The following is a 57,671-nucleotide window of genomic DNA, read 5'->3' as shown; positions in this document are numbered from 1 at the left end:
TCGCGGCGCAGCGACTCGGCCGGCGGCACGTCCACGGCGAGAGCAGGCAGCAGCCGGTTGGCGAACGCGACCACCGCGGCGGGTACCCGGAAGCCGACGCTCAGCGGCACCACCGTGGCGTCCGGCTTGCCCAGATGGGTCAGGGAGTCCCGCCAGTCGGTGGCGGCCCAGGGTGCGGTGCCCTGGGCCAGGTCGCCGAGGAGAGTGATCGAGCCGTGTTCGCTGCGCCGGGCGATGGCCCGGCACTGCATGGGGGAGAGGTCCTGCGCCTCGTCGACCACCACGTGCCCGTAGCCGCCCGGGCGTTCGATCAGCCCGGCGGCCTCGTCGATGAGCACCGCGTCGGCGGCCGTCCACCGGGTGGCCTTCGGGGTGCGGCCGAGCTTCGTGCCGCCGGGCAGCAGTGCCTGCTCGTCGGCGGTGAGCAGCCCGTCGGCCGCCGCCGCGAGCGCGTCGGCGTCGGAGAAGAGCCGGTACAGCAGCCCCTCCGGGGTCAGCGCCGGCCAGACCGCGTCCAGGAGGGCGGTGACCGGCTGCGCCTTCGCCATCCGGCGCAGCCAGGCGTCGCTGGGTGACTCGGCCCGGCGGGCCTCGGCCTGGCGTTGCAGCAGCCCCACCACCCGGGCCCGGATCCGCTCCCGCCCGGTGGCGTACGGCAGGCCCTCCCGACGGGTCTCCTCGACCACCCGGTGCAGCGGGTCCAGGCCGATCCGCCAGCGGAACGAGCCGTCCGGCACCATGATCGGCTCGGTGGGCGTACCGATGTGCGTGTCGACGGCCCGACGCAGCACCTGGGCCATCCGGACGTCGTGCTTGAGGACCGCCACGGCGGGACCGTCGACCGCCCGGACCGGCACCCGGGCGACCAGGTCCTCCACGGTGGCCTGTGCGACCTCGACCTCGCCCAGGGCCGGCAGCACCGCCGCGATGTACGACAGGAACGCCCGGTTCGGCCCCACGATCAGCACGCCGGCCCGGCGCAGCCGTTCCCGGTGCAGGTAGAGCAGGTACGCGGCACGATGCAGCCCGACGGCCGTCTTGCCGGTGCCGGGGGCGCCCTGGACGCAGATCGAGTCGGCCAGGTCGGCCCGGACCAGCTCGTCCTGCTCGGGCTGGATGGTGGCGACGATGTCCCGCATCGGGCCGACGCGGGGCCGCTCGATCTCGGCGGTGAGGATCCGGCTGGCGGTGCCCAGCTCCTCACCCCGGTCCAGGTGCTCGTCCTCGAAGCTGGTCAGCACGCCGGCGCTGAAGCCGAACCGGCGGCGGACGGCGACGCCCTGCGGATCACGGGCGCTGGCCCGGTAGAACGACCGGGAGACCGGGGCCCGCCAGTCCAGCACCAGCGGTTCACCGAGGTCGTCGGTGACGTGCCGCCGCCCCACGTGGTACTCCCGCCCGGCGTGGTCGGGGTCGGCCGGCCCGAAGTCGAGCCGGCCGAAGAAGAGCGGGGTGGTCGGGTCGTCGGCCAGCTCCTTGACCCGCCGGGCCATGTGCCGGCCGAGCTGCTCGGCGGTGTACGCGTCACCGGCGACCTTGTCGCCGGTGGCGAAGAGCGCCTCGGCGCGTTCCCGCATCCGCCGCAGCGCGGCGCGAGAGGCGTCCAGGTGGGTCCGCTCGGTGGCGAGCTGCCCGTCGAGCGTGTCGATCGGATCGGTGGGGGGCGTGGCGGCACGGGTCATCCGAGGCGACCTTTCGGTGGGGTTCGTGAGTCGGTTGACCTGGGCCGCCCGGCGCTCCGTCAGACGCGGTACCGGCTGTGCCCGGTGAGCAGAGGCGCGCTGTCCGCGCGCGGCGCTCCACGTTACGCCCCGCCGTCGGCGGCGGCCACGTATTTAGGCCGCCCGGCGCACTGCCTCGCGTCGCCCACATCTCCCGGCTGCGCACGCTTGCGTCGCTGCGTGGGTGCGGCACCCCTGCACGTCGCTACGAAGCTGATGTCGCAGACGATTCACCGCTGCGCGGGTGCCCGGTGATGGTCACGGGCCCCGCCTGGTTGAGTCATCGGCGTCATCAGGTTCGTAGCGTGCCCGTGCCGACCCACACGGGTGACGGGAGGGGCCGCTTCCCCGCCGTCGGAGGCGCTGCCGCGGGCCAGCGCGATCAGCCGGACTGCGGTCTGCCTCGGCGCGCTTGCCGGTCCGGTGCTCGCATGGCAACCGCTGCGGAGTTGGCCACTCCCGGGCCGGGCCGTTGAGCCGGACGAGGAGTACAGGGATACCGTCGGGTCATGGTTGAACGCGTGGCCCGCCCCCGGGTCGGACACATCCAGTTCCTCAACTGTCTGCCGATCTACTGGGGGCTGATGCGTTCCGGCGCGCTGCTCGACGTCGACCTGCACAAGGACTCGCCGGACCGGCTCAGCGCCGCGCTGGTCGCCGGTGACCTGGACATCGGGCCGATCACCCAGGTGGAGTACCTGCGGCACGCCGACGAGCTGCTGCTGCTGCCGGATCTGGCGGTCGGTAGCGACGGGCCGGTGCTCTCGGTCAACGTGGTCTCCACCCGGCCCCTGGCGGAGCTGGACGGCGCCCGGGTCGCCCTCGGCTCGACCTCCCGCACCGGCGTGCTCCTGGCCCAGCTCCTGCTCGCCGAGCGGTACGGCGTCCGTCCCGACTACTTCCGTTGCCCGCCTGACCTGACGCAGATGCTGTTGGAAGCCGACGCCGCGGTGCTCATCGGGGACGTGGCGCTGCGCGCCCTGTACGAGGCGCCCCGCCGTGGCCTGGAGGTCACCGACCTGGGTGAGGCTTGGCGGGACTGGACCGGGCTGCCGATGGTCTTCGCGGTCTGGGCGGTACGCCGAGACTTCGCCGCCGCCCACCCGGGCATGGTCAAGGAGGTGCACGAGGCGTTCCTGCGCTCCCGGGACCTCTGCCTGGCGGAGTTGGACCAGGTCGCCGAGGCGGCGGCCCGCTGGGAGCCGTTCGACGCCGCGACCCTGGCCACGTACTTCCGCATCCTCGACTTCTCGCTCGGCGAGCGGCAGGTGGCCGGGCTGCGCGAGTTCGCCCGGCGGGCCGCGGCGGCCGGCGAGGCCCCACCGCTGCCGTCGACCGGCCCGCGGTTCTTCGCCGGCTGAGCGGACCGGCCGCTCAGACGTCGTCGCCGAGCGCCGCCTCGGTGATCTTCTGGCAGTTCTTCATGCCGTATTCGTAGCCCAGCCCGATGGGGTAGCGGACCATCACGCCCATCGTCCAGTCGTCGGCGATCGCCAGGCAGTTGACGTGGATCTCCTGCTCCCGGGTCCGGTCGACCCAACCGTTCTTGATCGCGATGGTCTTGCGCTCGGCGGCCGGGAACGCCTTGCGGATGCCGAAGTCGCCGGTGCCCCGAACCAGTCGCATCTCGTTGAGCAGCCACCTGGTCCACTTCGGGCCGGCCGCGCGACCGTCCTTGATGCACGCGCCGAGCCGGGCGGTGTCCCGGGGGGAGAGGTTCGTCCGGCTCCAGCCCTTGTCGGCGGCGGGACTGCTGTCGGTGGTCTCGCAGATCGAGATCATGCGCTTGATGGAGGCGGTTTGCCCGAGGTTGTTGTAGAACTGCTGGGTTCGGGTGTTGTCGCTGTCCCGGATGATCAGCGTCGCGTCGGCGAGCTTGGCGTCGCTCGGGGTCTTCCCGTCCTCGGCCGTGGTACGCAGGTAGTCGGCGACGATCCACGACTTGATCAGCGACGCGGTGGTGCTGGTCTCGGCCATGTTCTGCGAGCCGATGAACTTCCCGGTCCGGGTGTCCAGCACGCTCCAGGCGTACCAGCCCTTGAGGTCCAGGTCGATCTGCCGGTTTTGGAAAGGCAGCGGTTCCAGTGACGGCGTCGGGGACGGGGCCGGCCGGCTGCTGCGGTCGGCCGGCTGGCCGGTGGCCCGCCCCGCAGTAGACGAGTCGCCCCAGCGGGCCGCCGCCGCCGTGGCCAGCGGGGAACCGGGCAGCAGCCGCAGGGACACCAGCACCAGGCCGATCAGCAACGCGGAGAAGGCGGCCAACCGCAGCACGGTGGGGTCGCCGCGCCGTCCGCGCCCGTTGCCGGCCATCAGAGCTTCCCGACCGGATGTTGCGGCACCTTGAGGGCCGCGCCGGGTTGCGGCGTGACCAACTGGGTGGCGACGCTGGCGCAGACCTTTGCGCCGTACTCGAGCTTGCTTTTCTGCGGGTAACGCAGCATTACGGCGAGGCTCCATTTGTCGGTGACGGCAAGGCAGTTTACGTGCCAGTTGCCGTCATAGTTCAATGCCGTCCACCCGTTCTTGATGCTCACCGGCCCCTGGGCCTTGATCGCGGCGGGCAGGCCGTCGACGATGCCCCACTTGCCGCCGCCCGACCGCGCCTGCTGGTCGGCGATGCTGCCGCGGACCTTGGCCATCTCGTCCAGCACCCACTTGGTCCACTTCGGTCCGGCGGCCCGGCCGTCGGCGATGCAGTCCCCGAGCCGGACGGCGTCGCGCGGGGACATCCGGGTGAAGCTCCACCAGCCCTCGTAGCCGGCCACGTTGCCCCGTTTGGTGTCGGTCAGGTCGCAGATCCGGACGGCCCGTTGGATGACCGGGTCGGGCTGCCCGTTCCCCTCCACGCCGTAGTCGCCGCCCGCGGCGGCGAAGACCTTGTTCGCCCCGGTGTCGTCGCTGTCCCGGATCGCGATGCTTGCCGCCTTCTTCAACGCCGCCGACGGTTCCTTGTCGCCGAGCTGCCGCAGGTAGTCCGAGACGATCCAGACCTTGAGCATGGACTCGGTCGAGCTGGTCGCGGCCATGTTCGGCGAGCCGGCGATGGTGCCGGTCGCCCGGTCCATCAGGGCCCAGCCGAAGTACTCGCCCTTGAAGTTCACCGAGACCTTGCCGGCGGCCAGGGTCGGTGCGGGCGGTGTGGTGGGCGCGGGAACGGGAACCTGTTCCGCCCCGCCGCCGAGGCCACCGTCGCCGTCGGACAACCGCGCGTACGCGGTCGGAACCAGCAGACCGACGCCGAGCAGGATCGCAGCCACGGCGAGCACCATGATCACGCGAGATCGCATGAGTGGGTGAACTCCAGATGTCAGGGCCGGGGGGACCGGCTGTGCCGTCATGGGTCGGCTCGATCGCCCGGCCGGGGGATGGTGGCCGTGGTCGGCGATCGTCAGCAGCCGATCGGTGTGACGGGGGAAGTCTACTTTCGGAAGGGCGACACGCCAGATTCCGACACTTATGTAATTCCTGTGAAGGCGAGTTATAGGACCTAAATGTGTGTCTTGGGGGGATTCATATTGACGAAGTGGTGTAAGTCATAACCGCTTCCGGATGGTTGCGGCGGTGTCGGGGCAGCCCGTCGCCCGGGGAATGCGGGAAAGCCTGTTACACCCTCTGGTGTCGATGGACCCGAGCTGTAACACTTGGGACATGTATGGCAACGACTTCGCCCCGGCGGACGCTTCCGACGGCGACCTGCTCGGCCAGGTCGAGGCCGCCGAGGCAGCCCTGCGGGCGGCGGCGGACCGGGGTCGCGGCGGCACGGCAGCGGCCGACGCCGACCCCGAGGCGTACTTCGCCGACGTCATCGATGCCGACCAGAAGATCGAACCGCGCGACTGGATGCCGGAGGCGTACCGGCGGACACTGATCCGGCAGATCGCCCAGCACGCACACTCCGAGATCATCGGGATGCAGCCGGAGGGGAACTGGATCAGCCGCGCGCCGTCGCTGAAGCGCAAGGCGATCCTGCTGGCCAAGGTGCAGGACGAGGCCGGGCACGGCCTCTACCTCTACGCCGCCGCCGAAACCCTGGGAGTCAGCCGCGACGAACTGGTCGACCTGCTGCTCAGCGGCCGGCAGAAGTACAGCTCGATCTTCAACTACCCGACGCTGACCTGGGCCGACGTCGGCGTCGTCGGCTGGCTGGTGGACGGGGCGGCGATCGTCAACCAGGTGCCGCTGTGCCGCTGCTCCTACGGGCCGTACGCCCGGGCCATGATCCGGGTCTGCAAGGAGGAGTCGTTCCACCAGCGGCAGGGCTACGAGATCCTGCACACCCTCGCCCACGGCACCCCGGCGCAGCGGGCGATGGCACAGGACGCGGTCGACCGCTGGTGGTATCCGTCGCTGGCGATGTTCGGCCCGCCGGACGGCGACTCCACCCACTCCGCCCAGTCCATGGCCTGGAAGATCAAGCGCTTCTCCAACGACGAGCTGCGGCAGCGCTTCGTGGACATGTGCGTGCAGCAGGCCGAGACCCTCGGCCTCACCCTGCCCGACCCGGACCTGCGCTGGAACCCCGAGCGGCAGGCGTACGACTTCACCCAGCCCGACTACGACGAGCTGATGCGGGTCATCTCCGGCGACGGGCCGTGCAACCGGCAACGGATGGAACACCGGCGGCGTGCCCACGCCGAGGGCGCCTGGGTCCGCGAGGCCGCCGCGGCGTACGCGGCGAAGCGGGCCGGGCGGAAGGAGAAGGTGGCGGCGTGAACGAGGCAACCGGTCAGCGCGGCGGGCGGGAACCGGCACCGCTGTGGGAGGTTTTCGTGCGGGCCCGGCGCGGGCTGTCGCACACCCACGTCGGCAGCCTGCACGCCCCCGACGCCGAACTGGCCCTGCACCACGCCCGGGATCTCTACACCCGTCGCCAGGAGGGGGTCTCGATCTGGGTGGTCCCGGCGGGCGCGATCACCGCGTCCAGCCCCGACGAAAAGGACGCCTTCTTCGACCCGGCCGCCGACAAGGTGTACCGCCACCCCACCTTCTACGAGGTGCCGGACGGGGTGGCCCACCTGTGAACGGCCCCTTCGAGTTCACCCTCTGCCTCGGCGACGACGCGCTGGTCGCGGCGCAGCGGCTCGCCGAGTGGACCTCCCGGGCGCCGGAGATGGAAGAGGACGTCGCGCTGGCCAACATCGCCCTCGACCAGCTCGGCGCGGCCCGCCTGCTGCTCACGTACGCGGGCGAACTGGAGGGCGCCGGCCGGGACGAGGACGCCCTGGCGTACCTGCGCGACGACCGGGAGTTCCGTAACTGCCTGCTGGTGGAGCTGCCCAACGGCGACTTCGCGGTCACCATGGCGAAGCTGTTCTTCCTGGCGGCGTACCAGCTTCCGCTCTACACCGCGCTGGCCGGTTGCGCCGACGAGCGGCTGGCCGCGATCGGCGCCAAGGCGCGCAAGGAGTCCGCGTACCACCTGGACCACGCCGCGCTGTGGGTGCGGCGGCTCGGTGACGGCACCGAGGAGTCGCACCGCCGGATGCAGGCCGCCGTCGACGGAACCTGGCCGTACGTCCACGAGCTGTTCGCCGCGGACCCGGCGGCACCGGTCGACCCGGCCACCCTGCGCGGCGACTTCGACACCACCGTCACGACCGTGCTCGCCGAGGCGACGTTGACCCGGCCGGAGACCGGCTGGACGCCGGCCGGCGGCCGGGACGGCGTACACACCGAACACCTGTCGTACCTGCTGGCGGAGATGCAGGTGCTGCACCGCGCCCACCCCGGAGCCCGCTGGTGAGCACGGCGAGGGACGCGGCGGCGGCGGTGGTGGACCCGGAGATCCGGGTGGTCACCATCGACGAGCTGGGCATCCTCCGGTCGGTCGACGAGGATCCGGCGACCGGCCGGGTGATCGTCACCATCACCCCCACCTACACCGGCTGCCCCGCGATGGACGTGATCCGCGCGGACATCCGCCGGGCACTGGCCGCCGCCGGTCACCCGGACGCCGAGGTACGCACGGTCCACGCCCCGGCGTGGAGCACCGACTGGATCTCCGAGCGCGGCCGGGCGAAACTGGCCGCGGCCGGCATCGCCCCACCGCCACCGGCCGCGCGCGGCCACGGCGTCGTGCCGCTGACTCTCGCCGTACGCTGCCCGCGCTGCGGCTCGCCCGAGACCGAGCAGGTCAGCCGCTTCGGCTCCACCGCCTGTAAGGCGCTGTGGCGCTGCCGCGCCTGCTCCGAACCCTTCGACCAGGTGAAGGCGCTGTGACTGTCACAATCACCCGCCCGGTCCGCCGCCGGCCGGTCTTCCACCCGCTGCGGGTCGTCGCCGTCGACCGGCTCACCGACGACGCGGTGGCGATCACCTTCGCCGTGCCGGAGGAGTTGCGGCCCACGTTCGCGTTCGCCGCCGGGCAACACCTCACCGTGCGGCGTCCGGCCGGCGCCACCGATGCCGACGGCGGGGACGTGCGCCGGTCGTACTCGATCTGCTCGACGCCCGGCGAGTTGGCCCGCCACGGACGGTTGCGGATCGGGGTGCGGGAGGTGCCCGGGGGCGCGTTCTCCGCGTACGCCTGCGGCGCCCTGCGCCACGGCGACACCGTCGACGTGCTGCCCCCGCTGGGGCACTTCACCACGGCGTTCACGCCGGAGCGGGTGCGTCGCTACGGCGCGGTGGTCGCCGGTTCCGGCATCACCCCGGTGCTCTCGCTGGTCGCGACCGCCCTGGCCGTCGAGGAGGCCAGCACCTTCACCCTGGTGTACGGCAACCGCACGGCCAACACGGTGATGTTCGCCGAGGAGTTGGCCGACCTGAAGGACCGGTACCCGACGCGGCTGCACCTGGTGCACGTGCTCTCCCGCGAGCGCGGGGAGTCGCCGCTGCTGTCCGGCCGGATCGACGCCGACCGGCTGAGCCGGCTGCTGGACAGCGTGGTGCCCGGCGACGCGATCGAGGAGTGGTTCCTCTGCGGCCCGTACGGGATGGTGCTGGACGCGAAGGCGGTGCTGGCCGGGCGTGGGGTGCCGGAGTCGGCGGTGCACACCGAGCTGTTCCACGTCGACGCGCCGCCGGAGCCGGTGCGCCGCCCTGCCGCCGAGGCGGGCGCGGGGACCGAGGTGACGATCGTGCTGGACGGCCGCTCGTCCACCTTCACGATGGGCCGTACGGAGCGGGTGCTGGACGCGGCGCTGAAGGTCCGTGGCGAGCTGCCGTACGCCTGCAAGGGTGGGGTCTGCTCGACCTGTCGGGCGAAGGTCGTCGACGGCGCAGTGACGATGGCGCGCAACTACGCCCTGGAGCCCGACGAGGTCGCCGCCGGTTACGTGCTCACCTGCCAGTCCAGCCCGACCACCGACACCCTCACGGTCGACTACGACGCGTGACTTTGCCGGGGTGGTTGTGGGGAGCGCCGCAGGCCACCCGGCCCGGGCGGTGGGCACGTGCCCGGCGACGTACCCTCGGAGGCGTGACGGTGAGCCGGGAGATCGACGACATCCTGCAGCGTGGCGCGGACGGCGGGCGGATCACGCCCGAGGAGGCCCTGCTGCTCTACACCGAGGGGCCCTTCCACGCCCTGGGCGAGGCGGCGGACGCGGTCCGCCGGAGGCGGTACCCGGACAACATCGTCACGTACCTGATCGACCGCAACATCAACTACACGAACGTCTGCGTGACGGCGTGCAAGTTCTGCGCGTTCTACCGGGCGCCCAAGCACAAGGAGGGTTGGACCCACCCGACCGAGGAGATCCTGCGCCGCTGCGGCGAGGCGGTCGAGCTGGGCGCGACCCAGGTGATGCTCCAGGGCGGGCACCACCCGGACTACGGCGTCGAGTACTACGAGGAACTGTTCTCCTCAGTCAAGAAGGCGTACCCGCAGCTCGCCATCCACTCGATCGGGCCGAGCGAGATCCTGCACATGGCCAAGGTCTCCGGCGTCGGCCTGGACGAGGCCATCGCCCGGATCAAGGCGGCCGGGCTCGACTCCATCGCCGGAGCCGGGGCCGAGATGCTACCCGACCGGCCCCGTAGGGCAATCGCCCCGCTGAAGGAGTCCGGCGCCCGCTGGCTGGAGGTCATGGAGCTGGCCCACCGGCAGGGCATCGAGTCCACCGCCACGATGATGATGGGCACCGGCGAGACCAACGCGGAGCGGATCGAGCATTTGCGGATGATCCGCGACGTGCAGGACCGCACGCGGGGGTTCCGGGCGTTCATCCCGTGGACGTACCAGCCGGAGAACAACCACCTCAAGGGCCGTACCCAGGCGACCACCCTGGAGTACCTGCGGCTGGTCGCGGTGGCCCGGCTCTTCTTCGAGACGGTGCCGCACCTGCAGGCGTCCTGGCTGACCACCGGCAAGGACGTCGGCCAGCTCGCCCTGCACATGGGGGTGGACGACCTGGGCTCGATCATGCTGGAGGAGAACGTCATCTCCTCGGCGGGCGCTCGACACCGCTCCAACCTGCACGAGCTGATCGGCATGATCCGTTCGGCGGGACGGATCCCCGCGCAGCGGGACACCCTCTACCGGCGGCTTGCCGTGCACCGGACGCCCGCCGACGACCCGACCGACGAGCGGGTGGTCTCGCACTTCTCCTCGATCGCGATGCCGGGCGGCGGTGCCGGCAAGACGCTGCCACTGGTCGAGGCCCGCTGACCGGCCGAATGGCTCGGCGATGGTCGCCGGGACGGCATTCGTGGTGACCGTTCGGGCGACGAGCATGGCCGATGCGCCACGGCGAGAGTCGCCGATCCGATAATCCCGGATGACGATCCCGCATCGGTTCCGCCGCCGCGCGGCGCGGGGGGTGGCGGCGTCGTGTCCGGGGCCGCTAACGTGCGGCGCGCACACGTTCCCTCGCAGCTTGGGGCGGGTGTGGCGGGGCCGGTCGGCCCGCCCCGAGGCGTGTCCTCCATCGGCCCATGAGGGCCGTTCACATATATGCACGGCAGTGAAGGCGGGATGGTTCACCATCCCGCCTTCACTGTTTCCTCCGTACGGTCAGTGATCACCGCGAATCGCGTTACGTAGCTGGCGAACCGAGGCTGATCTCCGATACCGTCCGCACGGCTCGTACACCAATCCACCTGTCCCTAACCCCCGGGGGATCGATGACCCAGCTTCACCGCTCGGCTCTGGCGCGGATCGGCGCCGTGGCCCTGCTCGCCGCGGGTGGCCTCGCCGGCGTCGCCGCCCCGGCGCACGCCGCCGACGGGGCGGACCTCGAGCTGATCCCGCTCAGCTACCAGTTGGCCAAGGGCGTCAAGCAGGCCAAGGCCAAGCCGTTCAAGTTCCAGGTGGTCAATACCACCGGCACGGTCGACGCCAAGGGCGTCCGGGTCGAGGTCGAGACCGCGGACCTCAAGGACCGCAAGGTGGGCGTGGTGGTCCCGGACGGCTGCGAGGTCGACGGCACCCGCTTCACCTGTCTCCTCGGCGACCTGCCCGCCGGCACCACCGAGGACTTCGGCATCCCGCTCTTCTCCACGGGTGGTCGCGGCGCCGGCGGCACGCTGAAGGTGACGATCAGCGCGGCCACCGCCGACCCCGACCCGCTGAACAACACCGTCGAGCACGACATCACCGTCGCCAAGCCCGGCTACGACCTCACCACCTGGGTGCAGGACGTGTACGCCGACGTCGAGGTCGACGGCGACGAGGCCGACGAGGCGAACCTCAAGCCGGTCCGGCCCGGCCAGACGGCCCCGCTCGACTGGGCGGTCCACAACGACGGCAGCCGCAAGGCCACCGGCCTGGCCTACGGCATCACCCTGCCCGCGGACGTCACCTTCGCCGAGCTTCCCGAGGGCTGTGTCGAGCAGGAACTGGGCGGCCTCGCCCAGGCGTACTGCGAGGACAGTGGGGTGGTGCTGCGGCCCGGCGAGTTCTACACCGCCGACGTGCGGGTGAAGGTGGCGGCGGGGGCCACCGAAAAGGTGCTCCGTCCCGGCTTCCTCTGGGGCAAGGGTCTGGACGCCGCCGAGGGCAAGCCGGAGGAGGAGCCGGAGGTTGCCAGCCCGGCGCAGCGCAAGGCGTTCGCCGAGACCGACGACGGCGACAACATCGCCCAGTTCGACGTCTTCGTCGACCTGAACCCGGCGCCGAGCCCGTCGGGCTCGCCGAGCCCGACCCCGACCGCGCCGCCGAGCGGCCAGCCGTCTGCGAGCCCGACCTCGGGTGGCGGCGGTGGTGGCGGGCTGGCGAACACCGGTGCGCAGACCGGCCTGATCGCCGGTATCGGTGGTGCGGTGCTGCTCGCCGGTGGCGCGCTGCTGATCCTCTCCCGTCGCCGCAAGGTCGTCCTGGTGGCGCCGGGCGACGAGAAGTCCGAGGACTGACCGGGTACGACGCAGGAAAGGGCGGGGTGGGTGACCACCCCGCCCTTTCGCGTGTCGGCGCGGCTGGCAGAGTGGAGGGGTGAGCCGTACCCCGCAGGGCCAGCGCGCCAGCCTGGACAAGCAGCCGCACGAGGTCGCCGCGATGTTCGACGACGTGGCGGCCCGCTACGACCTGACCAACACGGTGCTCTCCTTCGGACAGGACCGGTCCTGGCGGCGGGCGACCCGGGCGGCGCTGGAACTGAACCCGGGTGAGCGGGTGCTCGACGTGGGCGCCGGGACCGGCGTCTCGACCGAGGAACTCGCCCAGTCCGGGGCGTACGCGGTCGGCGCGGACCTGTCGCTCGGCATGCTGTACGCCGGAAAGCGCACCCGGTCCGGCGTGCCGCTGCTGGCCGGCGACGCGTTGCGGCTGCCGTTCGCCGACGCCAGCTTCGACGCGGTGACGATCTCCTTCGCGCTGCGCAACGTCAACGACACCGACGCGGCGCTGCGGGAGTTGGCCCGGGTGACGAAGCCGGGCGGCCGGTTGGTGGTCTGCGAGTTCAGCACCCCGGTCAATCCGGCGTTCCGCACGGTCTACCTGTCGTACCTGATGCGCTCGCTGCCGGCGGTGGCGCGGACCGTGTCCAGCAACCCCGACGCGTACGTCTATCTCGCCGAGTCGATCCGGGCCTGGCCGGACCAGCCGGCGCTGGCGGCGCGGATCGGTGCGGCCGGGTGGTCGAGGGTCGCGTGGCGCAACCTGACCGGCGGGGTGGTGGCGCTGCACCGCGCGGTCCGCACCTGACCGGGCACCCCGCCGACGGGCGGGTGAGGAATCTCTCCCCGTGGTCGGACCGGTCCGCAGCCAGCGGCAGAATCCGACAAATGCCCGATTCGGGGGGTTGTGGGGCGTAGGCTGTTCTGCATGAGGGGAGCCGAGCCCGCGACCGCAGCCGCCGAGGGCGACGCCGTCGGGGACGACGCCGCGGAACTGGTCGCTCAGCTCAGGGAGTTGGCCGGGGCGGATCCCGCCGACGTGCGGCAGGTCGTCGCCGAGGTCCTGACGGCGCTCGACCGGGTGGCCGGCGGTGCGCTACGGGAACACCTGCCCGCGACGATCCGGGCCGACGCCGGGCTGGACGCCGACACCCAGACGCCCCACTGAGCCCCGCCGCAGCACGGAACCGCCCCCCACCGGGACTGTTTCCAAAAAGTTAGGCACCCCTCACACACTTCCGGTGTAACCCCGGTCATAGACTCCAACCCGATCGGCTTGTGAACCATTTCACGAGCGTGCGGGAGGAGGCGCAGATGACCGCGGTGGAGAACGACGCCGACGTCATCGTCGTGGGCGCCGGTCCCGGCGGATCGGCGACGGCGTACCACCTGGCACGGCACGGCGTACGCGTGCTGCTGCTGGAGAAGACGGAGTTTCCCCGGGAGAAGGTCTGCGGCGACGGGCTCACGCCCCGCGCCGTACGGCAGCTCGTCCGGATGGGCGTGGACACCTCGCCCGAGGCCGGCTGGCTGCACAACAAGGGCCTGAGGGTGATCGGCGGCGGGATACGCCTGGAACTGGACTGGCCCGACCTGGCCAGCTTCCCCAACTACGGCCTGGTCCGTACCCGGCTGGACTTCGACGACCTGCTCGCCCAGCGCGCGGTCGCGGCCGGAGCGGAGCTGCGCACCGGGGTCACCGTGCTGGGGCCGGTGCTCGGCGCCGACGACCGGGTGGTCGGCGTGCAGGCCGAGGTCGGCCCGGACAAGCAGCCCGCCACCTTCCACGCCCCGCTGGTCGTCGCCGCGGATGGCGTCTCCGGCCGCTTCCCGCTCGCCCTCGGGCTGGCCAAGCGGGAGGACCGGCCGATCGGGGTGGCCGTGCGGCGCTACTACCGCTCGCCCGCCCGGCACGACGACGACTACCTGGAATCCTGGCTGGAGCTGCGGGCCAAGGGCAGTGACACGCTGCTGCCCGGCTACGGCTGGATCTTCGGCCTCGGTGACGGCCGGGTCAACGTCGGCCTCGGCATCCTCAACTCGTCGTCGGCCTTCGGGAAGACGAACTACCGCAAGCTGCTCACCGACTGGCTGGCCAACACCCCCGAGGACTGGGGGATGACCGACGAGACGAACGCCGAGGGGCCGATCCTCGGCGCGGCGCTGCCGATGGGCTTCAACCGGGTCCCCCACTACACCCGCGGAGTGCTGCTGGTCGGCGACTCCGGCGGCATGGTCAACCCGTTCAACGGCGAGGGCATCGCGTACGCGATGGAATCCGGCGAGCTGGCCGCGGAGGTCGCCGTCCAGGCGCTCGCCCGGCCCGCCGGCGCCGACCGGGAGCGGGCGCTGCTGGCGTACCCGCAGGAGCTGAAGGCCCGGTTCGGCGGCTACTACCGACTCGGCGGGATCTTCGTGAAACTGATCGGCCGACCCGAGGTGATGCGGATGGCGACCCGGTACGGCATGCCCCATCCCACGTTGATGCGGTTCGTGCTCAAGCTGCTGGCGAACCTGACCGACCCGCGCGGCGGGGACGCGATGGACCGGGTCATCAACGCGATGACGAAGGCGGCACCGGCCGTGTAGTGGACGACCGTGCCTGTCGCCGCCGCCGGTGTCGGCCCGGGCGCGGACAGGGATCGACCCCGCTGACGCTGGTCAGCGAGGACGCGAATAGTGTGATTTTCGCCAAGCACCCAGGGGCAGGGGAAGGACGAGCAGGAGAAGAGATGTCGCTCTCGCCTTACGCACCGATCATCGGGCTGTTCGCCCTCGCCGCGGCGTTCGCGCTGTTCTCCGTGGCCGCCGCCCGCTTCGCCGGTCCCCGGCGCTTCAACAAGGCCAAGCTCGAGGCATACGAGTGCGGCATCGAGCCGAGCCCCCAGCCGGTGGGCGGCGGGCGGTTCCCGATCAAGTTCTACCTGACGGCGATGCTCTTCATCGTCTTCGACATCGAGATCATCTTCCTCTACCCGTGGGCGGTCTCCTTCGACGCCCTGCCGATCTTCGGCTTCGTGGAGATGGTCCTGTTCATCGTCGCGGTCTTCGTCGCGTACGCCTACGTGTGGCGGCGCGGCGGCCTGGACTGGGACTGAGGGAGGTACGTCAGATGGGCATCGAGGAGAAGCTCCCCGCCGGCATCCTGCTCACCTCCGTGGAGAAGCTGGTCAACTGGTCGCGGAAGTCGTCCGTCTGGGGCGCCACCTTCGGCCTGGCCTGCTGTGCCATCGAGATGATGGCCGCCGGCGGCCCGCACTACGACATGGGTCGTTGGGGCATGGAGGTGTTCCGTGCCTCGCCGCGCCAGGCCGACCTGATGATCGTGGCCGGCCGGGTGAGCCAGAAGATGGCCCCGGTGCTGCGCCAGATCTACGACCAGATGGCGGAGCCCCGCTGGGTGCTCTCCATGGGGGTCTGTGCCAGCAGCGGCGGCATGTTCAACAACTACGCGATCGTCCAGGGTGTCGACCACGTGGTGCCGGTCGACATGTACCTCCCCGGTTGCCCGCCGCGCCCCGAGATGCTCATCGACGCGATCCTCAAGCTCCGCGAGAAGATCATGTACGAGCCGCTCGGCCCGAACGGTCGCAAAATGCTGGAGGCCCGCAAGGAGCGCGGCGACGTGCCCGTGGTGCCGTACGGCTCGATGCCGTCGTCGTACCGCAACGACAAGGCCCGGCGGGCCGAGTGGACGAAGGCCGTCCGCGAGGGGCGCGAGGAGCAGTTGCGGATCGAGAACTGGATGAAGGCCCAGAACCACCTGCACCAGCACGGGGGCGTCCAGAAGTGAGCGCGAGGAGTGCAGCGGAGCGGAGCCCCAGCCGCGAGCGCGAGGAGCGAGCCCCGCAGTCGCGAGTAAGGGTCTCCGCAGTCGCGAACGGAAGGCAGGAACGGTGACCGCGCCCAACGACAGGAACGACAACGGGGGCGTGCCGGTACCGGTCACCCCGGCCGGTGCCAGCAGCGGCGCCCCCGCCGAGCACCCGCCGTCCAGCCCGGCCGGTCGGGGCATGTTCGGCATCCACGGCACCGGCGACGTCTCCGGGTTCGGTGGCCTGGTCCGCCAGCGCAAGCCGGTCGAGGAGACCCCCCGGCCGTACGGCGGCTACTTCGACGAGGTCCGCGACGCGCTGGAGGAGGCGTATCCGGCCTTCGGCGACGCGATCGAGAAGGTTGTCGTGGACCGGGGCGAGCTGACCCTGCACGTCCGCCCGGAGCGCATCGCCGAGGTCTGCCAGGTGATGCGCGACGACCTGGCGCTCCGCTTCGAGCTCTGCTCCTCGGTCTCCGGCGTGGACTACCTCGGCGCCGACGAGCGTCGGCTGCACGTGGTCTACCAGCTCACCTCGATGACGTACCGCCGCCGGGTCCGGCTGGAGGCCGCCGTCTCCGCCGAGCACCCGCACCTGCCGAGCGTCACGGCCGTCTACCCGACCGCGGACTGGCAGGAGCGGGAGACGTACGACATGTTCGGCATCGTCTTCGACGGCCACCCCAACCTGACCCGGATCCTCATGCCGGACGACTGGGAGGGGCACCCGCAGCGTAAGGACTACCCGCTCGGCGGCGTGCCCGTCGAGTACAAGGGTGCGGAGATTCCCCCGCCGGACCGACGGAGGTCGTACCAATGACGGCGTCGAACTACGCCACCGAGCGCGAGACGACCGAGGGCAAGGTCTTCACCGTCACGGGTGGGGACTGGGACGAGGTCGTCTCCGGCACCGACCCGATCAACGACGAGCGGATCGTGGTCAACATGGGTCCGCAGCACCCGTCCACGCACGGGGTGCTCCGGCTGATCCTGGAGCTGGAGGGCGAGACCGTCCGCGAGGCCCGCTCGGTCGTCGGCTACCTGCACACCGGCATCGAGAAGAACCTGGAGTACCGCAACTGGGTCCAGGGTTCGACGTTCGTGACCCGGATGGACTACCTCGCCCCGCTGTTCAACGAGACGGCGTACGCGCTGGCGGTGGAGAAGCTGCTCGGCATCACCGACGAGGTGACCGAGCGGGCCAACACCATCCGGGTGCTGATGATGGAGCTGAACCGGATCTCCTCGCACCTGGTGTGGCTGGCCACCACCGGTATGGAGCTGGGCGCGATTTCGATCATGCTGTACGGCTTCCGCGAGCGGGAGTACATCCTCGAGATCTTCGAGATGATCACCGGCCTGCGGATGAACCACGCGTACGTCCGGCCGGGTGGCGTGGCGCAGGACGTGCCGGACGAGGCGATCGTCAAGATCCGCGAGTTCCTCACGATGATGCCGAAGAAGCTCAAGGAGTACGAGGACCTGCTCTCCGGCCAGCCGATCTGGATCGAGCGGACCCAGAACGTGGCGGTGCTGGACGTGACCGCCTGCCTCGCCCTCGGGGTGACCGGCCCGGTGCTGCGCTCCGCGGGCCTCGCCTGGGACCTGCGCAAGACCATGCCGTACTGCGGCTACGAGACGTACGAGTTCGACGTGCCGACGCACACCGACGGCGACGTCTGGGGCCGCTACCTGGTCCGGCTCGCCGAGATCCGGGAGTCGCTGAAGCTGGTCGAGCAGGCGCTGGACCGGTTGAAGCCGGGCCCGGTGATGGTGGCCGACAAGAAGATCGCCTGGCCGGCCCAGCTCGCCATCGGCGTCGACGGCATGGGTAACTCGCTGGAGCACGTCGCGAAGATCATGGGTCAGTCGATGGAGTCGCTGATCCACCACTTCAAGCTGGTCACCGAGGGTTTCCGGGTCCCCCCGGGCCAGGTGTACGTCGGCATCGAGTCGCCCCGTGGCGAGTTGGGCGTGCACGCCGTCTCCGACGGTGGCACCCGGCCCTACCGGGTGCACTACCGGGAACCGAGCTTCGTCAACCTCCAGGCACTCCCGGCGATGGCCGAGGGCGGCCTGATCGCCGACGTGATCGCCGGTGGCGCCTCGCTGGACCCCGTGATGGGTGGTTGTGACCGATGAGTGTTTTCACTGACACGACGCGCGAGCGGGCGCGGGCGATCATCGCCCGGTACCCGGCCGACCGGTCCCGGTCGGCGCTGCTGCCGCTGCTGCACCTGGTGCAGTCGGAGGAGGGGTACGTCTCCCCGGCCGGCGTGGAGTTCTGCGCCGAGGTGCTCGGCCTGAACAAGGCCCAGGTCGGCGCCGTCGCCACCTTCTACACCATGTACAAGCGCCGGCCCACCGGTGACTACCTGGTCAGCGTCTGCACCAACACGATGTGCAACGTGCTCGGTGGCCAGGAGGTCTACGACACCCTCGCCGAGCACCTCGGCGTCGGGCACGACGAGACCACCGCCGACGGGAAGATCACCCTGGAGCACGCCGAGTGCCTGGCGGCCTGCGACTACGGGCCGGTGATGACGGTCAACTACGACTTCTTCGACGGTGTCGACCCGCAGAGCGCGCTCGGCGTGGTCGACGAGCTGCGGGCCGGCGGCCGGCCGATGCCGACCCGGGGCGCCCGGCTCTGCACGCTGAAGGAGATGTCGGTGCAGCTCGCCGGGTTCGCCGACGAGCGGGAGGGCGCGGTCGCCGACGGCGGGCCGGGGGAGCCGACCCTGCGGGGTCTGCGCCTGGCCGAGCAGCACGGCATCTCGGTGCCCGGCTTCGACCCGAACACCCCGATCCGCAGCAAGGCCGAGGCCGACAAGGCCGCCGCTGAGGCGAAGGCGAAGGCCGAGGCCGCGAAGCCGGCACCGGCCGGCAACGCGGGCACCGGCGTACCGGCACGGCCCGAGCAGGCCACCGGTAGCACCGCGCCGGACGTCAAGGCACCGGACGACAAGTCGCCCGAGACCCGGGCCGCCGAGACCCGGCAGCCCGACGCGTCGACCGCCGTGCCCGACGCGCCCGGTACCAAGGTCCCGGCGGACACCACCCCGCCGTCGCCCCGCGACGCGCAGGAGGCGCAGGCCGCCGGAGCCGCCGCCAACCCGCCCGCCGGGGACGGCAAGCCCGCCGGCGACGAGGCCGGGGCGCAGCGGCGCAACCTCTCAGAAGCCGAGGCAGGGTCTGGCGCCACCGGCGCGGGTTCCGCCGTCGCGAGCGAAACGGGGGTCCAGAAGTGACCACTCCCCGGCCGGAGACGCTGGCCAAGCTGACGCCGGTGCTGACCAAGCGCTGGCTGTCGCCGGACGCCTGGCGGATCGGCACCTACGAGAAGCTCGACGGCTACGCCGCGCTGCGTAAGGCCGTCAAGGCCCACCCGGACGACCTCATCCAGTTGATCAAGGACTCTGGCCTGCGGGGTCGGGGCGGCGCGGGCTTCCCGACCGGCCTGAAGTGGGGTTTCATCCCGCAGGGCGACGGCAGGCCGCACTACCTGGTGGTCAACGCCGACGAGGGCGAGCCGGGCACCTGCAAGGACCTGCCGCTCATGACGCACGACCCGCACTCGCTGGTCGAGGGCGTGATCATCGCGTCGTACGCGATCCGGGCCAACCGCGCCTACATCTACATCCGGGGCGAGGCGGTGCACGCCGCGCGGCGGCTGCGCAACGCCGTGCGGGAGGCGTACGCCAAGGGTTACCTCGGCAAGAACATCCTGGGTTCGAAGTTCGACCTCGACCTGGTGGTGCACTCGGGTGCCGGGGCGTACATCTGCGGCGAGGAGACCGCGCTGCTGGACTCGCTGGAGGGGTTTCGGGGCCAGCCCCGGCTGCGCCCGCCGTTCCCGGCGACGCACGGCCTGTACGCCAGCCCGACGGTGGTCAACAACGTCGGCACCATCGCCAGCGTGCCGTACATCGTGCTGGGCGGCGCCGAGTGGTGGAAGACCATGGGCACCGAGAAGTCCTCCGGACCGATGATCTACTCGCTCTCCGGTCGGATCGCGCATCCCGGTCAGTACGAGTGCTCGATGGGGGTCACCCTGCGCGAGCTGATCGAGCTGGCCGGGGGCATGCAGCCCGGGCACAACCTGCGGTTCTGGACCCCGGGCGGCTCGTCGACCCCGCTGCTCACCGCCGAGCACCTGGATGTGCCGCTGGACTTCGAGGGGGTGGCGGCGGCCGGCTCGATCCTGGGCACCACGGCCACCCAGATCTTCTCCGACCAGGACTGCCCGGTGTACGCGACCTACCGGTGGCTGGAGTTCTACCACCACGAGTCGTGCGGCAAGTGCACCCCGTGCCGGGAGGGCAACTACTGGATGGTCCGGGTCTACCGGCGCATCCTCGCCGGCCAGGGCACCCACGAGGACCTGGACACCCTGCTCGACACCTGCGACAACATCCTCGGTCGCTCGTTCTGCGGCCTGGGTGACGGTGCGACCAGCTCGGTGACCTCGTCGCTGAAGTACTTCAAGCAGGACTACCTCGACTACATCGAGGGACGTACCGCACCGAAGCTCTCCGACAAGCAGCTGGTGGGAGCCCACTAATGACCGACGTAGCGAAGCAGACCGAGACGGTCACGCTCACCATCGACGGCGTCGAGGTCACCGCCCCGAAGGGTGCGCTGTTGATCCGGGTCGCCGAGCAGTTGGGCACGGAGATCCCCCGGTTCTGCGACCACCCGCTGCTGGCCCCGGCGGGCGCCTGCCGCCAGTGCCTGGTGGAGGTGGAGGGCCAGCGCAAGCCGGTCGCCTCCTGCACCCAGACGGTCGCCGACGGCATGGTGGTCCGTACCCAGCTCACCTCCCCGGTCGCCAAGAAGGCGCAGGAGGGGGTGATGGAGCTGCTGCTGCTCAACCACCCGCTGGACTGCCCGATGTGCGACAAGGGCGGCGAGTGCCCGTTGCAGAACCAGGCGATGTCCACCGGCCGCGCCGACTCCCGGTTCCAGGAGCACAAGCGGGAGTACGAGAAGCCGCTGGAGATCAGCACGCAGGTGCTGCTCGACCGCGAGCGGTGCGTGCTCTGCCAGCGCTGCACCCGGTTCTCCGAGGAGATCGCCGGCGACAAGTTCATCGACCTGATGGGCCGCTCGTCCGCCGAGGAGATCAACATCTACCGGGACGAGGAGTACGGCGAGGAAGGCGACGCCGGGGACGTCCCGTTCAACTCGTACTTCTCCGGCAACACCGTGCAGATCTGCCCGGTGGGGGCGTTGACCGGTGCCCAGTACCGTTTCCGGGCCCGGCCGTTCGACCTGGTCTCCAGCCCGAGTGTCTGCGAGCACTGCTCGGCCGGCTGCGCCCAGCGCACCGACTGGCGGCGGGGCAAGGTGCTGCGCCGGCTGGCCGGCGACGACCCGCAGGTCAACGAGGAGTGGAACTGCGACAAGGGCCGGTGGGGCTTCCAGTACACCCGTGCCGTCGACCGGCTCACCACCCCGCTGGTCCGTGACGAGCACAGCGGGGAACTGCGGGCGGCGTCCTGGAGCGAGGCGCTGACCCGGGCCGCCGAGGGGCTGCGCGCCGCCCGGGACGGCGGGCAGGGCACGGCGGTGCTGACCGGCGGCCGGCTCACCGTCGAGGACGCCTACGCGTACGCGAAGTTCGCCCGGGTCGCCCTGCACACCAACGACATCGACTTCCGGGCCCGGCCGGTCTCCCGCGAGGAGGCCGACTTCCTGGCCAGCACCGTCGCCGGGGCCACCGAGGTGACCTACGCCGACGTGGAGAAGGCGTCCGCGGTGGTGCTGGTCGGCCTGGAGCCGGAGGAGGAGTGCCCGATCCTCTTCCTGCGGCTGCGCAAGGCGTACCTGAAGAAGAAGCTGACGGTCTACGCGATCGCCCCGTTCGCCACCCGCGGCCTGGAGAAGCTCGGCGCCAAGCTGGCCCGGGTGGTGCCGGGCGAGGAGGCGAGCGTGCTCGCCGAACACCACACCGTGGCCGAGGCGCTGGGCACCGAGGGGGCCATCCTCTTCGTCGGCGAGCGGCTGGCCAGCGTACCGGGCGGCCTCTCCGCCGCGGCGGACGTGGCCCGGCGTACCGGCGCGAAGCTGGCCTGGGTGCCGAGGCGCGCGGGTGACCGCGGCGCGGTCGACGCCGGTTGCCTGCCCAACCTGCTGCCCGGTGGGCGGCCGGTGACCGAGCCCGCCGCCCGTGCGGAACTCGGCGAGGCGTGGGACATCCCGGCCGGGGTCATCCCCAGCCAGGCCGGTCGGGACACCGACCAGATCCTCGCCGCGGCGGCCGACGGCCGGCTCGGCGCCCTGGTGGTGGCCGGCGTGGACCCGGCCGACCTGGCCGACCCGCGCCTGGCCGAACAGGCCCTCGACGCGGTGCCGTTCCTGGTCAGCCTGGAACTACGCAACTCAGCGGTGACCCGCCGGGCGGACGTCGTCTTCCCGGTCGCGCCGGTGGTCGAGAAGGCCGGCAGCTTCCTGGACTGGGAGGGGCGGCTGCGCACCTTCGAGGAGGTGCTGCACACCGGGGCGCTCTCCGACGGCCGGGTGCTCGACGCGCTCGCCGCGCAGCTCGACGTCCGGCTCGGCACCGGCGACGTGCCGAGCATCCGCCGCGAGCTGGGCGGGCTGCCGCCGACCCGGGTGAATTCCCCGGCCGTCCCCAGCGTCGAGCCCGGTGCCGTGCCGAGGCCCGGGCCGGGCGAAGCCGTGCTGGCCACCTGGCACCAGCTCATCGACCTGGGCAGCCTCATCGACGGTGACGAGCACCTCGCCGGCACCGCCCGCCCGCCGGTGGTCCGGCTCGGCAAGGGCACCGCCGAGGCGCTCGGTGTCGCCGACGGCGATCCGGTGACGGTGGGCACCGACCGGGGGGCGGTGACCCTGCCGACGCTGATCACCGAGATGCCGGACGGCGTGGTCTGGCTGCCGACCAACTCACCCGGCTCGACCGTGCGGCGCAGCCTCGGCGCGACGTCCGGCACGGTCGTCCGGATCTCCGCGGCCACCGCCGGGGCCATCCCGGCCGAACGGGCCGCCGCGGACGAGACCGGCAGCCCCGCAGTCGCGAACGAAAGGTGGGCACGGTGACCGTCCTCCTCGCGCAGGACCCGACGCTGGCCGACTTCGGCCGGGACCCGTGGTGGCTGGTCCTCGGCAAGATCGTGTTCGCGTTCGTGTTCGGCCTGTTGGCCACGCTGCTCGGCGTCTGGTTCGAGCGGCGGGTGGTCGGCTACATGCAGGTCCGGCCCGGCCCGAACCAGGTCGGCCCGTTCGGCCTGCTGCAGACCCTCGCCGACGGTCTGAAGATGGCCTTCAAGGAGGACATCCTCCCGCGGGCCGCGGACAAGGTCGTCTACTTCTTCGCACCGGTCATCTCGGTGGTCTGCGCGGTCACCGCCCTGTCGGTGATCCCGTTCGGTCCGATGGTGAGCATCTTCGGGCACCGGACCCCGTTGCAGGTCACCGACGTGCCGGTGGCGGTGTTGGTGCTGCTGGCGTGTTCCTCGCTGGCCGTCTACGGCGTCGTGCTCGGCGGTTGGGCCTCCGGTTCGACGTACCCGCTGCTCGGCGGTCTCCGCTCCACCGCTCAGATGATCTCGTACGAGGTCGCGATGGGGCTGAGCATCGTGGCGGTCTTCATGACCGCCGGCACGATGTCCACCAGTGGGATCGTCGCCGCCCAGGCGAGCGGCACCAAGCTGAGCCTCGGCGGCTTCGAGATCCCGGCCCCCGGCTGGTACGCGATCCTGCTGCTGCCCAGCTTCATCATCTTCTTCATCGCCATCGTCGGTGAGACCAACCGGGCACCGTTCGACCTTCCCGAGGCGGAGTCGGAGCTGGTCGCGGGCTTCATGACCGAGTACAGCTCGCTGAAGTTCGCGCTCTTCATGCTCTCCGAGTACGTCGCGATGGTGACCATGTCCGCGGTGACCACGACGTTGTTCCTCGGCGGTTGGCGGGCCCCGGCCCCGATCACCACCTTCTGGGCGGGGGCCAACTCCGGCTGGTGGCCGATGCTGTGGTTCTTCGGCAAGGTGCTGATCCTCGTCTTCGTCTTCGTCTGGCTCCGGGGCACCCTGCCTCGGCTCCGGTACGACCAGTTCATGCGTCTGGGCTGGAAGGTCCTGCTGCCGATCAACCTGGTCTGGATCCTGGTCCTGGCCGGCCTGCGGTCGATCGAGGACTGGCAGTCGCGGGACCGGATGCTGGCCACCGCCGTCGGCGCGGGTGTGCTGCTGCTGATCACGATCCTCTGGCCCAGCCGGCAGCCGAAGCCGAAGCCGACTCTCCAGGAACAGGTCGACAGCCGTCCACCGGGCAGCTTCCCGCTGCCCCCGCTGGACCTTCAGGTACCACCGAGCCCGCGCACCAAGCGCGTGGTCGCCGAGCGGGAGCCGGCCAACATCGTTGCCGGCTCGGACTCCAGGGAGGTGTGACGTGGGCGCGATCACCGGAACGTTCAAGGGCTTCGGGGTCACCTTCTCGCACATGTTCAGGAAGGTCGTCACCACCGACTACCCGTTCAAGCCGCCGGTTTCGGCGCCGCGCTATCACGGCCGGCACATCCTGAACCGGCACCCGGACGGCCTGGAGAAGTGCATCGGCTGCGAGCTGTGCGCCTGGGCCTGCCCGGCGGACGCGATCTACGTCGAGGGTGGCGACAACAGCGAGGAGCAACGCTTCTCGCCAGGTGAGCGGTACGCCAGCGTCTACCAGATCAACTACGCCCGGTGCATCTTCTGCGGGCTCTGCATCGAGGCCTGCCCGACCCGTTCGCTGACCATGAGCAACGAGTACGAGCTGGCCCGCGACAACCGGCAGGATCTGATCTTCACGAAGGAGCAGCTGCTCGCGCCGTTGCTGCCGGGTATGGAGCAGCCGCCGCACCCGATGCGGCTGGGTGACAGCGAGAAGGACTACTACGTCGGCGCGCTGGACAACCCGGGTGTCTCGGCCGGGGCCGAGCGATCGGCCAACAACCCGGGCCGCTACCAGCTCGAGGAACACCCGGGGGTGACCTTCCCCGGCGCCGAGCAGCACGCCCAGCGGGCCGAGGCGGGCAAGGGAGCAGAAGCATGACCACGTCTACGGTGCTCGCCGCGGCGGGTGAGGTGTCCGGGGGTGAGGAGGTCACCTTCTGGATCCTCGCCCCGCTGGCGCTGATCGGCGCGATCGGCATGGTGTGGGCCCGCAACGCCGTGCACTCGGCGCTCTGGCTGGTGCTGACCATGCTCTGCCTGGGCGTGTTCTACGTGCTCCAGGCCGGCCCGTTCATCGGCATGGTGCAGATCATCGTCTACACCGGCGCGATCATGATGCTCTTCCTCTTCGTGCTGATGCTGGTCGGCCGGGACGCCTCCGACTCGCTGATCGAGACGTTGCGCGGGCAGCGGATCGCCGCGGTGGTGCTGGGTCTCGGCTTCGCCGGCCTGGTCGGCACCGGTCTGCACCGGGCGCTCGGCGGGACCGCCGGAGTGGGCCTGGAGCAGGCCAACGCCGAGGGGAACGTGCAGGGCATCGCGCGGCTGCTCTTCACCAAGTACGTCTTCGCCTTCGAGCTGACCTCGGCGCTGCTGATCACGGCGGCCGTCGGCGCGATGGTGCTGGCGCACATCGAGCGGCGCCGGGAGGACCGGATGGACCAGGTCGCCACCATGAAGGCCCGGTTCCGCCCCGGCAACTACCCGGGTCCGAAGCCCGGCCCCGGTGTCTTCGCCACCTCGTCCTCGGTGGCCACCCCGGCCCGCCTGCCCGACGGCCGGCTGACCGAGCGCAGCACCCCGGAGATCCTGCCGGTGCGGGAGATGACCGCCGAGGAAACCTCCCTGAAGGGGACTGACAAATGACCCCCGACTACTACCTCATCCTCGCGGCGGTGCTCTTCACCATCGGCGCCGTCGGCGTGCTGGTCCGGCGTAACGCGATCGTGCTGTTCATGTGCGTCGAGCTGATGCTCAACGCGGCGAACCTGACGCTGGTCACCTTCAGCCGGATCAACGGTGACCTCAACGGCCAGATCATGGCGTTCTTCGTGATGGTGGTGGCCGCGGCCGAGGTCGTGATCGGGCTCGCCATCATCATGTCGATCTTCCGGACCCGGCGCTCGGCGAGCGTCGACGACGCCAACCTGCTGAAGTACTAAAGGGGCCCTGCGGTGGATCACATTCTGACGTACGCCCAGGCAGAGCCGACCGGTGCCGCCACCTACGCGGCGGCCAGCGGCCTGCTGAGCAGCGTCTGGCTGCTGGTGGCGGTTCCGCTGGTCAGCGCAGCCATCCTGCTGCTGCTCGGCCGGCGGGCGGACCGCTGGGGGCACTGGCTCGGGGTGGCCGCGATCGGCGTCGCGTTCGTGCTCGGGGTGGCCTCCTTCTTCCAGCTGCGCGGCCTGGAGAACAAGTCCGTCGAGCTGAGCCTCTGGGACTTCATCGCCGTCGGCAACCTGAGAGTGGACTTCGGGCTGCTCTTCGATCCGCTGGCCGCGGTCTTCGTCCTGCTGATCACCGGGGTGGGTTTCCTGATCCACCTCTACGCGGTCGAGTACATGGCGCACGACGAGGGCCGGCGGCGGTTCTTCGCGTACTTCAACCTGTTCGTCGCCGCGATGCTGCTGCTGGTGCTCGGCAACAACTACGTGATGCTCTACTTCGGCTGGGAGGGCGTCGGTCTGGCGTCGTACCTGCTGATCTCCTTCTGGTACGGGCGGCCGAGCGCGGCCACCGCCGGCAAGAAGGCGTTCCTGATGAACCGGGTCGGCGACGCCGGCCTGGCGATCGGCATCTTCATCATGTTCGCCACCCTCGGCACCACCCAGTACGACGAGGTCTTCACCGGCGTCGGCGGGCTGGCCGGCGGCACCGTGCTGGTGCTGGGCCTGCTTCTGCTGCTCGGCGCGTGCGGCAAGTCCGGCCAGTTCCCGCTCCAGGCGTGGCTGCCGGACGCGATGGAGGGCCCGACCCCGGTGTCGGCGCTCATCCACGCCGCCACCATGGTCACCGCCGGCGTCTACCTGATCGCCCGCTCGAACCCGATCTTCTCGGCCAACGCCACGCTCCAGCTCGTGGTGGTCAGTGTCGGCGCGGTCACCCTGCTGATGGGCTGCCTCATCGGCGCGGCCAAGGACGACATCAAGCGGGTGCTGGCCTGGTCGACGGTGAGCCAGATCGGCTACATGTTCCTCGGCGTCGGCCTGGGCGGCGGGGCGTACGCGCTGGCCATCGTGCACCTGCTGGCGCACGGCTTCTTCAAGGCCAACATGTTCCTCGGCGCCGGCTCGGTCATGCACGGCATGAACGACCAGGTGGACATCCGCCGCTTCGGCGGCCTGTCGAAGTACATGAAGGTCACCTGGATCACCTTCATGATGGGCTGGCTGGCCATCATCGGCATGTTCCCCTTCTCCGGCTTCTTCTCCAAGGAGCCGATCATCGTGGCCGCGTTCGAGCGGGAGGGCTGGACGGCCTGGCTGTTCGGCGGCGCGGCGCTGCTCGGTGCGGGGCTGACCGCCTTCTACATGACCCGGCTGTTCGTGCTCACCTTCCACGGACCGAAGCGGTGGACCGAGGACATCGAGCACCCGCACGAGTCGCCGAAGCTGATGACGATCCCGCTGATCCTGCTGGCGATCGGGTCGGTCGGTGCCGGTTTCCTGCTCGCCACGTCGGTGCCGGACTGGTTGACCGCCACCGCCGGCCTGGGTGGCCAGACGGAGGGGCACGAGGCGGTCCTGTCGCACGTCGTGATCACCGTGCTCTCGCTGCTGGTCACCGTCGCCGGAGCCGGGCTGGCCTGGATGCTGTTCCGCAACGGCACGGCCACCGAGCCGCAGCCAGCCGGGGTGCTGGTCACCGCCGCCCGGCGCAACCTGTACACCGACGCCTTCAACGAGGCGGTCTTCGAGAAGCCCGGTATCTTCCTCACCCGGGCACTGGTCTTCCTGGACAACCGAGGCGTCGACGGGCTGGTCAACGGCCTGGCGGCGGCGGTCGGTGGCGGCTCCGGCCGGCTCCGCCGGCTGCAGACCGGCTTCGTCCGGTCGTACGCGACGTCCATCCTCACCGGCGCGCTGCTGGTGGTGGCGGCGTTCCTGGCCGTACAGGCGGGGTGGTTGGCGTGATCGACCTTCAGGCGGCCGTCGTCGGCGGACCGCGCAGTGACGACGGAGGTAAGGCCGAATAATGTCCGACTTCCCGTTCCTCTCGGTGCTCACCGTGGCGCCGCTGGTCGGTGCGCTGGTGGTGGTCCTGCTGCCCCGGCGGCGGCCCGAGCTGGCCAAGCAGGTGGCGCTCGGCTGGTCACTGCTCGTGCTGGCGCTCTCCGTGGTCATGTGGGTGTCGTTCCAGGTCGACGGCGACCGGTTGCAGTTCCGTGAGTCGTACCCGTGGATCCCGACCTGGGGGGTCAACTTCACCTTCGCCGCGGACGGCATCGCGCTGGTCATGTTGATGCTGATCGCGGTGCTGGTGCCGCTGGTGATCCTGGCGTCCTGGCACGACGCCGAGTCCTCGAAGCGGTCGGTGCCGGTCTACTTCGCCCTGCTGCTCGTCCTCGAGTGCACGATGATCGGCGTCTTCGCCGCCGCCGACGTCTTCCTGTTCTACGTGTTCTTCGAGGTCATGCTGGTGCCGATGTACTTCCTGATCGGCAGCTACGGCGGCCACCAACGGCAGTACGCGGCGGTGAAGTTCTTCCTCTACTCGCTCGTCGGCGGTCTGTTCATGCTGGCCGCGGTGGTCGGCCTCTGGGTGGTCGGCGGGAAGACCCTCGACTGGCAGACGCTGACCCAGGTGGACATCTCCACCGGCACCGAGCGTTGGCTGTTCCTCGGCTTCTTCCTCGCCTTCGCCATCAAGGCGCCGTTCTTCCCCTTCCACACCTGGCTGCCGGACGCCGGTGGGGCCGCCCCGGCGGGCGCCGCCGCACTGCTGGTCGGGGTGCTGGACAAGGTCGGCACCTTCGGCATCCTGCGGTACTGCCTGCCGCTGTTCCCCGAGGCGTCGAAGTGGTTCGCGCCGTGGGCGCTGGCGCTGGGCCTGATCGGCATCATCTACGCGGCGTTGCTGGCGGTGGGGCAGTCCGACCTGAAGCGGCTGGTGTCGTACACCTCGATCGCCCACTTCGGTTTCATCGGGGTCGGTATCTTTGCCTTCACCACCCAGGCCGGCACCGGCGCGGTGCTCTACATGCTCAACCACGGGCTCGCCACCGGCCTGCTGTTCCTGGTGGTGGGGATGCTGATCGCCCGCCGGGGCTCGGCGCTGATCAAGGACTTCGGCGGCGCGGGCAAGCTGATGCCGCTGCTGGCCGGGGTGCTCTTCTTCGCCGGCCTGGCCTCCCTGGCCCTGCCCGGCACGGCACCGTTCGTCTCCGAGTTCCTGGTGCTGATCGGCACGTTCACGGTGAACAAGCCGGTCGCGGTGATCGCCACCCTGGGCATCATCCTGGCCGCCGCCTACGTGCTGTGGATGGTGCAGCGCACCACGCAGGGCACCCTCAACCCGGAGCTGACCGGCATCGAGGCGATGCGCCGCGACCTGAGCCTGCGGGAGAAGTTCGTGGTCGCCCCACTGATCGCCCTGATCCTGCTGCTCGGCTTCTATCCGAAGCCGGTCACCGATGTCATCAACCCCGCCGTCCAGGCGACCATGCAGGACGTCGGCAAGACCGATCCCGCCCCTGAGGTCGGCAGCGTCCAGGAGGCTAGCCGGTGAGCGCGAGGAGTGAACGAGCGCAGCGAGTGAGCCCCGCAGTCGCGAACGAAAGGTCAGACCAGTGACCGAGCTGAAACTGCCGTCGATCGACTACGCGGCGCTCTCCCCGATCCTGATCATGCTCGGCGTGGCCCTGCTCGGGGTGCTGGTCGAGGCCTTCGTGCCGCGCCGCCACCGGCACCTGACGCAGCTCTCACTCGCCCTGGTGGCGGTGCTCGGCGCACTGGTGATGGTCGTGTTCAACGCCGACGAGCGACTGGTCACCATCGGTGGCGCGATCGCCGTCGACGGTCCGACGCTGTTCCTCCAGGGCGCCATCCTGGTGCTCGCCGCCATGGCGCTGCTGCTGATCGGGGAGCGCTCGGTGGAACGCGGCGGGGCGTTCGTCGCCCAGGCCGCGGTGACCGCCGAGTCGGACGACGACCGGCGGCAGGCCGAGGGGAGCAACGGCGCGACCGAGGTCTACCCGCTGACCACCTTCGCCGTCGGCGGCATGCTGATCTTCGTGGCGGCGAACGACCTGCTGACCATGTTCATCGCGCTCGAGGTCTTCTCGCTGCCGCTCTACCTGCTCTGCGCGCTGGCCCGCCGTCGGCGGCTGCTGAGCCAGGAGGCGGCGATGAAGTACTTCCTGCTCGGCGCGTACGCCTCGGCGTTCTTCCTGTTCGGTGTGGCGCTGGTCTACGGCTTCACCGCCGGGATGCCGGATCGGGCGGCGGGCGTCGACTTCGCCACCGTGCACGCCGCGGTGAAGGATTCGCCGGCCAGCCCGGTGCTGCTCTTCGCCGGCATGGCGCTGCTCGCCATCGGCCTGCTGTTCAAGGCCGCCGCCGCGCCGTTCCACGTCTGGACGCCGGACGTCTACCAGGGCGCCCCGACGCCGGTCACCGCCTTCATGGCGGCCTGCACCAAGGTCGCCGCCTTCGGGGCCCTGCTGCGGGTGTTCCACGTGGCGTTCGCGGACGCCGCCTGGGACTTCACCCCGATCCTCGGCGTGGTGGCGGTGCTGACCATGCTGGTCGGCGCGGTGCTGGCGGTGACCCAGACCGACATCAAGCGGCTGCTGGCGTACTCGTCGATCGCCAATGCCGGCTACCTGCTGGTGGGTGTGCTCGCGCCGACCGGCGCGGGCGTCGCGGGCACGATGTTCTACCTGGCCGCGTACGGGTTCTCGGTGCTGGCCGCGTTCGCCGTGGTGACCCTGGTCCGGGACGCGGACGGCGAGGCCACCCACCTGTCCCGCTGGGCCGGGCTGGGTCGCCGCTCGCCGTTCTACGCCGGCGTCTTCACCTTCATCCTGCTGGCCTTCGCCGGTATCCCGCTGACCAGTGGCTTCATGGGCAAGTTCGCGGTCTTCGGTCCTGCCCTGGAGAGCGGTCAGGCGTGGCTGGTGGTGGCCGGTGTGCTGACCAGCATGGTGCTGGCGTTCCCGTACCTGCGGGTCGTGGTGATGATGTGGCTGTCCGAGCCCGGGGACAGCACCCCGACGGTCACCGTGCCGGGTGGGCTGACCGCCACCGCGCTCATGATCGGCGTGGCGGCCACCCTGGTGCTCGGGGTGCTTCCCGCGCCGCTGCTCGATCTGGCGACAGACGCCGCGACGTTCGTCAGGTGAACCGTCGTTCCTCGGATCCGGGGCCGGTGCGCGGTGGCGCACCGGCCCCGGGCCGTATCCCCGCCCCGGAGCAGGTCGAACGGGTGTGGCATGGTTGAGGGCGTGGTGAATCCGGCTGGCGAGCGTTCAGAGGCGGTCGGTTCCGGCGGTCGTCGGGGCCGGGCGGGCACGGGCCAGATCGGCGCGCTCGGCGTTCATCTCGCCGACCCGCACGTCGAGTCGTCCGTGCTGGGTCTGCTCGACTCCGTCGAGACCGAGCTGCGGGCCAGCGTGGCCAGCGCCGATCCGTTCGTCACCGAGGCGGCGCGGCATCTGGTGGAGGCCGGCGGGAAGCGATTCCGGCCGCTGCTGGTGGCGCTGGGCGCCCAGTTCGGTGACGCGGGGGCCCCGCAGGTGATCCCGGCCGCGGTGGTGATGGAACTCACCCACCTGGCGACGCTCTACCACGACGACGTGATGGACGAGGCAGCCGTCCGGCGCGGTGCGCCGAGCGCCAACTCCCGCTGGACGAACTCGGTGGCCATCCTGGTGGGCGACTACCTTTTCGCCCGGGCCGCGGACATCGCCGCCGACCTCGGCCCCGAGGCGGTCCGGCTCCAGGCGCGCACGTTCGCCCGGCTGGTCCACGGCCAGATCGCCGAGACCGTCGGCCCCCGCGCCGGCGAGGACCCGATCGCCCACTACCTGAACGTGATCGCGGAGAAGACCGGCTCGCTGATCGCCACCTCGGCCCGCTTCGGTGGCATGTTCGGCGGCGCGTCGGTCGCGCACACCGAGGCTCTGGCAGGCTACGGCGAGACCATCGGGGTGGCCTTCCAGCTCTCCGACGACCTGCTCGACATCGCCAGCGAGTCGCGGCAGTCGGGCAAGACACCCGGGACGGACCTGCGCGAGGGCGTGCCGACCCTGCCGGTGCTCTACGCCCGGGCCGCCGACGACTCGGATGCCGCCTCGGTGCGGCTGCGGGAGATCCTGGCCACCGGCCCGCTGGTCGACGACGCGCTGCACGCCGAGGCGCTCGGCCTGCTGCGCGAGTCGCCGGCGCTCAAGCGGGCCCGGGAGACGGTACGCAGCTACGCCGAGGGCGCTCGGGCGCAACTCGCCCCACTGCCGGACAGCCCGGCCCGCCGGGCCCTCGAATCGCTCTGCGACCACATCGCCGACCGCACCGGCTGACCGCCCCCGCGCGCGGCTTGGCCGGACGCGGGGCTCAGCGGGCGAGGAGGCGGCTGCCGGTGAGCATGAAGGCGGCGGCGGCGAGCATGGCCGCGGCGGCGGCCAGCCACATCATCGGGTAGCCGAAGGCGGCGGCGATGGTGCCCAGCCCGAGCGGGCCGAGGCAGCCGCCCGCGTACACCCCGGTCTGGGTGATCGAGGTGGCGGCGGCCGGAGCCTGCGGATGCAGCTTGACCACGGCGAAGTTCATCAGCCCCGGCCAGGCCCAGCCCAGACCGAAACCGAGCACCACGCCCACCACCAGCGGCACCGTGCCGGCCACCGCGAGCAGACCCAACCCGGCCGCGCCCACCACCAGCATTCCGGCGATCAGCGCGACGTGCCCCTCGGCACGCCGGTCGGCGAGCCAGCCCCCACCCACCCGGGCGGTCACGCAGACCGCGCTGCCCAGGGTGAGGGTCAGCCCGGCCAGCCCCGGCGCGAGACCACGCGCCACCGCAGAGTCGACCAGGAAGGTGCCCAGTGCGTTCGCGGCAGCCGCCGCGAGGGTCGCCGCCACCCCCACCACCACGAGCGCCGCGGTGGCCCGCCCGCCGCGCGCCGACGCGGCGCGTCGTTTCGGCCCGGCGTCGCCCGGGGGTACGGCGGGCAGGGTGGCCAGCGCGGCGACCGAAGCGGCCACGAACGCCCAACGCCACCCGGCGGTGAGTGCGATGGCGGGTACCGCCGCGCCGGCCAGCAGGGTGGAAGCGGGGATCGCGGCCTGTTTCACGCCGAAGGAGAGCCCCTGCCGGCGGGCCGGGACGTGCCGGGCCAGCGCCGCGTTGCTGGCGAGTTGACCGAGCGCGTTCGCCGCGGCGCTCAACCCCAGCAGGACCACCAGCACCGGGTACGAGCGGGCCAACGTCGCGATGGCGAGCAGGCAGGCGGCGGCGATCAGGATGCCGGCGCGGGCCACCGTGACCGGCCCGTACCGCTCGACGAGACGCCCCGACGGGACCGAGGCCAGCGCGCTGACGCCGAAGTACACCGCGACGGCCAACCCCAGCCCGGCCGGGGAGAAATGGAGGTCGTCGCCCATCTGCACGGCCAGACCACCGACCAGGAACACCGGCAGCACGCAGGCGATGGTGGTGGCGACGGCGCCGGCACCGGCGCGCAGCGGGCGTACCTCGGGCCGGTGCGTGGATGAGGTGAGGTCGGTGTCGGTCATGGTGCGGCCAACGTACGTGAGTCTGCTTTCCGACCGCCCGGTGTGGCGCAGCGATACCCGTCACGTACATGCTGGTCTGGCATTCTCGACCCGAACGGGCGTTCCGTCCCTGGGCGTTTTTTCATATGGTGTAAGTCCCCGGCTGCGGAGGTGGTTGTGCGCGACCCCCTGGCGGAGCCTTCGGATCTCATCCGGAGCGTCTCCCGCGCCCTGCGCGTGCTCGAGTCGGTCGGTCGCGCCCCGAAGGGGCTGACCGTCAAGCAGATCGCCCGGCGGTGCGAGCTGACCGTCGCCACCACCTACCACCTGGTCCGCACTCTGGCGTACGAGGGTTACGTGATTCGCCGGGAGGACGGCACCTACATCGTCGGGCTGGAGGTCGCCGACCGGTACCGGGAGCTGGTGACCGCCTTCCGAGGGCCGCCGGCGGTCGGGGAGACGCTGCGCCGAGCCGCCGCCGACACCGGCTGGAGTCACTACCTCGGCCGCTTCGTGGGCGGGCAGGTGGCGGTCACCGCGGCCGCCGAGGGCGTCCGCTCGCCGCACCTGGAGGAGCTGGTGCCCGGCTTCGACGAGGGCGCGCACGCGACCGCGCTCGGCAAGAGCCTGCTCGCCACGCTCACCCCCGACCAGCGTTTCCGCTACCTGCGCGAGTACGGCATGCGCCCGTTCACGACCGCCACCCTGACCACGGTGGAGGCGTTCGAGGCGGACCTGGCCGCCGGGGAACGCCGTGGCATGCAGTTGGAGCTGGGGCAGTTCCGGCAGGGGGTGGCCTGCGCGGCGGTGCTGGTAGCCCCGGACAAGGACATCGAACGTCGGGTGGCGCTGGCCTGCGCGCTGCCGGCCAGCGAGATGATGACCTCCGCCCGGGTGGTACGGGCCAAGCTGCTGACCGTCGCCCGGTCCCTCGCCGACATCATCACCGCCGACACGTGACCTCCCGCCCGGCCGATCACCGACACGCCGACGGGCCCCGTCCCGGGCGGAGAGCGGAGCCCGTCGGCCGGTGGCCGGGGTAGGCCACCGGAGGGGAACGTCAGCTGCCGATCGGGCCGCCGTCCAGCCGCCAGGCGACCACCACACCCGGCTTGGCGTAGTCACCGTCCGGCCAGGTCGACGCCGGCTTCTCCACGCTCGCCCCGGTCAGCTCACCGGGGTGCTGCACCGCCACGAAGACCGAACGGTTGTCCTCGGTGATGAACGGGCCGCAGGTCTCCGCACCGACCGGCACGGTGAGGAACTGCTTGAGGTGGCCCCGCTCCGGGCCCTCCACGGGGGTGGCGAAGAGACCGTCGTTGCTGCCCAGCGCGTTGCCGTCGGTGGAGATCCACAGGTTTCCGGCGGCGTCGAAGGCCACGTTGTCCGGGCAGGAGATCGGCGACACCTTCGTCTTGTCGTACCCGGCGAAGTAGGTCGACGGGTCGGTCGGGTCGCCGGCGACAATCGGCAGCGACCAGGCGAAGGTCTCCGCCGTGCTGTCGGCGCGGTCCTCGACCAGCTCCAGGATCTGGCCGTGCTTGTTGAGGTTGCGCGGGTTGGCCTCGTCGGCCGGTGCCTTCCCGGGCTTGCCCCGGTCGGTGTTGTTGGTCAGCGCCACGTACACCTTGCCGGTGAGCAGGCTCGCCTCGACGTCCTCCGGCCGGTCCATCTTGGTCGCGCCGACCTTGTCGGCGGCCAGCCGGGTGAAGGTGAGCACGTCGGCGGCGGTCATCCCGTCGACGTACGAGCGGGTGCCGCTGACCAGCCTGATCCACCGCCCCCGGCCGTTGAACGCGCCGTCGGCGGGGAGCTTTCCGGAACCGTCGATCTCGGCGGCGCTGGTCTGCTCGATCTTCGCCACGTAGAGGGTGCCGGACTCCAGCAGCGTCAGGTTGTGCTTGCGGGCCACCCACGAGTCACCCGGCATGAACTTCTTGTCCGAGACGAACTTGTACAGGTAGTCGAAGCGCTCGTCGTCGCCCATGTAGGCGACCACCTGACCGTTGCGCGCCACGATCACGTTGGCGCCCTCGTGCTTGAACCGGCCCAGCGCGGTGTGCTTGCGCGGGCGGCTCTCCGGGTCGAACGGGTCGATCTCCACGATCCAGCCGAAGCGGTTCGCCTCGTTCGGGTGCTTCGCCAGGTCGAACCGCTCGTCAGCCCGCTCCCACCTGCGGCTGCCGCTCGGGTACCGGGCGGTGGTGGTGATGCCGTACCGGGCGAGCTTCGGCTTGACCTCCTCCGGCACGGCGTCGCCGCCGACGAAGTACTGGTTGAAGTTCTCCTCGCCGGAGAGCACCGTGCCCCACGGGGTGACCCCGCCGGCGCAGTTGTTCAGCGTGCCGACGACCGTACGGCCCTTCGGGTCGGCGGCGGTACGCAACCAGGCCGACCCGGCGGCCGGTCCGGTCAGGTCGAACTTCGTGGCCAGCGCGGTCACCCGCCGGTTGTACGGACGGCGGCCCTGGGTGACTGGACGCCACTGCCCGGTGCCGTCGACCCGCTCCAGTTCCACCACGGACATGCCGTGGGCGGCCATGGTCACCCGCAACTGCTCCACCGTGAGCGCGTCCATGCTGGTGAAGCCGGGGAACATCAGATCCTCGTTGGTGTACTCGTGGTTCACCACGAGCAGCGCCCGCCGGCCACGCCGGTCCAGCGGCAGCACCCCGACGAAGTCGTTGTTGTAGCCGAACTGCTTGGCCTGGGCGGCGGCGGTCTGGTTGCGCAGGTCGAACCGGGGGGCACCGGGGACGACCGGGTCACCCCAGCGGATGACCACCGAGTGGTCGTACCCGTTCGGCACGACCAGGGTGTCGAGCTTGTTCGGCGGGATCGGTTTGAAGGTGAGTGCTCCGGTGCCGGCGGGCGGACGGGGGCGGCGGAAGCCGGTCACCTCGGCGGCGGCGGGCGCGGCGGCGGCCGGAACCGATCCGCCGGTGGCGCCGGCGGCGGTGCCGAAGCCGAGGACCAGGGCACCGACGGCCCCGGCGGACAGCACGCCGCGCCGGTTCACCTCGGCGGAGACGATGTCGCCGAAGTACGCGTTGTCGGAGGTGTTGGGCACGGGGTGGTCGCAGGCGTTGCCGCACCGGTACAGGCAGGTCATCGCATCGCGGCTGCCGTGCCGGGGGGTGCCCAGCAGCGGGAGCAGCCGGGGACGGTCGCTCATCGGGGAAGCCTCCTGGAAGCAGGTTCACTGGCACGGCCGGAACAGCGGGTGGACGTGCGTACCGGCCGGAGGCTGCCAGGGCGCGGTGAGCGGGCCTCGGCGCGAGTGTGAACCTCATGTGAACAGCAGGAGCGGATGAACCGATCGGTGGGGTCGCGCGTATCCACAAGCGGACCCCACACCGTCCGACCCGGCGCGTAGAGCGAGGTGATCACCGTCAGCGACCACGACGCCCAACTGCTGCGCGCGTTGCACGACGAGCATGCCGAGGCGCTGTACGCGCACGCGCTCCGCCTGGTCAACGGCGACCGGACCCGGGCGGAGGATCTGGTGCAGGAGACCCTGTTGCGGGCCTGGCGCCATCCGGAGTCGCTGGACCCGCGTCGCGGTTCGGTCCGCGCGTGGCTGTTCACCACCGCCCGGAACCTGGCGATCGACGCGTGGCGGCGCCGGTCCACTCGGGTGGGTGAGGTGTTCACCGAGGAGCTGCCCGAGCCGCCCGAGACGGTCGACGAGGCCGAGCGCGCGGTGGAGGCGTGGACCGTCGCCGAGGCGCTGAACCGGCTCAGCCCGACCCACCGCGAGGTGCTGGTCGAGTGCTTCTACCAGGGGCGTTCGGTGTCCGAGGCGGCTGCCCGGCTGGGCGTGCCGGCGGGGACCGTCAAGTCCCGCACCCACTACGCACTGCGTTCACTACGGCTGGTCCTGGCTGAGATGGGGGTGACCGGATGACCCGCTGCGAGTTCGCGTTCGACGACGGCGCGTACGTTCTGGGCGCTCTCGCCCCGGCGGACCGGGCGGCCTACGAGCGGCACCTCGCCGGCTGTTTCGAGTGCCGGGAGGCGGTCGCCGAGATCGCCGTGCTGCCCGGGCTGCTGGGGCGGCTCGACCCGACCGACCTGGTGGAGTTCCTGCCTCCGCCGCCGGAGATCGACCGGGTGCCCGACCTGCTCGCCGTGGCGCGCAAGCGCCGCCGCAGGGAACGCTCCGCCAGCCGGCTGAGGTACGCGTTGACCGCGCTGGTCGCCGCCGGGTTCGCGGTGGTGGTGGGTTTCGGCGGGGCCACCGTGCTGCGTCCGGCCCCGGGTCCGACGCCGACGCCGACCGTGCAGGCGATCCGCATGGTCTCCATGGCGCCGGTGTCGGCGAAGACTCCCGCGGTGCACGCGGAAATCGGGCTGACCGGCAAGAAGTGGGGCACCGAGATCACCATGCACTGCGGGTACGACGCCACGGCCGGCTACGGCAAGGCGTACACCTTCCGGTTGGTGGCGTACGGCCCGGACGACGCCACCGAACAGATCGCCTCCTGGCTGGCGGGCCCCGGCGACGACGTCCGCCTCACCGGCGCGACCCGGTTCACCGACGCGGAGCTGGTCCGGCTGGAGTTGATCCGCGCCGACGGCACCACCGTCCTGGACTACGAGGTGCGCTGAGCGTCGCCCCCGGCCGGTCCCGGCCGGCTCGGGGCGCGCGCCGGTGGGTCAACCGGCGGTGACCGGCGCCGGGGCGCGGGCGGCGATCCGGTTGCGGCGCCCCTGCCGCAGCAGGTCCACCGTGAAGATCATCAGCGCCGCCCAGACCAGGACGAAACCGGCCAGCCGGGCCGGTGGCAGTGGCTCGTGGAACAGCAGCACACCGCAGCCGAGCTGGAGGATCGGGGCGAGGTACTGGAGCATGCCCAGCCCGGTCAGCGGCAACCGGTTGGCCGCCCCGGCGAAGAGCAGCAACGGGACGGCGGTCACCGCGCCGGCCAGCGCCAGCAGCACGGTGTGCCCGGCCGAGACGTGGCCGAAGGTGGACCCTCCCCGGGCCGCCAGCCAGCCCAGGTACGCCAGGGCGGGCAGTGCCAGCACCGCGGACTCGACGAAGAACCCTTCCGCGGCGGGCAGTCCGAGCCGCTTCTTGACCAGCCCGTACCCGGCGAAGGTGAACGCCAGGGTCAGCGCCAGGTACGGCAGCCGGCCGTAGTCGACGGTGAGTACCGCCACCGCGAGCGCGCCGACGCCCAGGGCCACCCACTGCGCCGGGCGCAGCCGCTCGCGGAGCACGAAGACGCCGAGCAGCACCACGACCAGCGGGTTGATGAAGTAGCCCAGGGCGGTCTCCACCACCCGGTCGGAGTTCACCCCGTAGATGTAGGCGGTCCAGTTGACCGCGATCAGCGCCGCCGCCGTACCGATCCCGGCCAGCGTCCGGGGCCGGCGGGCCAGCGCCCGCAGGAAGCCGACGTTGCGCATGGCGGCCAGCACCAGCGCGACGAAGAGCACCGACCAGACGATCCGGTGGGCCAGGATCTCCACCGGGCCGGCGGGGCGCAGCAGCTTCAGGTAGACCGGAAAGAAACCCCAGATCAGGTACGCCCCGAAGCCGTAGAGGTAACCGAGTCGGGTCTGGTTCACGCCTCCACCGTAAGGCCCGGTGAGCCGATCGGATCCTTTCCGGTGACCGGGTTGACCGAGCGTCGGTCCAGCTCCATCCAGCGTTCCGGCGTGACCGGGGTGAAGCCGACCCTGGCGTACACCCCGTGCGCGTCGAGGGTGGCCAGCAGGATCCGTCGTACGCCCAGGCTGGCCAGGTGGTCCCGAACGGCCGTGGCCAGCCAGGCGCCCAGCCCGCGTCCCCGCTCCTCGCGCGCCACGTAGACATCACAGAGCCAGCCGAAGGTGACCCCGTCGGTGACCACCCGGGCCACCGCCACCTGCCCGCCGTCCGGCACCCGGTGGACGCCGTACGGGATCGAGCCGGCGAAGGCGCGCGCGACGGACTCCCGGCTCCGCCCGAGCGCCCAGTACGCGTCGGTGGAGAGCCACTGGTGCACCCGGTCCAGGTCGAGCCGAGCCGGATCGGTGCTGAGCAGGTAGCCGTCGTCGCGGGTCAGGGAGAACATTCCAGGGACGCTAGCCCGACTCGCCCCCGGCCGCGCCAGCCAATTCCCGCTCGTTGGCAGTCGCCCCGAACCGGCCCGCGGCCGGCCGCCCGGTTCGGGACGCGACCCGCTGCCCGGTCGCAACAGGCCGCGCACCGACGCGCGACGGCTGGGCAACCCGACACGCCGGGCCTGCTACCCACGAGCGGCCAACGATCAGGGGTTGGCCGGGAGATGCGACCCGGATCAGTCCCGGTCGAGGACCGCGCCCAGGATCCAGGTCACGATGCCGACGAAGAGCGCGCCGAGTACGGCGGCCGGCCAGAAGCCGTCCACGTGGAAGGGCAGCCCGGCCTCGCCGGCGATCCAGCTCGTGAGCAGGAACAGCAGGCCGTTGACGACCAGCGCGATCAGCCCCAGGGTCAGCAGGTACAGCCCGCAGCCCACGGTCTTGATGATCGGCTGGAGTACCGCGTTGACCACTCCGAAGATCACCGCGACCAGCAGCAGCGTGACGACCGTGTCGACCGCCGAGCTGGAATCCAGGGAGATGCCGGGGATGAGCAGCGTGGCCAACCAGAACGCGACGGCTGTGGCACCCAGCCGGATGAAAATGCCCTTCATGCGGGGATGGTGTCACGGGAGATCCACTGTGGGAACCCTCTGGGCCGGACGGCGGCGGATGACCGCCGGTCGGCCTCAGCGCCGCCCCGGTCGGCCGATCAGCTGCGACTCGATCGCCGTGGGGGAGAGCAGCGCCCAGCGCAACGCCCGCCGGTTCACCACCGCCACCATGTCCGTGCGGATCCGGGTCAGCCACTCCGCCGACCCGCCCAACCCGAGCGCGGCTCCGGCCAGCGCCGCCTCCTGCGGGTCCAGCGGTTGCAGCACCGCCAGGTCCGCCCGGCCCAGGACGTCCACGTCGGCGGCGGTCAGCTCGTCGCGTATCACCAGGGTGGCCTGCCAGGCCGGCCCTGGCGTCGGTTCGGTCGGCGTCGCCCCCGCGTCCACCACCAGCAGCACCGGGCATATCGGTGAGCCGGGGCCACCGCCGACCGTGCGCCCCGGCGGCAGCACCGCGACGCCGCCACCGGTGCTGCCCACCCCTCGTACGAACGGCTCCCACACCCGTGGGCGGCCGGTCTGTACGGCCACCCGCGCGCCCAGCGCCATCGCCCGCAGGACCAGCAGCTGCGCCGCGCGGACCCCGCCGACGAGGACCAGCCGGGTGCCCTCGGCGCGGAACAGCCGCACGGTGACCGCATCGCCGTGCCGGTTGGCGCCGACCATCAGCCCGCCGCCCCCGATCGACAGCTCCAGCGGCTCAGGATCCGGACCGACGGCCACCGCAGCGCTGGCCACCGCGAGCGGCAGCGTGGCGGCCAGCCCGTCGAGCTGATCGCCGTCGAGTCGGCGTACCTCGCCTCCGGCGTCCGCGACGAGCCGAGCCAACGCCTGGGTGGCCAGGGCGAGTTCGTCGGGCGTCCAGGCGGCCAGCCGTACCGTCAGCTCCGCTGGCATCCCGGCGGTGTCGGCGCCGGTGCGCGGGCCGGCGCAGAGCGCGACGCTGGTCGCGGTCGCCGGCAGCGCCAGTAGCCGGGTCACCAGCCGGCGGCCCAACTCGGCGTGCGGGTCGGGCCAGCGGCGCAGCCGGAAGCTGGCCTGGAGCAGCCCGCCGGCACAGACCACCTGCCAGGTCTCGCGGGTCGGCCAAGCGCCGTCGTGGTGGGCCAGTTCCCCGAGTACGCGCAGCGCGGCGTGCTCACCGAGGAGCCGCCCCCCGGCCGGGCCGAGGCGTCGGACGATCCGGCGTACGGTGCCGGAGAGGGCTACCCGCAGCTCCTCGTCGCGCCAGCCGTCGACCCGCAACACCCGGACGGCGAGCAACGCCCGCTCCTGCCCCGGCAGCCGGCCCCCGGTCAACTGCCGGTACGACGTGCCCGCGGTGCCGCCGGCCGTGACCGGCGCGGGGGCCGGCGCGGCGTGCAGCAGCAACTGGATCCGGACCGGCGGATGCTCGCCGTCGGCGGGCGGCAGCAGCGCGCTGGGCGTGGGCAGTGCCCGCCGGGCGTCGCCCAGCAGGTCGCCGGGGTCGCCCAGTTCCAGCACCGCGGTCAGCCCGGTGGCGTCGTCGACCACGGCGGCCGGTTCCCCGGCCAGTTCCACCGGGCGTACGGCCGCGCCGGGGAGCACCAGGTCCAGCAGGGCATCCGGACCGCCGGCCGGCGGGGACACGTGCCGCCGGCCGGCGTACCCGGCGGCGGTGATCAGCCACTCGGACAGCCACCGGCCCCGCCAGCGCACCCAGGCGGTGACGACCAGCAGACCGGCGGTCAGCAGGGCGAGCCCGACCAGCGCCGGGCCCCGGCCGGACGCGGCGACGACCAGCGCCACCGCGACCTGGGCGGCCACGATCTGACCGGCACGCACGGCGGTCCCGGACCGACCCGCGCCGATCCACCGCCCCGGCACCGGCGGGCGGGAAACCACCCGGACCGGTTCTCCGGTCGTGCTCGCCGTCACCGTGCCTCCTCCGCACTCGACGTGCCAACCCCGGCACCGCGCCTGCTCTGCCGCAGCGCGACGGGGGCGTGACCCATGGTAAGAGCCGGACCGGCTTCGCGTTGTCCACAGGGGAACGCCGGGGGGTAGCACGACCGCTATCTGACCGCTACCGTCAGCGACGAGTTCGGCCGACCGCGGCCGCCGGGCCCGCTCCCGGCCCTTCAGGTCCACGATGGACAGGCCGACGGTTCGCCACAACCGGGAAGGCGAGGTGACGTCCAAGGTGTCGCAGACCCAGGCAGAAGCCGCGGTGATGCAGCAGACCGCCGCGAAGTTCGAGCAGGTGGACCAGTCGCTGCAGAGCATGCTCAGCGGCCTGATGGCCGAGCTGGAGGTGTTGCAGCAGGCCTGGCGGGGCGCCGGTGGGCGCTCCTTCGAGCAGGTCAAGCAGCAGTGGTCGCAGGATCAGGCCGCGTTGCAGCGGGCACTGCGGGAGACCGCCTCGGCGATCCGCACCGCGGGCCAGCAGTACGACGTCTCGGACACCGAGGCCGCCGGCCGGATCGCCGGCACGAACCGGGGTGGCATCCAACTGCCGCTGTAACCACCGATCGAGGGGGAGGAACATCCGATGGACCACGGTGTCCTGGTCGTCAACTTCGCCGCGCTCCAACAGGCCGGCGCGGACATCCAGAAAGCGTTGAACACGCTCGACTCACAGCTCGGCCAACTGGAAAAGGAGGCGGCCCCACTGGTGGCGACCTGGACCGGCGAGGCGCAGCAGGCGTACGAGCAGCGGCAGGCGCGGTGGCGCGCCGTCTCACAGGATCTCCAGGCGATGCTGCGCGACATCAAGTTCGCCGTCGACGACTCGGCGGCCGACTACCTCAACACCGAGAAGCGCAACACCGGCCTGTTCCAGTGAGCCCCACCCTCCGGTGAGTTCTGCCCCCACCGGGCTGTGCGCTCCGGTGGAGCCTGCCCTGCGGTGGCGGCTGGCCTCCGCCGGGTCCGCCACGGCGGCTGCGCCGACCACCCTTCGGCGCGGCCGCCGTGGCGCAGGGCGCGGGTCAGGCGGGGCCGGCCGGGCGCCAGCCGCGCCGGGCCGCCCGGGGCAGCACCAGCGCCAGCAGCACCGCCGCCGCGACCGCGGCACCGGTGAACCCGGCCACCAGCAGCGCGCGTTCCCGGGCCGCCGCCCGCCGGGCCTGCTGGGCCAGCAGCGCCGGATCGGGCTGGTCCGCCGGCAACGCGGACGGCCCGCCCGGCGTCACCGCCGATCCCGGTCCGGTGTCGGTGACCGCCCGGTACGGGTTGAGCACGCCGGCGCCGTACTCGTCGCCCCGACTGTCGCCAGGTGCCGGATCGGCGGTGTCGAGGATGCGCTGCGCCACCTGCGCGGCGCTCAGGTCGGGCCGGTACTGCCGGACCAGGGCTGCCGTCGCCGCGACGAACGGTGCCGCGTAGCTGGTCCCCTCCGCCCGGTGGTGTCCCTGTCCCGGCGCGGCCATCAGCACGTCGCTGCCGGGGGCGACCAGATCGACGTACGGGCCGGTCTGGGAGAAGTCGGCCCGGGTGCCGTCCGGCCCGATCGCTCCCACCCCGAGCACTCCCTCGTAGGCGGCCGGGTAGGGGCGTGGGTCACCGCTGCCGTGCAGGTTGCCGGCGGCGGCCACCACCACCACGTCCCGGCGCGACGCGTAGGCCACCGCCTCCCGAACGGCCGGGTCGTCGGCGTACAGCACCACGGAGAGGTTCAGCACGTCGGCACCCTGGTCCACCGCCCACCGGATCGCCCGGGCGAAGTCGGCGGCCCCGACCGTACGCCCCGACTCCCGCCCCTCGACCACCTGCTGCTCGCTGACCCGGACCGGTAGCACCCGGGCCTGCGGCGCGAGCCCGGCGAAGGCCACCCCGACGGCGGGGCCGGCCGCGATGATGCTGGCGACTCCGGTGCCGTGGCCGGCGCAGTCCCGGCTGCCGTCGCCGCCCGGGTCGAGGAAGTCCGCCCCGTCGAGCACCCGACCGCCCAACTGTGGATGCCGGCGGTCGACGCCGGAGTCGATGACCGCGACGGTGATCCCCGCGCCGTCGGCCAGCGGCGCGAGACGCTCCGGGGCGTACCGCTGCTGGGCCCAGGGAACGGCGGCGACCGGGCGGGCCGGCGCGAGCGGGGTCGAGCAGAGGGGCGCGGCCACCTGGGCGGGCGCCGCCCCGGCCGGGGTGACCGACGACACGGCGAGAGTGGGCAGCCCGGTCAGCAGGACCGCCGCCAGAGCTGCGGACGCTGGTCGCGCACTGGGCCGGTACATCGACCGCCTCCGTATCGTGTCGACGTCGGAACGGGATGTTAGCGCCCGGTGGGCCGGCGGGTGGCCCGGCGTCGATCGACCCGCCGTGATCTTGCCTTCACCTTGTAGGTTGTACGCGATGCCTGTGGCCTGTTAGCGGGAGGAGAGGTGGCCGTGACCGACTGGGAGCCGGCTACCGAAACCGAGACGGCGCTGCGGGACGCGCTGCGTGCCGACGACCAGGAGCGTTACTTCCGCATCCTGGCCGGCACCGACCTGTACCTCCCGGTCTCCGCCCAGGCCCTCGCCGGTGAGGCGCCGATGGGTTGGGGCACCTGGACGACCGGTGGCCGCACCCACGTGCTGGCCTTCACCTCGCCCACGGCGATGCGAGCCTGCCTGGGTGTGGACGCCGGTCCCAGCCGGCGTGTCCCGTTCGCCGAGCTCGCCGCCGCCTGGCCCCACCACGAGTGGTGGCTGGCGGTCAACCCGGGTTTGCCGGTCGAGGGCTACCTCCCGGCCTGGTTCGTCTCCCAACTCTCCCGCGGGGACGTGCGACTGCCTGGCCGCACCGCAGCCCGCTCGCGGGTGGCCCCGCCACCCGCGGAGGCCCTGGCCTCCGACGCCGGCGACGCCTGGAGTCAGCCCGAGCCGGTGCCGCCGGTGGCTCTCCGGGCTCCGGCGGAGCGCCCGCCCGGCTGGCCGGGCGCGGTGGGGGAGCCGTATCCCACCCGTCCCGACACCACGGGCGTCGGTCCGGCCAACGGCGGCTCCCCGAGCCCGCTGCCCGGGCCGGTTCCGCGGGCCGTGCCGGCCGACGCCGGCGCGCACCCAGCCGCCCGGCCCGACGGTGAACCCGGCACGGGCACCCGGACGGACCCGCACGGCGGCCCAGGTCGACCCGGCGAGTCGTGGCCGGTCCCGCCCCGCCGGCGGTTGCTCGGTGAAGGGTTGGGCGCTCGCCTCGCGGCGTCCGACGCCTCCCCCAACGGGCGTAACTCGTTTTTCGAGCCGGCCTCCGGTCGAGGCGCGGCATCCCGGCCGATGCGGGACAATCCGCTGCGCGCCGGTGAACGCGCCGCGCCGCCGCTGCGTCCCGGGCTCGGCGGCCAGCCGTTCCCCCGCCGCCGGCCGGCCGGGCCGCCCGGCGAGGACCCGGCTCGCGCGTTCCGGATGGACCCGGCCGAAGGGAGCCCGGCGCCACCCGGCCCGCGTCCCGATCCGGTGCCACCCGGCCCGCGTCCCGATCCGGCGACGGAGGAACCCACCCGGGCCTTCCGGGTGCCGGCCGCCGAGTCCCTCCAGGCGCTGCCGCGACGTACACCCACGCCCGCGCCACGTCCGGCCGAGGAACCCACCCAGCCGCTTCCCGACCCGGCTGCGCGCTCGACCTCGGGTGCCGGCACCCCGGTCGACGGGCCGGCCGTGGAGGAGGTGCCCGCCTCGTTCGCGCCGCCCGAGTCGCGGCGCGGTTTCTCGCCCATCGTGATAGAGGGCGTCGTCATCGAGGCCCACGACCTGCCTGTCTCCGCCGGTGCCCGACCCGGCACCGCGCCGGTCCAGGCCGGCTCCGGACCCGCCACGACCGGCTGGCGGCCGACCGGCGAGCCGACCACGCCCGACCCGGGCGAGCCCGTCACGACCGCCTGGCGGCTGGCCGGCGAGCCCGCCACGACGGTGCCTCCGGACGAGGAACCGACCGCGCGGCTCGTCCGGCCCGGCGCGCTCCCCCCGGCATCCGAGCCGACCGTGTCGCTGTCCCCGGCGGTGTCGCCTGACGCGGCGGTGTCGCCGTCCCCGGCGGTGTCCCCTGATGCGCGCGTGTCGCCGTCGCCGACTGCCGGAACGACGGCCGTCGACGCGGCGGCGGACCGGCCTGCCGCACCGCAGGCCGCGGCGGCGTCCGCCGAACCCTCCACCGTGGGCCAATCCGACCCCGCGCCGGTCGGCGTCGCGGCGGACCCGCAACGGTCCACTTCGGGCCAGACCGGGCCCCCGCCGCCGACCGTCCCGACCACCGACGTGACGTTCCAACCGGCCAACGAGGTGGAGCAGGAACTGCTGGACGCGGCCGGCTCCGGCAGCACCGACACCTTCCTGTCCACCCTCCTGCTGGCTCGGGTGCTGCTGCCGGTCGCGCCGGATTCGGCACCCGGCAGCCGCCCCGGCGATCCCGGTTTCGTGTGGCGTACCGAGGAGTTGGACGGGGAACGGTACGTGGTGGTACACACCTCCCCCCAGCGCCTGGCCGACCACGGCGGCGAGGGCGTGGAGACGGTCGAGGTCCGGTTCGTGCAGCTGATCCGGCGCTGGCCCGAGGAGGACTGGTCCTTCGCCGTCAACCCGGGTACCCCGGTCGGGGCGAAACTCCCCGGCGAGCAGATCGTCGCGCTGGCCAACTGGGCCGCCGAGGTGGGGCTCGGCGACGACGCCGGCAGCGAGCCGGAGGCGTCGAGCGCGCCGAGGCCGGCGGACACCCGCCGGCACGTTCCGCCGGCGGTCGACCCGACCAAACCGGTGATCATGCAGAAGGCGGTGGCCCCCAGCCAACTCGCCTACTACCTGGAGCGTGGCTACGACCGGGTTTCCGGCTTCGTGCACCGGGCCAACGAACTGGCACACCTCACCACCCCGGCGAAGCTGCACGAGGCGCTCGGCCTGGGCTACCCCGACTCGCCCTTCGCGCCGGACGCCGAGAAGATCTATGTGCTGCGATGGCCGGCCTACCGGCCGAGCCTGTACCGCATTCCGTACGGCGGGCAGAACGAGGCCGCCATGCGGGCGATGGAGGGCTGGGTCATCGAGCGCGCGCCGTTCCGGGGCAACGGCTTCGCCCCGGGGGAGAGCAGCGACGTGGTGGCCGAGTTCAAGGTGGACAGCGCCCGGCTGCCGCACGGCGCGCAGCTGTGGCGGATCGGCGCGGACGGCACCGAACGGATGGTCGCCGTCCTCGACACCGACGCACTGCTGTGGCGACAGGTAGGGGTGCCGTGACCCGCGACGGATACGTGGCCCGCTGGCGCGGGCGGGAATACCAGGCCAGCCCGGACGGCGACAACGTGCGGATCTACCAGCCCGAGCCGGGCGAGGGTTTCCAGGAGGTACGCCCCGGCCGCTACGTCCGGGTCCTTTCCGCGACCGAGGTGGAGGAGTTGGCGTACGTGCGGACCACCTGCACCTGGCAGGGCCAGCCGTTCATCGTGCTCGGCGAACACGACGGCTGGCTGCGGGTGGAGTACACCGGCGGCCGTTGGCCGGTGGCGCAGGCGCTGGGGCTGGAGGTCTTCGACTTCGGCGTCTACCAGGGCTGGGCGCCGGCCAACGAGGTGGCGGACCTGCGCCAGAAGCGGATCTGAGTCAGGACTTCGCCCACCGCAGGATCTCGCCCAGCACCACCTCACCGGCCTCGACGTGGGGGAAGTGCCCCACCCCGTCGAGCAGCCGCCACTCGTACGGCGCGCTGACGTAGCGGCCGGAACCCTGCGCGGTGCGGGGCAGCGAGGCGGCGTCGAGTTCGCCGTGCAGTTGCAGGGTCGGGGTGACCAGCGGTGTCTGCATCAACCGGACGAAGCGGTAGCCGTGCAGCCGCAGCACCGATCGGAACGCCCAGCGGTAGCCCTCCAGGGCGCAGAAGGCGGCCTGCGGAATCTGGATGGCCTCCCGGCAACGCCGGGCGTACGACTCGAACTGCGGGCTGTCGACCCAGCGTGGCCCGCCCCAACGCCGCAGCATCTCGGCCACGGCGGCACCGCCGTCGCGGGTCAGCACATGCTCGTACCTGGGTAGCTGAAACTTCAGCGTGGGCGTGGAGGCGGCGAACTGGCCACGCGGGTCGGCGAAGAGAGCCGCCCGCAGACGCAGCGGGTGTGGTGCGCCGAGCACGACCAGCCGGCGGACCAGGGCCGGGTGGAAGGCGGCGGCGGTCCAGCCGACCATGCCGCCCGCGCCGCTGCCGACCACCGTCGCGGAACGTTCACCGAGGCCGCGGATGAGCCCGGCGACGTCGGCGGCGAGAGTGTAGCCGTCGTACCCCCGGGGTGGTTTGTCGCTGGCGCCGTAGCCGCGCAGGTCGACGGCGACCGCCCGGAAACCGGCGTCGGCGACCGCCGGCAGGATCTCGTGCCAGGCCCACCAGTACTCGGGGAAACCGTGCAGGAAGAGCACCATCGGCCCGGCACCGGCCTCCACCACGTGGAACTGGCTGCCGTTCGCGCCGACGAAGCGGTGCGTCCACGGCCCCTCGGTGAGGACGCAGGACTCGTCTGGGGGCCCGCCACGCTGCTCGGTCATGTGCCACAGCCTAGGGCCTGGGGCGAAATCCGCGGTTCGACCGAGCGCCCGACGCCGGCTGTGGCACGGGCAGGTGATCGGCTCCGTTCCGCACCCGCCCGCCGGTGCGCCTCGGCGAATTGCGGCAGGTCGTGGTTTCCGGCAACGCCGATACCGCTATCTGCCGCATTCCGAGGGCCGGCGCGGGTTTGGCTCGGCCGGGGCGGACCGGACATGCGCCGGGCATCGGCCAGACGGGCCGCGCGTCGGCGGGGCGGATCGGACAGGGCGATGCCCGGGCAGGTGAGCCTGCCCGGGCATCGGTACTGCGTTGATCAGCGGATCAGGAGAAGCGAACCTTCACCGAGGTGCCGTTCTGCTCCAGCACCTTGATCTTGGTGCCGGTGGCGGGGAGCTTGACGCCGTGGTTCGGCAGCTCCTCGTACCAGTACTTCTGGGTGTCGTCGAACAGCGGCTGCGCGGCCTGGCCACGGACGTACTGCGGCTGGCTGTTGAGGTGCAGCGTGAACGAGTCGGCCTTCTTCAGGCTGAACGGCGCGTCGTAGACCTGGATCCGGGCCCGCCACGGGCTACCGGTCAGGTTGTACAGCGGCCGCGGACGCGAGTCGATGATCAGGTTACGACCCTCGCCCGGGTGGACGAAGGTGTCGTTGTCCGCCCACCGGAGGTTCCAGTAGGAGATCAGCAGACCCTCCTGGTACGCGTAGTGGTCCACGTAGTCCGGTCGGGTGTTCGCGTAGCCGAAGAAGTACGGGCCGGTCTTCAGGTACTGGTCGTACGAGACGTACGACCGGTTGCCGGCGATGTAGTAGTTGGCGAACTTGCGCTTGTAGGTCTCCTCCACCACGCTGAACCCGTTCAGGGTCCAGCCGGTGGCGCCGGCCTCGGCGCCGTCGCTTAGCAGCGTCTGCCCGTCGGCGGTCACGGTGAGGGCGTCACCGAAGAAGCCGCCGGAGGAGACACCACCGTCGGTCTGGTAGCGCAGCCGGAACTGCACGACCTTGCCGGCGAGCGCGTTCAGCGGGATGTTGACGTCGACCCACTTGTCGTCGCTGGAGCCGTCCAGGGCGTAACGCCCCGCCGAGATCTCCTTCAGGGCCTTGCCGTTGGCCGTGCCCGGCAGGGTCGCCCAGGTCTGGCCACCGTCGGTGGACGCCTCGAAGAAGAGGTAGTCGTAGTCCTCTTCGATGTTGTAGCGACCCTTCATCGACAGCGCGGCGCTGGTCTTCCCGGTGAGGTCGATGGTCCGCGTCATCGAGTTGTTCAGGTCGTCGTCGTTGCCGGAGAAGAACTGCTTGGTGCCCTCGAACGGCTTGCCGTTGTCGAAGCTGTACTCCCGCTCCGGCAGCACGACCACCGCGGCCTGGGGCTTCTCGGAGTTGTACTCCTGCGGGCCCAGTTCCAGGGTGCGCTGCTGACCGGCCACGATCACCTCGTAGTCGAGCCAGCCGAGCTGGAGCTTGTTCCAGGCGCCGAAGTCGCCGCCCCGCTCGCCGATGCCGCCGTCGTTCTTGGCGCCGAGCCGGCTCTGGGCCATCAGGGTCCAGTGCTCGTTGTTGTTGTCCCCACCACTGGTGACGTTGTAGTCGTCCGGCAGACCCAGGTCGTGGCCGTACTCGTGGTAGAAGACGCTGCGGCCGCCGTTCTCCGGCTGGACCGTGTAGTCGCCGATCCAGACGCCGGTGTTGCCGATCTGGGTGCCGCCGGCCGGGAAGTTGGCCGGACCGGTGTTGCCCTGGTCGGAGGCGAAGGCGTACCACCGGTGGCTCCAGATGGCGTCCTCACCCTGGTGCGGGTCGCCGTCGGCCTCGTCGCCGCCGGAGTGGACGATCTGGAAGTGGTCGATGTAGCCGTCGGCCTCGTTGAAGTTGCCGTCGGCGTCGTGGTCGTACCGGTCCCACTGGTCCATCGCCTTGACGTCGGCGGCGATTTCCTGGTCGGAGCGCCCCTTCGCCTTCTGGTCGGCGACCCACTGGTTGGCGGCGTCCCGGACCAGGGCCCAGGTGTTGGTGCAGTTGTTGCTGTCGCAGACGGCCGGGTCGTCACCGTTGGCGTCCGTGGGGTCGTCGCCGGAGCGACCGTACCGGGCCTCGTTGTACCGGACCTTGACCCAGTCGGTGACCGTGCCCTCGACGCTGTAGCGGCCCGAGGACTGGGCCTCGTAGTACTGCTTCAGCGACTCGTCGCCCTGCCCGGTGCCGAAGTAGAGCTTGCGGAAGTAGTCAGCGCTGTAGTCGGCCTGCCAGACGGTGGAGTTGTCCACCGCCCGGTTGGGCTTGGGGATCTGGTTGTGCAGCGGACCGTCGAACGTGGTCGGGCCCGGGGTAGCCGGGTCGGTGTCCTTGTCCGGGAAGTTCGGGTGCCGATCGTTGCCGAACTCCGCGAGGATCACGAAAATCCGGTCGGTCTTCTCGCGGGACAGCTCGACGTACTGGTCCTGCGTCGGGGTGCTGGCTGCGAACGTCCGGGCGCTGCGGCCCTCGGCCTGGGTCTTGCCGACCTTGACGACGGTGCTGCCGTTGATCCGCTGCGCCTTGGCCTTGCCCGAGAGAACCTCGCTCAGGCCCTCCTGGCGCAGTGCCCGCCGCTTGGTCTCCAGCGGGTTGGGCAGATCGTGGTCGGCGTGGTCGTGGTCGTGGTCGTGGTCCGACGGGGCGGCCGACGGCAACTTCGGCGCCGGCGCGGCGTTGGCCGACGGACTGGTCATGAGTACCGTCGCCGTCAGCGAAAGCCCGAGCACACCCACTGCGACTTTGCGCACGTGGTACCTCCGGTGTGAAGGAACCGGCCCAACGGGGGTAGGGGCCGGTAGACGCGTCCGACTGGGTGGACCAGTGGGACTCATGGTGAAGATAGACATTGGCCGCAGCGCTGGGAAGATGCCCCCGTCAGTTTGTTGCAACTTCTTGATGGGAACGCTTTTCACTGTCACAGCTCTGCGCCTTGCCACTCCTTCTGAGCAGGCTTGATGTGAGTCACGGCAACGGAAGTGACAGATTTCGATCCGTTTGTGAGTGCTCTCCGTAATCGTCACCTCGGTCGGCTTCCGTACCCGGAAAAGACGACGGTGGGTGGCGGTCCGCGCGGACCGCCACCCACCGGCGAGTACGCCCGCCGTCAGTCCTCGTCGGACTTGCCGCCACTCATTCCTGAGGAGATCAGCTCCATCACCGAGGAGTCCTGGAGCGTGGTCACGTCACCGAGCGACCGGTTCTCCGCCACGTCCCGCAGCAGCCGACGCATGATCTTGCCCGAGCGGGTCTTCGGCAGCTCCGGCACCAGCATGATCTGCCGCGGCTTGGCGATCGGGCCGAGCGTCTTCGCCACGTGGTTGCGCAGCTCCGCGATCAACTGCTCGCCCGCCGCGCCGGAGGTGTCCGTGGTGCCGCGCGGGATGGCGAAGGCGACGATCGCCTGGCCGGTCGTCGGGTCGGTCGCACCCACCACCGCCGCCTCGGCCACCGCCGGGTGCGACACCAGCGCCGACTCCACCTCCGTGGTGGAGATGTTGTGCCCGGACACCAGCATCACGTCGTCGACCCGGCCGAGCAGCCAGATGTGCCCGTCGTCGTCCTTCTTCGCCCCGTCCCCGGCGAAGTAGATCCAGTCGCCCTCGCCGCCCGAGCCGGCACCCGCGCCGAACCGGGACCAGTACGTCTCGAGGAACCGGTTGTCGTCGCCCCAGATGGTGCGCAGCATCGACGGCCACGGCTCCCGCAGCACCAGGTAGCCACCGCCGCCGTTCGGCACCGGCTGACCCTGGTCGTCCACCACGTCCGCACTGATCCCCGGCAGCGCGGTCATCGCCGAACCCGGCTTGGCGGCGGTGACCCCAGGCAGCGGGGAGATCATGACGGCGCCGGTCTCGGTCTGCCACCAGGTGTCCACCACCGGCAGCTCACCCCGGCCGACGTGCTGCCGGTACCACATCCACGCCTCCGGGTTGATCGGCTCGCCGACGCTGCCCAGCAGACGCAGCGACGTCAGGTCGTACCCGGCGGGGATGTCCTCGCCCCACTTCATCATGGTGCGGATCAGCGTCGGTGCGGTGTACAGGATGGTGACCTTGTACTTGTCGACGATCTCCCAGAACCGGCCCTTGTGCGGGGTGTCCGGGGTGCCCTCGTACATCACCTGCGTGACGCCGTTGGAGAGCGGACCGTACACGATGTACGAATGCCCGGTGACCCAGCCGATGTCGGCGGTGCACCAGTACACGTCGCTCTCCGGCTTGAGGTCGAACACCGCGTGCGCCGTCCAGGACGCCTGGGTGAGGTAGCCGCCGGTGGTGTGCAGGATGCCCTTCGGTCGGGCCGTGGTGCCGCTGGTGTACAGGATGAACAGCGGATGCTCGGCGTCGAACGCCTCGGCGGTGTGCTCCGGCGAGGCGGCCTCCACCGTCTCGTGCCACCAACGGTCCTTGGTCGACCAGGCGACCTCCTCGTCGGTGCGGCGGACCACCAGCACGTGCTCCACCGACGGGCACTTCGCCACCGCCTCGTCGACGGTCGGCTTCAACGCCGACGGCTTGCCCCGGCGGTAGCCGCCGTCCGCGGTGATCACCACCTTGGCGGTGGCGTCCTGGATCCGGTTGGTCAGCGCGTCGGCGGAGAAGCCGCCGAAGACCACGCTGTGGGTGGCGCCGATCCGGGCGCAGGCCAGCATCGCCACCGCCGCCTCGGGAATCATTGGCATATAGATCGCCACCCGGTCGCCGGCGGTCACCCCCAGCTCGGTCAGCGCGTTCGCCGCCTGGCAGGTCAGCCGGTGCAGGTCGGCGTAGGTGAGGGTGCGGGTGTCCCCCGGCTCGCCCTCCCAGTGGATCGCCACCTGGTCACCCCGGCCAGCCTCCACGTGCCGGTCAAGGCAGTTGTACGCCACATTGAGCCGGCCACCGACGAACCACTTCGCGAACGGCGGGTTCGACCAGTCCAGCGTCTGCTCCCACGGTTGCGCCCAGGTCAGCCGCCCGGCCTGCTTCTCCCAGAAGGCGAGCCGGTCCGCAGCCGCCTCCGCGTACGCGTCGGCGGTGACGTTGGCCTCCGCGGCGAGTGCGGCCGGCGGCGGGAACTGGCGCGTCTCGTTGAGCAGGTTGGCCAATGCCTCACTCATGCGGTGACTCCTTCATCCTGTGACCTGCGTCTCGTACCCGCCCGAGGCTAGTCGGGAGGCTCGACGCCCGCGACGGCTTGCCCGCCGTCCGCGCCCAGCGGCCCACGCCACGCGCCCGACGGCAACCCGTCACATCAGGGGCCGATTGCGGCGGGCGGCGGTGCCTCGGGCGCGGGATTGCCTCACCTGCCGCATCCCGTGCCGGCTGCCTCACCGGGCGGCGGTGGTGCCGGTCGCGTCGCGGCCGGGCGGCGGCCGGCAACCTGGGCGCGGTCGCTAGCGTGGCGGGGTGACCACCGATCCGCTCGCCCCGCTGCTCGCGCTCGCCGACATCGCCCCCGCCGTCCAGCGGGCCCGCGAGCGGGTCGACGAGGCGATGCGGCACCGCGCGCTGCGCCGCCACGGCGGCCAGGTCGCGGCCGAGGTCAGCCTCCGGTCCGCGGTGGCCAGCGCCGCCCTCGAGGGGTACGCCCACGAGCGCGAGGCGGTCCGCGCCGGCACGGTCACCGAGCCGGTGCTGCAGGGCGCGCTGCGGATCGCCGGGGTCCTGCCCGCGCTGACCGAGCTGTGGCCGAAGTCGCCCCGGCAGGCCCTGGCGAAGCTGCACGTGCTCGCCGCCCGCGACGTGGTCGCCGAGGCCGAACTGGGTCGCCCGGTGACGGACCCGGTGGTGGCCGCACGGCTGAACGGGCTGGCTGAGCTGGTTGCCGGCGGGACGAGCGTTCCGCCGCTGGTGCTGGCCGCCGTCGTGCACGGCGAGCTGCTCAACCTGCGTCCGTTCGCCGGGCCGTCCGGCGTGGTGGCCCGGGCCGCCGCCCGCCTGGTGCTGATGTCCCGTGGCTTCGACCCGCGCGGGCTGGTCGCCGTCGACGTGGGCCACCGCGAGCGGGAACCCGAGTACGTGGGAGCGGCGGGCGCGTTCGCCACCGGCACCCCCGACGGGCTGCGCTCCTGGCTGCGGCACTACATGTCCGCCGTCGAGGTGGGCGCCGACCAGCTCACCGCCATCGGCGACGAGGTGCTCGCGGCGGCCTAGCGTCCGGTCGCTTTGCCGATCTTGCTCTGCAGGGCGCGCCGGGCGATCGGGCCGAGGTCGTCGACGATCTCGATGAGCACGGCGAGCTGGTCCAGCGCATCGATGGCGCGTTCGGCCGCGGGCCGATCGACACCGTCGTACAACTCCAGGCCGATGAACGCGGCCGACACCGCGCGGGCGAGCCCGGGAACGTCGGCGACCTCGGCGAACGGTGACCCGGCCAACAGCCGGCGCAGGACCGACTCGATCTCGTCCACCCACAGCTGCAGGGACTCGGCGGTGGGGCCGGCGAGCCGCTCGTCGGTCTGTGCGCCCGCGAGCATCTGGGCCAGCACGGACACGTTGCCCAGCTCGCGTTCCTCCTGGTGCAGGCCACGCCCGACGTCGAGCAGTTCGCGCAGCGACCCGACCCGGCGCAGCCGGGTCGACCAGTGGGCGACCCGTTCGGCCGTGCCCGTCCGGCACGCCGCTGCCAACAGTTCGTCGAGCGTCCCGAAGTGGTAGAAGACCAGCGCCTGGTTCACGCCGGCGGCGGCGGCGATGGTGCGGGCCGAGACGCCGGCGATGCCGTGCCGGCGGATCGCGGCGAGCGTGCCGTCGAGCAGGCGTCGCTTGGTGTCGGACATCGCTTTCCTCCCGCCGGGTGTGGCGGTGCGATCATCGCATCCGTCACCACCTGCGCCAGCCATGTCATGCCGGGCAGCCGCAGGGTCCAACCCACCCAGGCCCAGCCGAGGTTGAGGTGTTCGAGACCGCGCGCGACGGCGGCCACCCCCCGTTCCGTGTGGCCGTCGCCGCCCGTGTATCCGGCCCGCATCTGCCCCTCCTCGGCCGGCGCGATCGTCAGGTTCACCGGGTCCCGCCGCGCCAGGAACCGCCAGACCCCCACGCACGGTCCGCACCCGGCGTCGAGCCGCAGCACCGCCGGCGCGCCCGAGGCGTACGGCCGCCAGCGCGGCCACCAGTCGCGTACCGCCCGTCGCCAGTCCCGCCACGCGTCCCCGTGCCGGCGGATCAGGTCGTGCTCCTCGTGTGGCCGGGCCACGGCCGCGCTGAAGGCGACGGCGAGGACCGTCGCGGCCACCAGCGCAAGACTGCGGGTGAGAGTCGCGGTCAGCAGGAGCAGGGCAGCCGCACCGACCTGCATGGGGTTCGCGAGGTACGCGTACGGCCCGGTGCTGACGAGCCGGACGGGCGGATCCCACGGGTACGGGGTGCCGCCGCCCCGTGCGACGAACTCGCGTACCGCGGCCAGCGCCGGTGTGGCCACCAGCAGTGCGACCTGGCCCAGCGTCAGGAGAGCGGCCCGGGGCAGCCCGGTGAGCGGGGTCCACGAGCCATCACCCAGCTCGAAGGCGACCCCGGGCACGAACCACAGCACCAGCGCGGCGAAGACGGCGACCTGGAGCAGCACCCGGGCCCGCAGGTGCCGCCCGTCGGCGCTCCACCGGCCGAGCAGCTGCGCGGGGAGGGCGACGGCGAACAGCCCCACGACCTCGCCCACCAGCCAGTGCGGCCCGAGCACGACGAGCGGGTGCAACGCCGGCATCGCCACCACGTCAAGCCAGAGCAGCAGGCCCAGGGCGACGGGCAGGGGCAGGAACCGGCGCAGCAGCACCGGCAGTGCGCCCCAGAGCGCCGCCCAGCCCAGCCACAGGTCGACCGGCATCCCCCGGTAGGCCCCGTTTACCGGCGCGAACGCGTACCAGCCCGTTTGGCGTGCCACCTCGTTCAGCGCGGCGACGCCCAGTGCGGCGGCCACGGCGGCGAGCAGGGCGGCGCCCCGCGCCCGGCGGTCGCGTTCCAGCCGTGCCGCGGCCAGCACCGCCAGCAGGGGTACGCCCAGGGCGAGCCACCGGGCGGCGGTCACCGCAGGACGAGCATGTCGAGCAGGTGCCCCACGCCCTCGTGGAGCAGACCGTCCTGGAGCGGTCCGAAGTACCAGGAGGGATCGAGGCCGCGCTCGTACACCACCCGGACCCGCACCTCGGTGTGCTCCCGGCCCACCGCCTGCCAGGTCACCTCCGCGTGCCGGAAGGTGACCCACCGGCCGGTGATCGCGGTGTCCTCGACGAACCGGAAGCGGACCCGGCCCGGCTCGGCGCCGGTCACCTCGGTGAGCAGGTGCCCGCCTGGGCCGTGCGAGCTGCCGTGGTAGGCGAACATCCAGCGGTCGCCGGTGGCGAGGCCGTCGCCGCTGACCCGGGTCGGCACGGGAACGCCGAGCAGACGCAGCGGCGCCGATCGGACCGGCACCGGGCGAGGGCCGGTCGCCAGGCGCTCCTCGACCGCACGGGCGGGGAGCGTCACCACGCGGACCACCTCGACCGACTGCTCCGGGGCTATCCGAGGGCCGATCCCGCTGCCCTCGAGTCCCGGTACGAGCAGCAGGGGCACGGCGATCAGCGAGTACGCCCGGGTGGTGTCGCGGCAGGCCAGCCGGATCAGGGCGGTGGTGCCGTGCGCCATGGCGTACACCAGCGGCGCGGACAGGATGACGCAGATCGCGCCCTCCTGCAGCGCCACCGACGCCAGGAGCAGCGCGATGGTGGTGGCGACGAATACCCGGCCGTGCGTCGTGCGGCCTGGGGTCAGGGCGAGTGCCGCAGCCAGCAGCACCGGCAGCCCCACGAAGAGCAGGGCACTGTCGGCGCGCCCTTCGGCCACGGTGACCACGTAGACGACGACCCCGAACGCCGCGATGAGGCCGGCGAGCGTCCAGTTGGCCCAGGTGCGCCTTGGCTCCGGCTCCGGCTCACTGGTCATGTTTCCTCCCGTCGATTTGAGCGAGTGCTCAATCGAAGGGTATGCCGATTTGAGCAGGTGCTCAAGAGGTGGTTCGCCGGAGGCTGTGGAGCCGGTGCTGGCGCGGCAGGCAAGGCTGAGGGCGCCGCCCGCGCCGTAGGGGGCGGGAG

General features: G+C 71.8%; 49 protein-coding genes and 1 pseudogene (1 of these 50 running past the window's edge). 34 read left to right on the top strand and 16 right to left on the bottom strand.

From position 1 onward, the window contains the following. On the bottom strand, positions 1–1,682 hold the 5' portion of the coding sequence (locus E1182_RS02620) for an AAA family ATPase (protein WP_132261005.1). The gene continues 373 nt to the left of window position 1, outside the view; the window shows 1,682 of its 2,055 coding nt (coding positions 1–1,682); its start codon is at positions 1,680–1,682; its stop codon lies beyond the left edge, outside the window. Between the two features lie 548 nt (positions 1,683–2,230). Here E1182_RS02620 and E1182_RS02615 point away from each other — a divergent pair. Continuing rightward, the gene (locus tag E1182_RS02615) at positions 2,231–3,082 is read left to right on the top strand and encodes a menaquinone biosynthetic enzyme MqnA/MqnD family protein (protein ID WP_132261004.1); all 852 of its coding nucleotides are present in this window, start codon (positions 2,231–2,233) and stop codon (positions 3,080–3,082) included. A gap of 13 nt (positions 3,083–3,095) precedes the next feature. Here E1182_RS02615 and E1182_RS02610 read toward each other — a convergent pair whose 3' ends face one another. Both E1182_RS02610 and E1182_RS02605 read right to left on the bottom strand, forming a co-directional pair. Next, positions 3,096–4,031 carry a hypothetical protein gene (locus tag E1182_RS02610; protein ID WP_132261003.1) on the bottom strand — a complete coding sequence of 312 codons (936 nt, stop codon included), beginning with the start codon at positions 4,029–4,031 and terminating at the stop codon, positions 3,096–3,098. Then, complete coding sequence (locus E1182_RS02605) at positions 4,031–5,008, bottom strand: hypothetical protein (RefSeq protein ID WP_132261002.1); 978 nt, start codon at positions 5,006–5,008, stop codon at positions 4,031–4,033. The genes E1182_RS02610 and E1182_RS02605 overlap by 1 nt, the downstream gene beginning before the upstream one ends. A gap of 361 nt (positions 5,009–5,369) precedes the next feature. On the opposite strand from E1182_RS02605, the gene paaA reads away from it, so the two are divergent. From paaA to E1182_RS02480, 25 genes are all read left to right on the top strand, one after another. Continuing rightward, positions 5,370–6,434 carry a 1,2-phenylacetyl-CoA epoxidase subunit PaaA gene (gene paaA, locus E1182_RS02600; RefSeq protein WP_132261001.1) on the top strand — a complete coding sequence of 355 codons (1,065 nt, stop codon included), beginning with the start codon at positions 5,370–5,372 and terminating at the stop codon, positions 6,432–6,434. Beyond that, entirely contained in the window at positions 6,431–6,742 is a 312-nt protein-coding gene (paaB, locus tag E1182_RS02595; RefSeq protein ID WP_132261000.1) for a 1,2-phenylacetyl-CoA epoxidase subunit PaaB, read from the top strand. The genes paaA and paaB overlap by 4 nt, the downstream gene beginning before the upstream one ends. After that, positions 6,739–7,464: a 1,2-phenylacetyl-CoA epoxidase subunit PaaC gene (gene paaC, locus E1182_RS02590; RefSeq protein WP_132260999.1), complete on the top strand. Its 726-nt coding sequence runs from the start codon at positions 6,739–6,741 to the stop codon at positions 7,462–7,464. The genes paaB and paaC overlap by 4 nt, the downstream gene beginning before the upstream one ends. After that, the gene (gene paaD / locus E1182_RS02585; protein WP_132260998.1) at positions 7,461–7,940 is read left to right on the top strand and encodes a 1,2-phenylacetyl-CoA epoxidase subunit PaaD; all 480 of its coding nucleotides are present in this window, start codon (positions 7,461–7,463) and stop codon (positions 7,938–7,940) included. The genes paaC and paaD overlap by 4 nt, the downstream gene beginning before the upstream one ends. After that, a complete protein-coding gene (gene paaE, locus E1182_RS02580) occupies positions 7,937–9,058 on the top strand; it encodes a 1,2-phenylacetyl-CoA epoxidase subunit PaaE (RefSeq protein WP_132260997.1) in 1,122 nt (373 codons plus the stop codon). The genes paaD and paaE overlap by 4 nt, the downstream gene beginning before the upstream one ends. An 83-nt stretch (positions 9,059–9,141) precedes the next feature. After that, positions 9,142–10,332, top strand: a complete 1,191-nt coding sequence (gene mqnC, locus E1182_RS02575; RefSeq protein WP_132260996.1) for a cyclic dehypoxanthinyl futalosine synthase — start codon at positions 9,142–9,144, stop codon at positions 10,330–10,332. Between the two features lie 455 nt (positions 10,333–10,787). Next, positions 10,788–12,014 carry an LPXTG cell wall anchor domain-containing protein gene (locus tag E1182_RS02570; RefSeq protein WP_132260995.1) on the top strand — a complete coding sequence of 409 codons (1,227 nt, stop codon included), beginning with the start codon at positions 10,788–10,790 and terminating at the stop codon, positions 12,012–12,014. A 79-nt stretch (positions 12,015–12,093) separates the two neighbouring features. Continuing rightward, positions 12,094–12,804 carry a demethylmenaquinone methyltransferase gene (locus E1182_RS02565; RefSeq protein ID WP_132260994.1) on the top strand — a complete coding sequence of 237 codons (711 nt, stop codon included), beginning with the start codon at positions 12,094–12,096 and terminating at the stop codon, positions 12,802–12,804. Positions 12,805–12,924: 120 nt separating this feature from the next. Further along, positions 12,925–13,164, top strand: coding sequence for a hypothetical protein (locus E1182_RS02560; protein ID WP_132260993.1), 240 nt, complete (start codon positions 12,925–12,927; stop codon positions 13,162–13,164). A 146-nt stretch (positions 13,165–13,310) separates the two neighbouring features. Then, positions 13,311–14,585, top strand: coding sequence for a geranylgeranyl reductase family protein (locus tag E1182_RS02555; RefSeq protein WP_132260992.1), 1,275 nt, complete (start codon positions 13,311–13,313; stop codon positions 14,583–14,585). A 143-nt stretch (positions 14,586–14,728) separates the two neighbouring features. Continuing rightward, positions 14,729–15,094 carry an NADH-quinone oxidoreductase subunit A gene (locus E1182_RS02550; RefSeq protein ID WP_132260991.1) on the top strand — a complete coding sequence of 122 codons (366 nt, stop codon included), beginning with the start codon at positions 14,729–14,731 and terminating at the stop codon, positions 15,092–15,094. 14 nt (positions 15,095–15,108) lie between these two features. Then, positions 15,109–15,789 carry an NADH-quinone oxidoreductase subunit B family protein gene (locus E1182_RS02545; RefSeq protein ID WP_132260990.1) on the top strand — a complete coding sequence of 227 codons (681 nt, stop codon included), beginning with the start codon at positions 15,109–15,111 and terminating at the stop codon, positions 15,787–15,789. A gap of 103 nt (positions 15,790–15,892) precedes the next feature. Then, entirely contained in the window at positions 15,893–16,630 is a 738-nt protein-coding gene (locus E1182_RS02540) for an NADH-quinone oxidoreductase subunit C (RefSeq protein WP_132260989.1), read from the top strand. Further along, positions 16,627–17,952, top strand: a complete 1,326-nt coding sequence (locus E1182_RS02535; protein WP_132260988.1) for an NADH-quinone oxidoreductase subunit D — start codon at positions 16,627–16,629, stop codon at positions 17,950–17,952. Before E1182_RS02540 ends, E1182_RS02535 begins: the two co-directional genes overlap by 4 nt. Further along, the gene (gene nuoE, locus E1182_RS02530) at positions 17,949–19,061 is read left to right on the top strand and encodes an NADH-quinone oxidoreductase subunit NuoE (protein WP_132260987.1); all 1,113 of its coding nucleotides are present in this window, start codon (positions 17,949–17,951) and stop codon (positions 19,059–19,061) included. The genes E1182_RS02535 and nuoE overlap by 4 nt, the downstream gene beginning before the upstream one ends. Continuing rightward, entirely contained in the window at positions 19,058–20,374 is a 1,317-nt protein-coding gene (nuoF, locus tag E1182_RS02525; protein ID WP_132260986.1) for an NADH-quinone oxidoreductase subunit NuoF, read from the top strand. The genes nuoE and nuoF overlap by 4 nt, the downstream gene beginning before the upstream one ends. Beyond that, a complete protein-coding gene (locus tag E1182_RS02520) occupies positions 20,374–22,875 on the top strand; it encodes an NADH-quinone oxidoreductase subunit G (protein WP_132260985.1) in 2,502 nt (833 codons plus the stop codon). Before nuoF ends, E1182_RS02520 begins: the two co-directional genes overlap by 1 nt. Next, positions 22,872–24,224 (top strand): NADH-quinone oxidoreductase subunit NuoH, encoded by a 1,353-nt coding sequence (nuoH, locus tag E1182_RS02515; protein WP_132260984.1) that lies wholly within the window; start codon positions 22,872–22,874, stop codon positions 24,222–24,224. Before E1182_RS02520 ends, nuoH begins: the two co-directional genes overlap by 4 nt. Position 24,225: 1 nt before the next feature. Then, positions 24,226–24,867, top strand: coding sequence for an NADH-quinone oxidoreductase subunit NuoI (nuoI, locus tag E1182_RS02510; RefSeq protein WP_132260983.1), 642 nt, complete (start codon positions 24,226–24,228; stop codon positions 24,865–24,867). Beyond that, positions 24,864–25,634, top strand: a complete 771-nt coding sequence (locus E1182_RS02505) for an NADH-quinone oxidoreductase subunit J (RefSeq protein WP_132260982.1) — start codon at positions 24,864–24,866, stop codon at positions 25,632–25,634. The genes nuoI and E1182_RS02505 overlap by 4 nt, the downstream gene beginning before the upstream one ends. Further along, on the top strand, positions 25,631–25,930 hold the full coding sequence (gene nuoK, locus E1182_RS02500; protein WP_132260981.1) for an NADH-quinone oxidoreductase subunit NuoK: 300 nt from the start codon (positions 25,631–25,633) through the stop codon (positions 25,928–25,930). The genes E1182_RS02505 and nuoK overlap by 4 nt, the downstream gene beginning before the upstream one ends. A 12-nt stretch (positions 25,931–25,942) precedes the next feature. Next, positions 25,943–27,901: an NADH-quinone oxidoreductase subunit L gene (nuoL, locus tag E1182_RS02495; RefSeq protein ID WP_132260980.1), complete on the top strand. Its 1,959-nt coding sequence runs from the start codon at positions 25,943–25,945 to the stop codon at positions 27,899–27,901. Positions 27,902–27,962: 61 nt separating this feature from the next. Beyond that, entirely contained in the window at positions 27,963–29,495 is a 1,533-nt protein-coding gene (locus E1182_RS02490; protein ID WP_132260979.1) for an NADH-quinone oxidoreductase subunit M, read from the top strand. Positions 29,496–29,556: 61 nt separating this feature from the next. After that, a complete protein-coding gene (nuoN, locus tag E1182_RS02485) occupies positions 29,557–31,110 on the top strand; it encodes an NADH-quinone oxidoreductase subunit NuoN (protein ID WP_132260978.1) in 1,554 nt (517 codons plus the stop codon). 90 nt (positions 31,111–31,200) lie between these two features. Continuing rightward, the gene (locus tag E1182_RS02480; RefSeq protein WP_132260977.1) at positions 31,201–32,286 is read left to right on the top strand and encodes a polyprenyl synthetase family protein; all 1,086 of its coding nucleotides are present in this window, start codon (positions 31,201–31,203) and stop codon (positions 32,284–32,286) included. 34 nt (positions 32,287–32,320) lie between these two features. Here the strand turns inward: E1182_RS02480 and E1182_RS02475 are convergent, their stop codons facing one another. Then, positions 32,321–33,499 carry an MFS transporter gene (locus E1182_RS02475; RefSeq protein ID WP_132260976.1) on the bottom strand — a complete coding sequence of 393 codons (1,179 nt, stop codon included), beginning with the start codon at positions 33,497–33,499 and terminating at the stop codon, positions 32,321–32,323. 156 nt (positions 33,500–33,655) lie between these two features. Here E1182_RS02475 and E1182_RS02470 point away from each other — a divergent pair, with 156 nt between their 5' ends. Beyond that, the gene (locus tag E1182_RS02470; protein ID WP_132260975.1) at positions 33,656–34,438 is read left to right on the top strand and encodes an IclR family transcriptional regulator; all 783 of its coding nucleotides are present in this window, start codon (positions 33,656–33,658) and stop codon (positions 34,436–34,438) included. A gap of 100 nt (positions 34,439–34,538) precedes the next feature. On the opposite strand, the gene E1182_RS02465 is transcribed toward E1182_RS02470, so the two are convergent. Beyond that, positions 34,539–36,653, bottom strand: coding sequence for a PhoX family phosphatase (locus tag E1182_RS02465; protein WP_132260974.1), 2,115 nt, complete (start codon positions 36,651–36,653; stop codon positions 34,539–34,541). A 237-nt stretch (positions 36,654–36,890) separates the two neighbouring features. On the opposite strand from E1182_RS02465, the gene E1182_RS02460 reads away from it, so the two are divergent. Next, positions 36,891–37,385 (top strand): sigma-70 family RNA polymerase sigma factor, encoded by a 495-nt coding sequence (locus tag E1182_RS02460; RefSeq protein ID WP_243705987.1) that lies wholly within the window; start codon positions 36,891–36,893, stop codon positions 37,383–37,385. Further along, positions 37,382–38,089 carry an anti-sigma factor gene (locus tag E1182_RS02455; protein ID WP_132260972.1) on the top strand — a complete coding sequence of 236 codons (708 nt, stop codon included), beginning with the start codon at positions 37,382–37,384 and terminating at the stop codon, positions 38,087–38,089. Before E1182_RS02460 ends, E1182_RS02455 begins: the two co-directional genes overlap by 4 nt. Before the next feature lie 48 nt (positions 38,090–38,137). Here E1182_RS02455 and rarD read toward each other — a convergent pair whose 3' ends face one another. The 4 genes and pseudogenes from rarD to eccE all read right to left on the bottom strand — a co-directional run bounded on the left by rarD (position 38,138) and on the right by eccE (position 42,154). Beyond that, positions 38,138–39,055, bottom strand: coding sequence for an EamA family transporter RarD (gene rarD / locus E1182_RS02450; RefSeq protein ID WP_132260971.1), 918 nt, complete (start codon positions 39,053–39,055; stop codon positions 38,138–38,140). Further along, positions 39,052–39,543 carry a GNAT family N-acetyltransferase gene (locus E1182_RS02445; protein WP_132260970.1) on the bottom strand — a complete coding sequence of 164 codons (492 nt, stop codon included), beginning with the start codon at positions 39,541–39,543 and terminating at the stop codon, positions 39,052–39,054. Before E1182_RS02445 ends, rarD begins: the two co-directional genes overlap by 4 nt. 225 nt (positions 39,544–39,768) lie before the next feature. Then, complete coding sequence (locus E1182_RS02440; RefSeq protein WP_132260969.1) at positions 39,769–40,146, bottom strand: phage holin family protein; 378 nt, start codon at positions 40,144–40,146, stop codon at positions 39,769–39,771. Between the two features lie 75 nt (positions 40,147–40,221). After that, positions 40,222–42,154: pseudogene (gene eccE / locus E1182_RS02435) on the bottom strand (type VII secretion protein EccE). Positions 42,155–42,310: 156 nt separating this feature from the next. Between eccE and E1182_RS02430 the strand changes: the two are divergent. Both E1182_RS02430 and E1182_RS02425 read left to right on the top strand, forming a co-directional pair. Continuing rightward, on the top strand, positions 42,311–42,631 hold the full coding sequence (locus tag E1182_RS02430) for a WXG100 family type VII secretion target (RefSeq protein ID WP_132260967.1): 321 nt from the start codon (positions 42,311–42,313) through the stop codon (positions 42,629–42,631). 27 nt (positions 42,632–42,658) lie between these two features. Further along, on the top strand, positions 42,659–42,952 hold the full coding sequence (locus E1182_RS02425) for a WXG100 family type VII secretion target (RefSeq protein WP_132260966.1): 294 nt from the start codon (positions 42,659–42,661) through the stop codon (positions 42,950–42,952). Between the two features lie 145 nt (positions 42,953–43,097). Here the strand turns inward: E1182_RS02425 and mycP are convergent, their stop codons facing one another. After that, positions 43,098–44,339 (bottom strand): type VII secretion-associated serine protease mycosin, encoded by a 1,242-nt coding sequence (gene mycP, locus E1182_RS02420; RefSeq protein ID WP_132260965.1) that lies wholly within the window; start codon positions 44,337–44,339, stop codon positions 43,098–43,100. A 153-nt stretch (positions 44,340–44,492) separates the two neighbouring features. Here mycP and E1182_RS02415 point away from each other — a divergent pair, with 153 nt between their 5' ends. Beyond that, positions 44,493–47,312 carry an SseB family protein gene (locus E1182_RS02415; protein WP_132260964.1) on the top strand — a complete coding sequence of 940 codons (2,820 nt, stop codon included), beginning with the start codon at positions 44,493–44,495 and terminating at the stop codon, positions 47,310–47,312. Beyond that, the gene (locus tag E1182_RS02410; protein WP_132260963.1) at positions 47,309–47,674 is read left to right on the top strand and encodes a hypothetical protein; all 366 of its coding nucleotides are present in this window, start codon (positions 47,309–47,311) and stop codon (positions 47,672–47,674) included. The genes E1182_RS02415 and E1182_RS02410 overlap by 4 nt, the downstream gene beginning before the upstream one ends. Position 47,675: 1 nt before the next feature. Here E1182_RS02410 and E1182_RS02405 read toward each other — a convergent pair whose 3' ends face one another. The 3 genes from E1182_RS02405 to acs all read right to left on the bottom strand — a co-directional run bounded on the left by E1182_RS02405 (position 47,676) and on the right by acs (position 53,720). Beyond that, on the bottom strand, positions 47,676–48,608 hold the full coding sequence (locus E1182_RS02405) for an alpha/beta fold hydrolase (protein WP_132260962.1): 933 nt from the start codon (positions 48,606–48,608) through the stop codon (positions 47,676–47,678). 322 nt (positions 48,609–48,930) lie between these two features. Then, entirely contained in the window at positions 48,931–51,354 is a 2,424-nt protein-coding gene (locus tag E1182_RS02400) for an immune inhibitor A domain-containing protein (protein ID WP_132261020.1), read from the bottom strand. Positions 51,355–51,725: 371 nt separating this feature from the next. Continuing rightward, positions 51,726–53,720, bottom strand: coding sequence for an acetate--CoA ligase (acs, locus tag E1182_RS02395; RefSeq protein WP_132260961.1), 1,995 nt, complete (start codon positions 53,718–53,720; stop codon positions 51,726–51,728). Between the two features lie 289 nt (positions 53,721–54,009). Here acs and E1182_RS02385 point away from each other — a divergent pair, with 289 nt between their 5' ends. Then, positions 54,010–54,756 carry an oxidoreductase gene (locus tag E1182_RS02385; RefSeq protein ID WP_132260960.1) on the top strand — a complete coding sequence of 249 codons (747 nt, stop codon included), beginning with the start codon at positions 54,010–54,012 and terminating at the stop codon, positions 54,754–54,756. Here E1182_RS02385 and E1182_RS02380 read toward each other — a convergent pair. Genes E1182_RS02380 through E1182_RS02370 form a run of 3 tightly spaced genes read right to left on the bottom strand, consistent with a single transcriptional unit; the run spans position 54,753 to position 57,522 of the window. Then, on the bottom strand, positions 54,753–55,382 hold the full coding sequence (locus E1182_RS02380) for a TetR/AcrR family transcriptional regulator (RefSeq protein ID WP_132260959.1): 630 nt from the start codon (positions 55,380–55,382) through the stop codon (positions 54,753–54,755). The genes E1182_RS02385 and E1182_RS02380 overlap by 4 nt on opposite strands. Further along, positions 55,277–56,626, bottom strand: a complete 1,350-nt coding sequence (locus tag E1182_RS02375) for a methyltransferase (protein ID WP_132260958.1) — start codon at positions 56,624–56,626, stop codon at positions 55,277–55,279. The genes E1182_RS02380 and E1182_RS02375 overlap by 106 nt, the downstream gene beginning before the upstream one ends. Further along, positions 56,623–57,522 (bottom strand): hypothetical protein, encoded by a 900-nt coding sequence (locus E1182_RS02370; RefSeq protein WP_132260957.1) that lies wholly within the window; start codon positions 57,520–57,522, stop codon positions 56,623–56,625. The genes E1182_RS02375 and E1182_RS02370 overlap by 4 nt, the downstream gene beginning before the upstream one ends. Positions 57,523–57,671: the final 149 nt, after the last annotated feature.

It is taken from the genome of Micromonospora sp. KC721 (assembly GCF_004348355.1).
GTDB lineage: Bacteria > Actinomycetota > Actinomycetes > Mycobacteriales > Micromonosporaceae > Micromonospora.
This window is presented reverse-complemented; position numbering and strand designations above follow the sequence as displayed.

Coding starts and splice junctions, on each gene's coding strand:
- E1182_RS02555 (WP_132260992.1), top strand. CDS start 13,311: ATGACCGCGGTGGAGAACGACGCCGACGTCATCGTCGTGGGCGCCGGT.
- E1182_RS02480 (WP_132260977.1), top strand. CDS start 31,201: ATGGTTGAGGGCGTGGTGAATCCGGCTGGCGAGCGTTCAGAGGCGGTC.
- E1182_RS02545 (WP_132260990.1), top strand. CDS start 15,109: ATGGGCATCGAGGAGAAGCTCCCCGCCGGCATCCTGCTCACCTCCGTG.
- E1182_RS02610 (WP_132261003.1), bottom strand. CDS start 4,031: ATGGCCGGCAACGGGCGCGGACGGCGCGGCGACCCCACCGTGCTGCGG.
- E1182_RS02370 (WP_132260957.1), bottom strand. CDS start 57,522: ATGACCAGTGAGCCGGAGCCGGAGCCAAGGCGCACCTGGGCCAACTGG.
- E1182_RS02425 (WP_132260966.1), top strand. CDS start 42,659: ATGGACCACGGTGTCCTGGTCGTCAACTTCGCCGCGCTCCAACAGGCC.
- E1182_RS02550 (WP_132260991.1), top strand. CDS start 14,729: ATGTCGCTCTCGCCTTACGCACCGATCATCGGGCTGTTCGCCCTCGCC.
- acs (WP_132260961.1), bottom strand. CDS start 53,720: ATGAGTGAGGCATTGGCCAACCTGCTCAACGAGACGCGCCAGTTCCCG.
- E1182_RS02380 (WP_132260959.1), bottom strand. CDS start 55,382: ATGTCCGACACCAAGCGACGCCTGCTCGACGGCACGCTCGCCGCGATC.
- E1182_RS02405 (WP_132260962.1), bottom strand. CDS start 48,608: ATGACCGAGCAGCGTGGCGGGCCCCCAGACGAGTCCTGCGTCCTCACC.
- E1182_RS02570 (WP_132260995.1), top strand. CDS start 10,788: ATGACCCAGCTTCACCGCTCGGCTCTGGCGCGGATCGGCGCCGTGGCC.
- E1182_RS02490 (WP_132260979.1), top strand. CDS start 27,963: ATGTCCGACTTCCCGTTCCTCTCGGTGCTCACCGTGGCGCCGCTGGTC.
- E1182_RS02455 (WP_132260972.1), top strand. CDS start 37,382: ATGACCCGCTGCGAGTTCGCGTTCGACGACGGCGCGTACGTTCTGGGC.
- nuoK (WP_132260981.1), top strand. CDS start 25,631: ATGACCCCCGACTACTACCTCATCCTCGCGGCGGTGCTCTTCACCATC.
- E1182_RS02560 (WP_132260993.1), top strand. CDS start 12,925: ATGAGGGGAGCCGAGCCCGCGACCGCAGCCGCCGAGGGCGACGCCGTC.
- E1182_RS02605 (WP_132261002.1), bottom strand. CDS start 5,008: ATGCGATCTCGCGTGATCATGGTGCTCGCCGTGGCTGCGATCCTGCTC.
- mycP (WP_132260965.1), bottom strand. CDS start 44,339: ATGTACCGGCCCAGTGCGCGACCAGCGTCCGCAGCTCTGGCGGCGGTC.
- nuoE (WP_132260987.1), top strand. CDS start 17,949: ATGAGTGTTTTCACTGACACGACGCGCGAGCGGGCGCGGGCGATCATC.
- paaA (WP_132261001.1), top strand. CDS start 5,370: ATGTATGGCAACGACTTCGCCCCGGCGGACGCTTCCGACGGCGACCTG.
- E1182_RS02535 (WP_132260988.1), top strand. CDS start 16,627: ATGACGGCGTCGAACTACGCCACCGAGCGCGAGACGACCGAGGGCAAG.
- E1182_RS02615 (WP_132261004.1), top strand. CDS start 2,231: ATGGTTGAACGCGTGGCCCGCCCCCGGGTCGGACACATCCAGTTCCTC.
- E1182_RS02465 (WP_132260974.1), bottom strand. CDS start 36,653: ATGAGCGACCGTCCCCGGCTGCTCCCGCTGCTGGGCACCCCCCGGCAC.
- E1182_RS02475 (WP_132260976.1), bottom strand. CDS start 33,499: ATGACCGACACCGACCTCACCTCATCCACGCACCGGCCCGAGGTACGC.
- E1182_RS02440 (WP_132260969.1), bottom strand. CDS start 40,146: ATGAAGGGCATTTTCATCCGGCTGGGTGCCACAGCCGTCGCGTTCTGG.
- E1182_RS02520 (WP_132260985.1), top strand. CDS start 20,374: ATGACCGACGTAGCGAAGCAGACCGAGACGGTCACGCTCACCATCGAC.
- E1182_RS02505 (WP_132260982.1), top strand. CDS start 24,864: ATGACCACGTCTACGGTGCTCGCCGCGGCGGGTGAGGTGTCCGGGGGT.
- E1182_RS02445 (WP_132260970.1), bottom strand. CDS start 39,543: ATGTTCTCCCTGACCCGCGACGACGGCTACCTGCTCAGCACCGATCCG.